The organism is Pseudomonas sp. FW305-7 (assembly GCF_058786735.1).
Window position 1 is genome coordinate 173,015 of the sequence record NZ_JBYSZA010000007.1, and the last position, 56,511, is coordinate 229,525.

Genomic DNA, 56,511 nt, shown 5'->3' on the forward strand with positions numbered 1-56,511 from the left:
GGGCCAGTTCCGTGGACAGGGTCTGGTTGGTTTGCGAGAGGGCCTGGTTCTGTTGCACCAGGTCGCTGACGAGCTGTTCCAATTGGCTGAGGGATGCTTCCAACATTTTGATCTTCCAAGCGTTTTTCAAAGGGCGCGTACGATAAAGAAAAGTCACCACGGATGCCAGGGTTTAACCGGCGCAAGGCCTTGATTTTCCTGGCGGGCGAGCGTTCTCGCGAGTTTAAAAGACTGTGATCTGCCGATCTGGTTCCTGCACTTCGTCGCCCAAGACCTTCTGCGACAAATACGCACACCGCCTCAAGACTTTAGTCGTATGACCGATAAGTCATCCATACAGCAGTCTCAGCCCGCATGGATGCGGCCCTCTCTTGGTATCCGCCCCATGTCCCTTCGCAATATGAACATCGCCCCCCGGGCGTTTACCGGTTTCGCCCTGATCGGCGGCCTGATGCTGATTCTGGGCGTGTTCGCGCTGAATCAGATGAGCAAAATTCGCAGCGCCGCCGAGGATATCTCGTCGAGCAGCGTGCCGAGCATCAAGAACCTCGACGAGTTCACTCAATTGACTCTGCGTCTGCGCGTGCTGTCGTACCGCCTGCTGGTCAACCGTGAACCGGATGTGCAGCAAAAAACGATTGAGCTGCTGGACATGCGCAATCAGCAGATCCGCAAGGCCCAGACTGATTACGAGCCGCTGATCGGCAGCCCGGAAGAGCGTTCGGCCTACGATCAGTACGTGCAGTTGCTCGGTCAGTACCGCCAGATCGAAGACCGGATGAAAAGCCTGTCGCGCAACAATCAGGTGGATGAGCTGCGCAACCTGCTCAACACCGAGTTGCTGAACAACTCCGAAGCCATGAACACCGTGCTCAACCGCCTGATGCAGATCAACGGCGAGCAGATCAGCGAGACCAATCAGCAAGCGGCCGATCAGTATTCCTCGGCGTTCGATCTGGTGGTGACCCTGCTGGTGATCGCCACCGGCCTGACCTTCCTGTTCGCCTGGTTGCTGACCATCAGCATCACCCGGCCGATCTCCAAGGCACTCGACGCGGCGGAAACCATTGCCGAGGGCAACCTGACCCAGCCAATTCACGTCGACGGTTCCGATGAAGCCGGGCGCCTGCTGGCTGCCATGGCCAAGATGCAATCGAAACTGCGCGACACTTTGCAGCGAATTTCCGGTTCGGCCACTCAACTGGCTTCTGCCGCTGAAGAACTGAACAGTGTCACCGACGAAAGCGCGCGGGGCCTGACCCAGCAGAACAACGAAATTGAACAGGCGGCGACTGCGGTCAACGAGATGACCAGTGCTGTGGAAGAAGTCGCACGCAACGCAGTGAGCACTTCGGAAGCGTCGAAGAACGCCACCACCTCGGCCGGCGACGGTCGTGATCTGGTTCAGGAAACCGTCAGCGCCATCGAACGCATGAGTGCCGACGTGCAGAGCACTGCATCGTTGATCGGCGATCTGGCCAATGAGTCTCGCGACATCGGCAAGGTGCTGGACGTGATCCGTGGTCTGGCTGACCAGACCAACCTGCTGGCGTTGAACGCAGCTATTGAAGCGGCCCGTGCCGGTGAGGCCGGTCGTGGTTTTGCGGTGGTGGCTGACGAGGTTCGTGCACTGGCGCACCGCACTCAGCAATCGACCAGCGAAATCGAGCGCATGATCGGCAGCATTCAGAGCGGCACCGAACACGCGGTGGATTCGATGCGTAACAGCACCGAGCGCGCCGAGTCGACGCTGAACATTGCCCGTGGTGCCGGGATGTCGCTGGACACCATCAACACTGCCATCGTCGAAATCAACGAGCGCAACCTGGTGATCGCCAGCGCCGCCGAAGAGCAGGCACAAGTGGCGCGGGAAGTGGACCGTAACCTGGTGAACATCCGCGACCTGTCGGTGCAATCGGCGACCGGCGCGAATCAGACCAGTGCGGCGAGCAACGAGCTGTCGCGGTTGGCGCTGGACCTGAACAATATGGTTGGGCGGTTTAGCCTTTAAGATCAAAAGCTACCCCCTCACCCCAGCCCTCTCCCCCAAGGGGGCGAGGGGGAAAGGGGGCCGATCTTCATGCACTTCAAGACCTGAGTTCGGCTCGATATCTCAGGTCGGTGCAGCTTGAACGAACACCGCGGTCAGTCCCTTCTCCCCCCGGGAGAGGGTTACGGTGAGGGCAGCAATCCCCAGCCGAACCAAAATTCCGGACACGCCGGCGCAAAAACCTTTTTGACAGCATCACATTTCAACAGGTTAGAATCGCTGGCACGCAGACTGCATGGTCAGTTTGTGCCCGTCTTTACGCTTCTGGAGTACTGCCTTTGAATGCGACGACCATCAACAGCCTGTTCTTGATCGGCGCGTTGCTGGTAGGCGCAAGCATTCTTGTCAGCTCTCTGTCTTCCCGTCTCGGCATTCCGATTCTGGTCATCATTCTTGCGGTCGGCATGGCGGCCGGGGTTGATGGCGGCGGGATCATTTTCGATAACTACCCGACGGCCTATCTGGTCGGCAACCTCGCCCTGGCGGTGATCCTCCTCGACGGCGGTTTGCGCACGCGGGTGTCGAGTTTCCGCGTGGCGCTATGGCCGGCGTTGTCGCTGGCCACGGTCGGGGTGCTGATTACCACCGGGTTGACCGGCATGGCGGCGGCGTGGCTGTTCGACCTGAACCTGATTCAGGGCTTGTTGATCGGCGCCATCGTCGGCTCGACCGACGCCGCAGCGGTGTTCTCGCTGCTCGGTGGCAAAGGCCTGAACGAACGGGTGACCGCCAGCCTGGAAATCGAATCCGGCAGCAATGACCCGATGGCGGTGTTTCTCACCGTGACCCTGATCGACATGCTCGCCAGCGGCCAGACCGGCCTGCACTGGAGCCTGCTGACCCACCTGATCCGCGAGTTCGGCATCGGTGGCGTGATCGGTCTGGGCGGTGGCTGGCTGATGCTGCAACTGGTCAACCGGATCAACCTCGCCGCCGGCCTGTATCCGATCCTGGTGATCGCGGGTGGTCTGGTGGTGTTCGCCCTGACCAACGCCTTGCACGGCAGTGGCTTCCTTGCGGTTTATCTGTGTGGTCTGGTGATCGGCAACCGTCCGGTGCGCAGTCGCCACGGCATCCTGCACATGCTCGACGGCATGGCGTGGCTGGCGCAGATCGGCATGTTCCTGGTGTTGGGACTGTTGGTCACGCCGCATGATTTGCTGCCGATCGCCCTGCCTGCCCTGGGTCTGGCACTGTGGATGATTCTGTTCGCGCGACCACTGTCGGTAGTCGTCGGCCTACTGCCATTCAAGGCCTTCCATGGCCGCGAGAAAGCCTTTATTTCCTGGGTCGGCCTGCGCGGCGCCGTACCGATCATTCTGGCGGTGTTCCCGCTGATGGCCGGTCTGCCGAACGCGCAGCTGTACTTCAACCTCGCCTTCTTCATCGTGCTGGTGTCGCTGCTGGTACAGGGCACGAGCCTGCCGTGGGTAGCCAAACTGCTCAAGGTGACGGTACCGCCCGAGCCTGCGCCCATTTCCCGTTCAGCGCTGGAAGTTCACGTCACCAGCGAATGGGAGCTGTTCGTGTACAAGCTCGGCGCGGAGAAATGGTGCATCGGTTCGCCCCTGCGTGAGCTGAAAATGCCCGAAGGCACCCGTATCGCTGCCCTGTTTCGTGGCCAGCAATTGCTCCATCCGTCGGGTAGTACGGTGCTGGAAGTCGATGATTTGCTGTGTGTTATCGGCCATGAACACAACTTGCCGGCTCTAGGAAAACTGTTCAGCCAGGCGCCGCAACGTGGCCTCGATCTGCGTTTCTTCGGCGACTTTGTGCTCGAAGGAGACGCCCAGCTTAAAGCGGTTGCAGCGCTTTACGGGTTGCCGGCCGACGGCATCGATCCGGACATGACCCTGGGCGCCTTCATCGCGCAGAAAGTCGGCGGTGCGCCAATCGTCGGTGACCAGGTGGAGTGGAACAACACTCACTGGACGGTTGCGGTCATGGACGGGAACAAGATCGGCAAAGTCGGCGTCAGATTCCCCGAAGGAAGTCGCCCGGGCCCCGGGCTCTTCCTCTAAACTGCGTCCACTCTCACTTGCTTGACCGGTCTCTATGCCTATCCTGCGTTCCTTTTTCGCCGCGGCCCTGCTGGGCCTGAGTCTTACTGTCGGCCCGCTGTACGCCGCCGAACCACCGTCCAGCGACGCCGTGCAGGCCAGTCTGGACAAGCTTGCCGACAGCAAACTGCCGGATGCTGATAAAAAGCCTCTGCAAGCCGTTTTGCAGAACACGCTCAATCAGCTCAACAACCGGCGTGATTACGAGCAGAAACTCAGTGATCTGAAGCAGCAATTGGCGACCGCGCCAAAGCAGACCATCGAGAACAATCGCGAACTGACGCGGCTCAAGGCGAACGCGGTAGTGCCGGTGGCCCAGCGCTTTCCCAAAGAGTCGATCACGCAGCTGGAGCAGATTCTGACCGATCGTTCGACCCAGCAAAGCGATCTGCAAAAAGCCCTGGCCGACGCCAACAGTCTGATCATTACCGCGCAGACCCGGCCCGAGCGCGCCCAAGCGGAAATTTCCGCCAGTCAGACGCGCATCCAGCAAATCAACAACATCCTCAAGTCCGGCAAGGACGCGGGCAAGACCGTCAGCGCCGAGCAGCGAGACCTGCTGAACGCCGAGCTGGCCGCGCTGAACGCACTGATTCCGCTGCGCCGCCAGGAACTGGCCGGCAACAACCAGTTGCAGGATCTAGGCAACAGCCTGCATGACTTGCTCTCGGAGAAGTCCGACCGCCTCGACCGCGAGATCCAGGAGCTGCAAACGCTGATCAACCAGAAGCGTCTGGCGCAGTCTCAGGAAACCGTCACCCAGCAATCGATCGAAGCGCAAAAGGCCGGCAGCAGCAGCCTGCTTGCCATCGAAAGTACGGCCAACCTCAAGTTGTCGGACTATCTGCTCAAAAGCACCGACCGCCTCAACGAAGTCACTCAGCAGAATCTGCAGACCAAGCAGCAGCTCGACAGCTTGACCCAAAGCGATTCGGCCCTCGACGAGCAGATCAACGTGCTCAAGGGCAGCCTGCTGCTGTCGAAGATTCTTTACAAGCAGAAACAGGCCCTGCCGCGCCTCAAGGTCGACCGCGATCTGGCGGATCAGATCGCCGACATTCGCCTGTGGCAATTCGACGTCAGCCAGCAACGTGAACAACTGAGCAATCCGGCGGCCTATGTCGACAACCTGCTGTCCACCCAGCCACCGGAACAAGTCACACCGCAACTGCGCAAGAGCCTGCTCGAGCTGGCCAGCACCCGTGCCGACTTGCTGGAGCGTCTGAATCGCGAACTGAGCGCGATGCTCAATGAATCGATCACCCTGCAACTGAATCAGAAGCAGCTGCTGAGCACTGCGCAGAGCCTGCGCGCGACCCTCGACGAACAGATGTTCTGGATCCCCAGCAACAAGCCGCTGGACATCGAGTGGATGCGTGGCGTGCCGGAACGCCTGAAACGTCAGGTCGACACCCTGCCGCTGGCCTCAAGCCTGAGCGAGCTGACTGACGGCCTGACTCAGCGCCCGTTGCTGTTCCTGCCGCTGGCGCTGCTGATCGGTGCGCTGCTGTGGCGACGCAAGGCTTTGTACGCGCGGTTGAACAAGGTTCACCAGGACATCGGCCACTTCAAGCGTGACAGCCAGTGGCACACGCCGCAGGCCATTCTGATCAATATTCTGCTGGCCATGCCGGTGGCGCTCGGTCTGGCCTTGTGCGGTCTGGCCTTGCAGATCGACGCCCGTGGGCAGAACGCCAACATGGGCGCGGCGCTGCTGCAAATGGGTCAGGCGTGGCTGGTGTTCTACACCGCCTACCGGATTCTTGCGCCGGGCGGCGTGGCCGAACTGCACTTCCGTTGGGAGAAGCCGCAAGTCGAATTCCTGCAAGGCTGGATCCGTCGACTCGGGCTGGTGGTCATGGCGCTGGTCACCGTGGTGGCGGTGGCCGAACTGCAACCGGCGGCACTGGCAGACGACGTGCTCGGCATGCCGGTCGTGCTGACCTGCTACGCCTTGATGGCGTGGTTGCTCAGCCGCCTGCTGATCAGCAGCCCGGCCCACGAAAACACCTCGCTGTTCCGCAAAGCCGTCGGCGTGATGTTCACCCTGCTGCCTATCGCCCTGTTCGTCGCGGTCTGCTTCGGCTACTACTACACCGCGCTGAAACTCAGCGACCGTTTGATCAACACCCTTTACCTGCTGATGTTCTGGCTGGTGATCGAAGCCACCTTCGTCCGTGGTCTGAGCGTTGCCGCACGACGCTTGGCCTACCAGCGCGCCCTGGCCAAACGCCAGGCGGCGAGAGAAGCCGGCGACGGCGAGGCAGTGATCGAAGAGCCGACGCTGGACATCGAAAAGGTCAACGAACAGTCCCTGCGCCTGATCCGTCTGGCCCTGCTCGGCGGCTTCATCGCGGCGTTGTACTGGGTATGGTCGGACCTGATCTCGGTGTTCTCGTACCTCGACAACATCACCCTCTACGAATACACCAGCGGCACCGGCGCCAATATGAGCATGGTGCCGATCAGCATCGGCGACATGCTCGGTGCATTGATCATCATCGGCATCACCTTCGCCCTGGCGCGCAACTTGCCCGGCCTGCTTGAAGTGTTTGTGTTGTCGAAGCTCAATCTGGCTCAGGGCAGCGCCTACGCGACCACGACGCTATTGTCGTACGTGATCGCCGGCGTCGGTTTCGTCTCGACGCTGTCGACCCTCGGCGTCAGCTGGGACAAGTTGCAATGGCTGGTGGCGGCGCTGTCGGTGGGTCTCGGCTTCGGTATGCAGGAAATCTTCGCCAACTTCATCTCCGGCATCATGATCCTCTTCGAACGTCCGGTGCGGATCGGCGACACCATCACCATCGGCAACCTGTCGGGTACGGTGAGCAAGATCCGCATCCGCGCCACGACCATCACCGACTTTGACCGCAAAGACATCATTGTCCCGAACAAGACGTTCATCACCGGACAACTGATCAACTGGTCGCTGACCGACACCATCACCCGTGTGACGCTGAAACTCGGTGTCGATTACGGCTCCGATCTGGATCTGGTCAAGGAACTGCTGCTCAAGGCTGCCCGGGAAAATCCGCGCGTGCTCAAGGAACCCGAGCCGCACGTGTACTTCCTCAACTTCGGCGAAAGCACCCTCGACCACGAACTGCGCATGCACGTGCGTGACCTCGGCGACCGTAACCCGGTGATCGATGAAGTGAACCGCTTCATCAACCGCGAGTTCAAGAAGCAGCACATCAACATCTCGTTCCGCCAGATGGAGGTTTACCTGAAGAACCTGCATGGCCAGGAATACAAGTTGGTGCCCATCGAGCCGGAAGCCAAAACCATCGTCGCAGTGCCCGACGAGCAGAAGCCGCTGCAAGAACCGCCGCCGGCCAAACTCGACTAACCGGTCTATTCCCAGCAGAATGCTCGGACATTCTGCTGGAGCCGGCCCTTGAAAGCCCTCGACGAACTGACCTTCGACAATCGCTTCGCCCGCCTCGGTGATGCGTTCTCCGCCCACGTGCTGCCCGAGCCGATCGACAATCCGCGCCTGGTCGTCGCCAGCCCGGCGGCCTTGGCCTTGCTGGATCTCGATCCGGCGACCGCCGAAACCCAGGAGTTTGCCGAGCTGTTTGGCGGCCACAAACTGTGGGCCGATGCCGAGCCGCGGGCGATGGTCTATTCCGGACACCAGTTCGGCGGCTATACGCCGCAACTGGGCGACGGACGTGGTCTGTTGCTGGGCGAGGTCTACAACCAGGCCGGCGAGCACTGGGACTTGCACCTCAAGGGCGCCGGGCAAACGCCGTTTTCGCGCATGGGCGACGGCCGTGCGGTGCTGCGTTCGTCGATCCGCGAATTCCTTGCCTCTGAAGCGCTGCATGCGCTGAACATTCCTTCGTCGCGTGCGGCTTGTGTGATCGGCTCCGACACGCCGGTCTGGCGGGAAAAGCAGGAACGTGCGGCGATGGTGCTGCGTCTGGCGCCGAGCCATATCCGCTTCGGCCACTTCGAATATTTCTACTACACCAAGCGTCCCGAGCAGCAAAAGCAGCTCGGCGAACACGTATTGGCGATGCACTATCCGCAATGCCTGGAGCAGCCGGAACCGTATCTGGCGATGTTCCGCGAGATCGTCGAGCGCAACGCCGAACTGATCGCCAAATGGCAGGCTTACGGTTTCTGCCACGGCGTGATGAACACCGACAACATGTCGATCCTCGGCATCACTTTCGACTTCGGCCCGTTCGCCTTCCTCGATGACTTCGACGCCAACTTCATCTGCAACCACTCGGATGATCAGGGCCGCTACTCGTTCAGCAATCAGGTGCCGGTCGGCCAGTGGAACCTCAGCGCCCTCGCGCAAGCGCTGACGCCGTTCATCAGCGTCGAAGCATTGCGCGAAACCCTCGGCCTGTACTTGCCGCTGTTCCAGGCGCATTACCTCGACCTGATGCGCCGTCGCTTCGGTTTCACCAGCGCCGAAGAGGACGACCAGACACTGCTGGAAAACCTCCTCCAACTGATGCAGAACAGTGGCGTCGACTACACGCTGTTTTTCCGCCGGCTCGGAGAGGACTCAGCAGAACAAGCCGTCGCCCTTTTGCGTGACGACTTCGTCGACATCAAAGGTTTCGATGCCTGGGGCGAGCGCTACGTGGCGCGGGTTGCCCGTGATGGCGCGGCTGATCAAACGCAACGTCGCGCGCGGATGCATGCAGTCAATCCGCTGTACATCCTGCGCAATTATCTGGCGCAAAAAGCCATTGATGCGGCTGAACAGGGCGACTACTCCGAGGTTCGCCGCCTGCACGCGGTGCTGAGCAAACCTTTCGAGGAGCAGCCGGGGATGGAAAGCTACGCCGAGCGGCCGCCGGAATGGGGCAAGCATCTGGAGATCAGTTGTTCGTCGTGAGGCAAGCGATGTGACACTGCCGGGCATTCTGGCTTCATAGAACACCGCCGCGTACGGGACAACGCGGCACTACAGGACAAGGACGTTACAGTGCTCGGCTATCTTTCCGTTGGCATCACGCTGTTTCAAACGCTTTCAATGCTTATGTATGTCGGCGGCATCTGGGCATGTCAGTTCAGACTCAACGCCCTGCGCCGCGACGAACCTGCGCGGTGCGCGACGATCGAAGAGCACCGGCTGCTCGCCCTCTATTACCCCAAGGAAACATTCGAGCGCGATGTTCACCTGATCAGTGGCGCCTATCGAAAAACCGGCACCATGAAAGACTGGTCCGGCATGGACCGCATCGCTGAATTCCCGGTCTTCCTGCCTGCACTGGCCCTGCCGTTTCTGAACAAGGAAGGCAACAACGAGGCCGAAATCATCTGCGGCAAAAAGCGCGCTTATGTGATCCGCCTGAATGATGGCTATCACATCGAGGCGTTCGCCCAGCGTGTCGAAACCGACGAGCGGGCTGACGTTCAATGGACGTTCGGCATCCCGGGCCCATGTATCGGCGACGAAGAGACACTGATCCTGGGACAGCGCCCTGCCCGCAAGAAAGAGCGTCGACGCCTCGCGTATGAAATGAACACGCACATGCCCTGTCTGCGGCGCTTTTGGGGGTCCTGTGCAGTTGTGGCAAGCGTGCTGCTGTTCTGGGCGATGGCATTTGAGTGGCTGACAGCCAAGGAATGGTTTGTCCCTTTCTTCTTCGTGACCCTTGCGGGCTTCCTGCCCATGACGCTGGAGAAGCATCAGCCACGCAGCGTGGTCAATCTGATTCAAGGCGTTTATCGCCGGGTTCCTGAGGAGGGAATGACCATCGGTAAAAAACGTGTGTCCGTCGAACCACCGGTCCGGCGGCAGATTGAAAATCACATCAAGGAAGGCCAGACCGTTATTGCTCATATCGAGGTCGATGCGCAGAGAGGCTGGTATGACTGGCTGCTCAAGATCGAAGGTGTTCCCGATGCCTATGCCGACTGGCGGTATCAAGAACATGAGGCCTGGCTCGGCAACGCAGTGATGATGGGGCTGTTCGCGACTTCCTGGCTGGTGGCGCACTTGTGCTACCCCGACGCGGATCGCAGCAACGCGCAGGCGTGGGTGGAATATGTCAGCGGTGGATTGTGCGTCGCCTACGGCGCCAATCTGGCCAGGCGTCTTTGGGAGCGCCGGCCTGTATCGAACGGCGTGGGCGCCTCCTGATGGGCCAGTCAGAGTTCGAAATGCTCGCGGTTTTCGTCATCGTGGCGCTGCTCACCGGGCCGGCGGTGGTGGTTCTCTGGAAACTCGTGGCCCTGTCCTGGTCGACTCGCCGCTTCATCGCCAAGGCGCAACCCCTTCGCCAATTGAACGACGCGGAAAGGGCCGCGCTGGCGTTCATGGACAGTCGGGCGATCGGCTTCCTTCACCTGGTGGGGACGACCATTCTGCCGTTCAGGGAATTGGAGACCGCGCAGGGCAAAGCCGCAGCGGTCTATCGGCTATGCGGGCCGTTGAAAATTTCTGGATATGGTTCGCAATGGGGCGGGGAAGTGCATTACGCGATTCAAAACGTTGAGGTGTTCATGGCAGTGGATCAACTAACGGATTTCACCCGCGAACAGAACATCGTCGAGGTGGTGTTCTGCAAGAACGTCGGCATCGTGCTGAGCTGCAACGATGGCTACTCGCTGGTCGATGCCAGCGCTGCGTGGAAGCAGCGCATCTTTGAGCCCGGAACACAGTAGCGCTCGCGAGGCCGCACCATCAGTCAGTTACGCAGTTTGCGCCTCGGCAGCAGGTCGCTCGCCCTGTTTGAACAGGACGAAATCGCGCTCTTCGCTGTCCGTGGCGGCGCTCTTGAGGAGGAAGCCGATTACTAACCCACCGCCAAACAACACGCCCGTGAACCCGGAAAACGGCGGCTCGGCGAAGAACATGAAATAGAGCGTCGCAAGCATGCTGATCAGGAAGTACGGCCCCAGAATCAGCAATGCCAGCTTGCCAATGCGGGTGGCTGTCTGCAGTTTTTTGTCCAGGACCTGACGGTCAGCCTCTTCGAGCAACAGATCCGAACTGCACTGATAACAGTTGATCGGCTGCAACCGAACCAGCTCGAAGGCCTGGTGATACGTCGGCTTGAGCGTGTAGCTGCAATGCCCGCAGCTCATGCTCGCGTCTTTGTAAGGCGTGGAATCGGTAGGCGCAGCGGCCTCTTGGGTGGTGCTCATGACAGTTAATTCCCTTTAGATGAAAGCGCGGCCGAAAAAGCCGCGCGACATGCTAGCAGAGTGCAACTGCCTTGGCCTTGTATGGCTCTGCAACGCCCTTCAGATGAATACATCTACCGGTAGCTTGAAGTGATCGGCCAGCCAGCGGATCTGGCGCAAGTTGAGCTGGCGCTTGCCGCTCAAAATTTCCGAAACGACTGACTGAGGGCCAACACCGGGCAAGTCGCTCTGGGTCAAACCATGTTCGCGCATCAGATATCCCAGCACTTCGTAACCAGGTGGTTTGGGCATTGGGTGATGAGTGTGATCCCATTCCTCGATCCAGTCACCGATGATATCTACCAGGCTCATTAAAGGATGGGATTCGTCATCGCCGGTCATTTCGAGTAACTCGTCGAGTGCTTGGACCAGTCTGTCGTAATCGCTTTCGTTTTTCGGTTTGCGCAGCAATGGCGAGACAAACTCCCAGTGCTCGGCGGCTTTTTTGATCAGAACACTCATGCCTGCGCCTCCTTCCATTTACCGCGATCATATTCGCGATGATCCAGCACATACTTGATATACAACTTTTGTGGTCGGTATCTGACGTAGGCGATCAATCTCAGTTTATTACCGCCAATATCGAACACATGAAATTCACCCACTTTATCCATAGCCGGGAACAGCGCCTTCATGGCAGCAAAGTCCAACGACTTGCTTCCTTTTGCCACTTCAAGCCAGTGATCAAGTGCGGTGGCCGCTTTCGGCCATTTATCTTTCGCTTCTCGTATCCGTTTTGCAGTGATGACATGCATGCAACATCCTTATCGCATTTTGCTATGGGGAGTTAATCACAGATCAGGATTATCGCAAGTTGCGATACTTCCAAGCAGACCAACGGACCTGCTCGGCGTGCTTCAGCCTAGGAACACCGCCGAACTCCGCACGATTGAAAATATGAGCAAACGTCTCCAACTAAGGGATATCAGCTCTTCACCGGACCACGCTCATGACTGACCCAGTGCTTATCCCCTGCCCTTCCTGCAACGGCCTCAATCGCATTCCCGCCGAGCGCCTTGCTGACCAACCAAAATGCGGCCGCTGTAAATCCGCAGTGCTGCTGAACAAGCCGTTCGAACTCAAGCAAGGCGATTACGCCAGCCAGATCAAGGGCGATCTGCCGCTATTGGTGGATGTGTGGGCGGACTGGTGCGGGCCGTGCAAGTCATTTGCACCGGTGTTCGAGCAGGCGGCTGCGCAGTTGGCGGGCAAGTGCCGACTGGCCAAGCTCGATAGTGAGGCGAATCAGCAGTTGTCGGCGCAGTTGGGGATTCGCTCGATTCCGAGTTTGATTCTGTTCAAGAACGGCCGGGAAGTGGCGCGGCAGAGTGGCGCGTTTCCGCTGCCGCAACTGATGGCGTGGCTGCGCAGCCAGGGTATCTGATACACCAAAAACCTGTGGGAACTGGCTTGCCAGCGATGACGGTGGATCAGTCACTATAGAAACTTGACTTGCCGCCCCTATCGCTGACAAGCCAGCTCCCACAGGGATTGTGGATTACTCGTGGGATCAGTGATCTTCGAGCAAATTGTGCAGCTCGACGAACTGCTGGGTCAGCTTGTGCCGTGGGTCAAGGTGGATCAGCGGAATGCTGGCCTGATGCGACTCACGCATGCGCACCGAGCTGGTCAGATACACCGGCAACACCGGTAAACCCTCGGCAATCAACTCATCCAGAATCTGCTGCGGCAGGCTGGCCCGTGCCTGGAACTGGTTGACCACAATGCCTTCAACTTCCAGGCCTTCGTTGTGGTCTTCCTTCAATTCTTCGATTTCGGCCATCAAGCCATACAACGCCTGACGGGAAAAGCTGTCGCAATCGAAGGGGATCAGCACACGATCGGCAGCAATCAGCGCCGATACCGCGTAAAAATTCAAGGCTGGCGGCGTATCGAGGTAAATACGGTCGTATTCGCCATCGAGCTCATCGAGCAACTTACGCAGTTTGTTGATCTTGTGCTTGGCCTCAAGCTTGGGCTGCAAGTCCGCGAGTTCGGCGGTGGCGGTAATGATGTGGAGGTTATCGAACGGAGTTTCGTAGATATCGGCCTGGTTTTTCTTCGAAAACGGCCCGGAAGACAGGGTCTGCTTGAAAAAGTCGGCAATGCCCATCGGGATATCGTTGCCGGTGAGCCCGGTCAGATATTGAGTGGAGTTGGCCTGGGCATCGAGGTCCACCAACAGCGTGCGATAACCCTCGCTCGCGCTGACCGCCGCCAGATTGCAGGCAATGCTGGATTTGCCTACGCCACCTTTCTGATTGAACACCACGCGCCGCATGACCAAACCTCCGTGTATCAAAGAATGACCGAGTGTAGATGCGCGCGACCTCGCTTCGCTACCTCCACGGACACGGACTACAGGGTCAGGTGCAAATATCCCCGTGGAGACCGAGTAAAAACCGTCATGAATCGCCGAGATTCCCGACAGACAAGCCGCTCGCAATCTGGATAATGGCCAAGTGACAGTTCTGCGGCGAACCAGTCGGTACATTTCGCTGCACAAAATGTAACCAGCATTTGCTACACACTCGTCGCACCGGGATAATGCGCGCCACCCGGCGCCAAGCGCTATGTCAGGCCCGCTGCGGCTTTGGCGACTCAATGCGTCAATACTAAGCCCGCAGGGGCGGGATAAATGTCCGTGATCAACTTCAACATCGCCCAATGGCGCGCGTGGGCCCCGGGGCTCGATAGCGTGGACGCCTGGCAGGCCTGGAGCCGACAGCCGGTCGTGTTCCAGAGCAGTGATGCCGCGCCCGATGTGTCGTTTTTGCCGGCCATGCAACGGCGTCGCCTCAGCCGACTGGCCCGGATGGCGTTCAGTGTGGGCTGGCCACTGGCAGACGGACGGGAAAACCTGCCGCTGGTGTTTGTCTCGCGGCACGGCGAGACCCCGCGCACCTACGACATTCTCAGTGATCTGGCCAGGGACGAACCGCTGTCGCCAACCCAGTTCAGCCTCTCGGTGCACAACGCAATCATTGGCCTGTGGTCGATCATGAGCGGCGAAACCGCCGAAATGACCGCCCTCGCCGCTGCGGGCGACGGCCTCGAACACGGCATGCTCGAAGCCGCCGCCCTGCTCAATGAGGGCGCTGCGGCGGTACTGCTGATCATCACCGAAGAACAACCGCCCGAAGCCTATTCGAAGTGGATCGACGACGTGCCGTTTCCTTATGCGCTGGGTCTGCTGCTGACCCCCGGTACCGACTGGCGGCTGACCTTGAACAGCACCACCGAAGCACTGTCCAAAGCGCACTGGCCCCACGCGCTCAATCTGCTGCGCACCCTGCTCGGCCAGCAAACCCTTTGCCAACATGCCTGGAAAAATCGTGTATGGACCTGGCAACGCAGCCCGTGATCGCGAAGCACCGCGACGCCTACTACTGGCGTCTACTGGCCACCGCTGCAAGCTTCGCTCTGTTCGGGCTCGGCGGGCTGTGCCTGCGTTTAGTGGTTTTCCCGCTGCTCGGCTGTCTGCCGGGCGATGCCATCAAGCACCGCCAGCGCGCCCGGCAAACGGTCAGTCGGCTGTTCTGGTTTTTCGTGCGTTTCATGGCCCGCACCGGCGTGCTCACCTACGACATACAGGGCGCCGAGCGCCTCGGTCGTCCAGGGCAGATGATCATTGCCAACCACCCCTCGCTGATCGACGTGGTGTTTCTGATCGGACTGGTGCGCAACGCCAATTGCGTAGTGAAGAAAAGTCTGTGGGAAAACCCCTTCACCCGTGGCCCGCTGCGCAGCACCGAATACATCAGCAACGACGGCAGCATGGACATGCTCGATGCCGCCGCCGAGTCGCTGCAAAACGGCCAGACCCTGATCATTTTCCCCGAAGGCACGCGTACTCAGCCGGGGCAGGCACCGGCCTTTCATCGGGGGGCCGCAGCGATTGCCCTGCGAGGTGCGAAAATCCTCACGCCGGTGATCATCAAGGTCAGCCCGACCACGCTGACCAAAGCCGAGCCGTGGTATCGGATTCCCAATCGCCGCGTGCACTTCAGTTTTCGGGTCGGGGCCGATATAGACCCACAGACATTTGCCGCGCAAGGGCCAGCTCCGCAAGCCTCGCGCAAGCTCAACGATTATTTGCACTCTTACTTTATTAAGGAGCTCGCCGAAGATGAGCGATCTGCACCGTGAAATAAAAGGCCTGATCATCGACGCCCTCGGCCTCGAAGACATCAGCGTCGACGACATCGGCGACGACCAGACGCTGTTCGGTGAAGGCTTGGGCCTGGATTCCGTCGACGCGCTGGAACTGGGTCTGGCGATCCAGAAAAAATACGGCATCAAGATCGACGCCGATGCCAAAGACACCCGCAACCATTTCACCAACGTGGCCAGCCTTGCGGCGTTCGTCACGGCAAAACAGGCAGCTTGAGACCGGACCATGCAAACTCGTGACGACATTTTCAACACCCTGCGCGATGCCCTGGTCGAGCTGTTCGAACTGGATCCGGCCCGTGTGAGCCTGGAATCCAATCTGTATCAGGATCTGGAAATCGACAGCATCGACGCGGTCGATCTGATCGATCACATCAAGCGCCAGACCGGCAAGAAAATCGCCGCCGAAGAATTCAAATCGGTGCGCACCGTGGGTGACGTGGTCGAGGCGGTCTACCGTCTGGTTCAACCGGCCGCATGAGCCGTCTGATCGGCCTCGGCCTGCTGCTGGCCGGTCTGCTGTACCCCTTTGCGGTGTATTTCGGCATGGAGCATTTCGCCCCGTGGCAGTTCGGCCTGCTGCTGGGCAGCCTGTGGCTGGCGCGGGCCCTGACCGGTGAACGCAAACCCGGCAGCCTGTGGATGGCCTGCGTGGCCATCGGCTTCTGCCTGTTGTTGGCAGTGTTCGACAGCCCGCTGTTGCTGCGTTGGTATCCGGTATTGATCAGCGGCTTCATGCTCGTGCTGTTCAGCCTCAGCCTGAAATACGGCCCGCCGATGGTCGAACGTCTGGCCCGGCTGCGTGAACCGCAGTTGCCGGCCAACGCGATTGTCTACACCCGCAAGGTCACGGTGGCCTGGAGCGTGTTTTTCTTCTGCAACGGTTTGTGCGCCGCCCTGCTGACACTGTGGGCGCCGCTGAATTGGTGGATGTTGTACACCGGCCTGATCTCCTACGGATTGATCGGCCTGATGTTTGCCATTGAATGGCTGATACGACAACGGGTAAGAGGCCGTACATGAACTGGATAAAACTTGAGCAGTTGTTGCTCAAGGCCTTGCCGGCGCGGGCGATCAGCCACGCCCCGGCTCTCGATCACACGAATCTGTGCGAACAGGCGCTGTCTGTTGCCGCCGGCCTGCAAGCCCAGGGTGTGCGACGTCTGGCGTTGCATCTGGAAGATGCCGCCGAACTGGCCATCGCTCTACTCGGCGCGTGGCGCGCAGGCGTCAGCGTGTTGCTGCCTTCGGATCTGCAAGTACAAACCCGCCAGCGCTGGTCGGGCGAAGTCGATCTGTGGCTGACCGATCTACCGGGTGACAGCTGTTTGACTGACCTTCAGCAGGCGCCATTGCACGGCGCCGAACTGGACCTCGACAAGTGCCGTTTGAGCCTGTGCACCTCCGGCTCCAGCGGTGAACCCAAACGTATCGACAAGACTCTGCGCCAACTGGCCAACGAGGTCGAAGCGCTGGAGCAGCTATGGGGCGCGGATCTCGGTGAGGCGTGCATCATCGGCAGCGTCGCCACTCAACACATCTACGGATTGCTGTTTCGCGTGCTGTGGCCGCTGTGTGCCGGGCGAGCATTCGTGCGCAAGCAACTGGCCTTCTCCGAGGACATGCAGCGCGCCAGCCGCGAGCATTCGGCCTTCGCCTGGGTCGCGAGCCCGGCGCTGCTCAAGCGCATGGGCGACAACCTCGACTGGCCGGCCCTCAGCGCCGTGCGGCGAGTGTTCTCCTCGGGCGGCGCACTGCCAGCCGACGCGGCGCAGAGCCTGCAACAACGCCTGCAACAGTGGCCGACGGAAATCCTCGGCAGCTCGGAAACCGGCGGCATCGCCTGGCGGCAGGGTGAAACCCTGTGGCAGCCATTCGCCGGTGTCGAACTGAGTCAGGACAACGACGGCGCGCTGCTGATTGCGTCACCGTATCTGCCGGCCGGGCATGTTGAACACACCGCCGACGCTGCGCGCATCGCCGCCGATGGTCATTTCGAACTGCTCGGACGGCTGGACCGGATCGTCAAACTCGAAGAAAAACGTATTTCCCTGCCGATGCTCGAGCAAGCGCTGGTCAGCCATGACTGGGTCGCCGAAGCACGACTGGGCGTGGTCCAGGAAAACCGTGCCTCCCTCGGCGCATTGCTGGTGCTCAGCGAAACGGGCCTGTTTGCCTTGCGCGAACACGGCCGCCGCAGCCTGACCGAAACCCTTCGTCAGCATCTACGCGAGCATTGCGAAGCCCTCGCCCTGCCCCGTCGCTGGCGTCTGCTGCGACAAATGCCGTTGAACAGCCAGGGCAAACTGCCTCAGGCCGACGTCGAAGCACTGCTTGTCGCACCACGGTCGAAAGCCCCTGAAGTGCTGGAGCAAATCGAAACCGACGGCGAATGGAGCCTGCAACTGAGCGTGCCGCCGGACCTGGCCTACTTCAGCGGCCACTTCCCCAAAGCCCCGGTGTTGCCCGGCGTGGTCCAGGTCGAATGGGCATTGGACCTCGGTCGGCAATTACTCAACTTGACCAGTCCATTTGCGGGTATGGAAGTGCTGAAGTTCCAGCAACTGGTGCGCCCCGGCGATGAAATCCAGTTGCACCTGCGCTTCGATCCCGAGCGCAGCAAGTTGTATTTCGCCTACCGCAACGACACCGCGACCTGCTCCAGCGGCCGAATCCTTCTGGGGAATGGCGATGCATAACCTGTGGCGAGGGAGCTTGCTCCCGCTGGGTTGCGAAGCAGCCCCAAAATTATTCGGCACAATACCGAAGGCGAGCGCTGCGCACTCGAGCGGGAGCAAGCTCCCTCGCCACAAAGGTTGTGTGATACCGGGGGAAATCCATGCATAACCCCTGCGCAGTGATCCCGGTCTATAACCACGAAACCGCCATCGGCACGGTGGTCGATGCGCTGCTTGCGCAACATCTGCCGTGCATTCTGGTGGACGACGCCAGCACGCCATCCTGCGCGAAAGTGCTAGATGTTTTGGCCGAGCGCGACAACGTCTATCTGGTCCGCCTCACCGTCAATCAGGGCAAGGGCGGCGCGGTGATGACCGGTCTGCGCGAAGCTTCGCGACTGGGTTTCAGCCATGCCTTGCAGGTCGACGCCGACGGTCAGCACGACTTGCACGACGTCGCCCGTTTCGTCGAAGAATCGCAAGCACACCCTGAAGCGATGATCTGCGGTTATCCGCTGTTCGATGAAAGCGTGCCCAAGGGCCGCTTGTACGCGCGCTATCTGACCCACGTAATGGTCTGGATCAACACGCTGTCGTTGCAGATCCGCGATTCGATGTGCGGCTTTCGTGTCTATCCGCTGGCGCCGACGCTGGCCGTGATCGACTCGGCCAAGGTTGGCAAACGCATGGATTTCGACTCGGACATTCTTGTGCGTCTGGCCTGGCGCAATCAGCCGATGCGCTGGCTGCAAACCAGCGTGCATTACCCGCTCGATGGCGTCTCGCACTTCCGGTTGTTCCACGACAACGCACTGATTTCAAGCATGCACACGCGCCTGTTCTTCGGCATGTTGCTGCGTTTGCCGGTGATCCTCTGGCGGCGGTGGCGCCCATGACCGTCGAGGCCGACAAAAAGCATTGGGCCGACCGCGAGGAGCGCGGCAGTTTCCTGCTGATGAAATTCACCGCGTTCGCTGCCAAGGTTCTTGGCCGGCGGCTGCTGAGCCCGTTGCTGTACGGCATCGTCCTGTACTTTTTCCTGTTCGGCCGCACCGCGCGACGCAGTGCCTGGCAATACCAGCAACGGCTGGCCGAGTGGAGCAACCGTGCAGACTTGCGCCCGAGTCATTGGCGGGTATTCCGCCAGTTCATAGCATTCGCCGATTCGATGCTCGACAAGCTCGACGTGTGGAACGGCAAGATCCGCATCGAACAGATTGAAATCATCGACCCGGCCCTGCTGCGCAATCAGTTGCGTGGCAGCCGTGGGCAACTGCTGGTTGGCGCACATCTGGGCAATCTCGAAGTGTGCCGGGCGCTGGCGGAGATCGGCGAGAAGGTCACCATGAATGTGCTGGTGCACACCAAGCACGCCGAGCAGTTCAACCGCTTGCTCGGCGAGGCCGGGGCGACCAATCTGCGTCTGATTCAGGTCAGCGAACTGGACCCGGTGATCATGCTGCAACTGCACGAACGCCTGGAGCGCGGCGAATGGCTGGCGATTGCCGGCGACCGCGTGCCGCTGCACGGCGGACGCAGTGTGACCGTCGACTTTCTCGGCCATCCGGCGCCGTTCCCGCAAGGGCCGTGGCTGCTGGCCGGCCTGCTGAAATGCCCGGTCAACCTGTTGATGTGCCTGAAACAACCCGACGGCCACTATCGCCTGACCCTCGAGCCCTTCGCCGATGCCGTGACGTGGACACGCCGCGAGCGCGAGCAGGTCATTCATCAGTGGGCCACCCGCTATGCGCAGCGCCTGAGTCACTATTGCCTCGAAGCCCCGCACCAATGGTTCAACTTTTACCCTTTCTGGAAGACCGATGACGACGCCAACCCATGAGCCGGTAACCTTCGGCGAACGCCCTTTGCGCATCGAAGACGTGCTGGCCCTGGCCAACCGGCAGGCGCCCGTGCAGTTGCAGAGCGACGCCGACTATCGCGAGCGCATCGCCAAGGGTGCGCGGTTCCTCGATTCGCTGCTGGACAAGGAAGGCGTGATCTACGGCGTGACCACCGGTTACGGCGACTCCTGCGTGGTCGCGGTGCCGCTGCATCATGTCGAAGCGTTGCCGCGTCATCTCTATACCTTTCACGGTTGCGGCCTCGGCAAACTGCTCGATGCGCAAGCTACTCGCGCGGTGCTGGCGGCGCGTTTGCAGTCGCTGTGCCACGGCGTGTCCGGAGTGCGGATTGAACTGCTGGAGCGTCTGCACGCGTTCCTCGAATACGACATCCTGCCGCTGATTCCCGAAGAAGGTTCGGTGGGCGCCAGCGGTGATCTGACGCCACTGTCCTACGTCGCCGCGACCCTGTCCGGTGAGCGTGAAGTGATGTTCCGTGGCGAACGCCGTCAATCCTCGGATGTGCACCGCGAACTCGGCTGGACGCCGTTGGTGTTGCGCCCGAAAGAAGCGCTGGCATTGATGAACGGCACCGCGGTGATGACTGGCCTCGCCTGCCTCGCCTATGCCCGCGCCGATTACCTGCTGCAACTGGCCACGCGCATCACCGCGCTCAACGTGGTGGCACTGCAAGGCAATCCGGAGCACTTCGACGAACGCCTGTTCGCCGCCAAACCGCATCCGGGGCAAATGCAGGTCGCCGCATGGCTGCGCAAGGATCTGGCGATCGACGCACCGACCGCACCGCTGCATCGTTTGCAGGATCGCTACTCGCTGCGGTGCGCACCGCATGTGCTCGGCGTGCTGGCCGACAGCCTGAACTGGCTGCGCTCGTTCATCGAAACCGAACTCAACAGCGCTAACGACAACCCGATCATCGACGCCGAAGCCGAACGCGTGCTGCACGGCGGCCACTTCTACGGCGGGCACATCGCGTTCGCCATGGACAGCCTGAAAAATCTGGTGGCCAACGTCGCCGACCTGCTCGATCGGCAGCTCGCGCTGCTGGTCGACGAGCGCTACAACCACGGCTTGCCGAGCAACCTGTCCGGCGCTCCGGCGGATCGCGCAATGCTCAACCACGGCTTCAAGGCTGTGCAGATCGGCACCAGCGCCTGGACCGCCGAAGCGCTGAAAAACACCATGCCGGCCAGCGTCTTCTCGCGCTCCACCGAGTGCCACAATCAGGACAAGGTGAGCATGGGCACCATCGCCGCCCGCGACGCAATCCGTGTGCTGGAACTGACCGAACAGGTCGCCGCCGCCACCCTGCTCGCCGCCAACCAAGGCGTCTGGCTGCGGGGCCAGGCCGAAGACGCCCGACCACTGCCACCCGCGCTGGCTGCCATGCACGAAGCACTTGCCCAAGACTTCCCGCCGGTCATCGAGGACCGCGCGCTGGAAGGCGAACTGCGCCTGTGCCTGCAACGCATCGCCGCGCAACACTGGAGGCTGCATGCGTAGCGCCGGAGTGATTCACGCCGACACGGAAATCCTCGTACCGTTTTTCGACGTCGACACCATGCATGTCGTCTGGCACGGCCATTACGTCAAATATCTCGAAGTGGCGCGCTGCGCGCTGCTCGACAAGATCGGCCACAACTACAACCAGATGGTCGACTCGGGTTACGCCTGGCCAGTGATCGATCTGCAACTGCGCTACGTGCGCGGTGCGGTGTTCGGCCAGCGTCTGAACGTGCGCGCCAGCCTGGTGGAGTGGGAAAACCGGCTGAAGATCAACTACCTGATCACGGACGCGCAAACCGGCGAACGCCTGACCCGCGCCAGCTCGGTGCAAGTGGCGGTCGAAGTCAGCAGTCGCGAGATGCAACTGGCCTCGCCGAAAGTCTTCACCGATGCCGTGGAAAGGATGCTGTGATGAACCTGTTTTGCAAAAGTCTTGGCGCGCTGGCGCTGTTGGCCATATCGACACTGGCCAACGCCTTCGACCTGCAACAACTCAGCGAGCAACTGGCCAAACCGGACGTTATCCACGGCCAGTTCATTCAGGAAAAACACCTGCGCGCCCTGCCCCAGCCGCTGATCAGCAAGGGCAGTTTCGTCCTCGCGAAAAATCACGGCCTGCTCTGGCTGCTGAAAACTCCGCTGCAACAGGATTACCGCATCACTGCCAAAGGCATCGCCCGGCGTGACGGCGATGGCTGGCAACTGCTGCCGAACAAGAGCGCCGGGGCCGAGCAGAACCGTTTGTTCCTCGCCGTATTGCAAGGTGACAGCAGCGGCCTGCAACGGGACTTCGAACTGGCCCTGAGCGGCGATGCGCAACAGTGGAAACTGACCCTGACGCCACGCTCATTGCTGCTCAAGCAAGTGTTCAATCAGATCAACATCGACGGCGGCGCTCTGGTGCAAACCATTGAACTGCTGGAAACCCAGGGCGACAGCACGGTGCTGCGCATGCAGAACAGTACCGCCGGCCAACCGCTGAGCGACACGGAGCAACATGACTTTGCCGAGTGAACGCAGGCTGCCCTGGCTGTTCCTGATCCTGCTACTGGCGGTTGTCGCGCTGGCCGGCTGGCAATGGCGCGACGGTGCGCCACTGTCGGCGAACCTGATGGAACTGGTGCCCGGCACCCATCCTGACGCCCTCGAACTGCGCGCCGAACAACGCATGCAGGAACCGCTCAACCGCGAAATGCTGATGCTGGTCGGCCACGCCGATCGCCAGCAAGCGGTAGCCATGGCGCAGACGCTGGGCGAGCAATGGCAGGCCAGTGGACTGTTCGAAAAAGTCCAGTGGAACCTGCAAGCCGATCTGCCAGCCTTGCGCACGCAATTGTTGCAAGGGCGGCTGGCGATGCTTTCGGCGGATGATCGGCAACTGCTGATCGAACATCCCGATGGGTTTATTCAACAACGGGTGCAGGCACTGTTCGATCCCTTTACCGGTTTCAGCCTGGTGCCGAGCCAGGATGACTGGCTGGGCCTGACCGGACGCATCCAGAACAGCCAGCCGAAACACGGCGCGGTGCAACTGGATATCGGCAGCGGCGCATTGGTCGCCGACGCTGACGGCAAGAGTTGGGTGCTGCTGCGTGCACGCACCACCGGCAATGCTTTCGACATGAACCTACCGTTGCAAGTCGCCGCCCTGCTGCAACACAGCCGTGAGCAAGCGGCGCAATCAGACGTGCAGTTGCTGGCCGCCAGCGGTTTGCTCTACGCGGCCAATGGTCAGCAGCAAGCGACCCGTGAAATGACATGGGTCGGGGGCGGCGCGACGATCGGTATTTTGTTGCTGTTGTTGCTCGCCTTCCGCCGCTGGCGCGTGTTGCTGGCGTTCGTGCCGGTGCTGGTGGGCATGTTGTTCGGCGCGGTTGCGTGCGTGGCGCTGTTCGGCCACATGCATGTGATGACGCTGGTGCTCGGCTCCAGCCTGATCGGCGTGGCGGTGGATTACCCGTTGCACTATCTGTCGAAGAGCTGGAGCCTCAAGCCGTGGCGCAGTTGGCCAGCCTTGCGCCTGACCCTGTCCGGGCTGACCCTGAGCCTGCTCACCAGCACCATCGGTTATCTGGCGCTGGCGTGGACGCCGTTCCCGGCGCTGACGCAAATCGCCGTGTTCTCCGCGGCCGGGTTGCTCGGTGCCTATCTGTCAGCCGTGTGCTTGCTGCCGGCGCTGCTGAAAAACGTCGAACTGCGCCCGGCGCAATGGCCGCTGCACCTGGCTGAGCGCATGGTCAATCTGCGCGAGAAGCTGCTCGAACGCGTGCGTACCCCGGTGTTGCTGGCGCTACTGATCGCCTTCTGCGCCGGCGGTCTGGTGCAACTGCAAAGCAAGAACGACATCCGCCAATGGGTCGGCGCACCGCAACGTCTGACCGATGAAGCGCAGACCATTGCGCGCATCACCGGCTATCAACCAACCAGCCAGTTCTTCCTCGTGCGTGCGGCCAATCAGCAAGAATTGCTGGAGCGGCAAGCAGCGCTGAGCGAGCGTCTGGAACAACTGGTCAATCTCGACAAGCTGCAAGGCTATCTCGCGCTGGATCAACTGGTCAGCCCGCCAGGCCAGCAACAGCAAGTGCGCGATGCGCTGAACAAATTGCCGCAGTTCTGGCAGCCGCTGCTCGACCTCGGCGTTCCCCTCGCTGCGCTGCAAACCGAGCTGCAACAGTTGCAGGCACTGCCGACCGAGGACATCGACGCTGCGCTGGCCGGGCCGCTCGGCGAACCGTATCGCACGTTGTGGCTCGGCCCGACCGAGGACGGCGTCGCGGCGATGACCAGTCTGCAAGGCCTGAATAATCCGTCGTTGCTGCGGGTGCAGGCGCTGGATCTGCCGGGGGTGATGCTGGTGGATCGTCTCGGCGATCTGAACAATGTTTTCGCCGCGACGCAGATCAGCGCCGCCGAACTGAAACTCGCCTCCTGCGTGTTGATCGTGCTGGTGCTGATCCTGCCATTCGGTTTCGGCGGCGCGCTGCGCATCGTTGCCCTGCCGTTGCTGGCAGCACTGTGCAGTCTCGCCAGTCTCGGTTGGCTGGGACAACCGCTGACCCTGTTCAGCCTGTTCGGCCTGCTGCTGGTGACGGCGATCAGCGTCGACTACGCGATCCTCATGCGTGAGCAGGTCGGCGGTGCAGCGGTAAGTCTGCTTGGCACCTTGCTGGCGGCCGTGACGACTTGGCTGTCGTTTGGTTTGCTGGCGGTTTCCAGCACGCCGGCCGTGAGCAATTTCGGCTTGTCGGTGAGCCTCGGTCTGGCGTTCAGTTTCATGCTCGCGCCGTGGGCCGGCCGACATGAGCATGCGGCGCCCGTAGCGGAGCCGGCAGCATGATGGTCATCGGTTTCTGGTTGCTGGCGTTGGCGTTGTTCGCCGTCGCCACCCGTGTCGGTCGACATTTCGGCCTGATCCCGATCGTCAGCCAGTTGCTGTTGGCCAGCTTCGGTTTACCGCTGTTGATGTACTTCTGGATCGAACCGGGCTGGCAGCTCAGCGGCGCTGAACTGATCGCGCCAGCGTGGCTGAAAAACCTCTACAGCCTGAGTTTTGCCTTGCTGCTCGGGCATATTCTCAGCGATGTGATCGACCTGCGACTGGATCGTCAGAGCGTGAAAATCGCCGTGCCGAGTTTCGCCGTACCGTTCGCCTGCGGTCTCGCGGTCGCGTATTGGCTGCTGCCGGCGCAACCGTGGCTCAACTCACTGGCCATCGGCCTGGTGTTCGCGATTACCGCGATTCCGGTGCTGTACCTGTATCTGCGTCACATCGATTACCCGCCCGCCGCCACCCGACGTCTGGTACAGACCGCGATACTGATCGACCTGACCTGCTGGACGTTGTTCGGCCTCGCCCAAGGCAGTCTGCACCTGAGCAGTCTTTTGCTGCCGCTGGGTCTCGCTTGCGTGCCCTTGCTGCTGTGCCTGTTCGGTGTGCGCCGCCCACTGACTTACAGCCTCGGCTTCTTTGCCCTGCTGGTGATGGCCGAGCATTACAAACTCAACGCGCTGATTTTCGGCATCGGTTATCTGCTGTGCATGGCTGCGTTGAAAGTGCCGCTGGTGCTGCCATTGCCAGCACGCTGGATGAGCCGCTTGCAGACGTGGTTGGCGATTCCGCTGATCCTCACCTTTGGCATTGTGCAGATTGACGTGCACAGCGCCCTCGCCAGCCTCGGCCCCGCTCAATGGGCCGCGCTGCTGATGTTACCGATTGCCAGTAAACTCCTCGGCAACTGGCTCGGCCTCGGTTGGGCCGGTGACTCGTTCGAAGGTGCCAGCCGCTGGCGCGAAAGTGTGCTGTTGAACATTCGCGGCCTCAGCGAAATCGTCTTTCTCAACTTGCTGTTGCAACAACAGCTCATCACCCCGGCGCTGTACTTCGCGCTGATGCTGATGGGCCTGATCGCGACGCTGCTGCCGGCCCTGATCGGCCTGCATCGCGCGCCCCAGAAACACACCGCCATTGCGCCCGGGAGTTCACGTGCCAACCGTTGAAATGCAACGTCGTCAGGTAGTGATCATCGGTGCCGGTCCGTCCGGCGCCATTGCCGCTGCGCTGCTCAAGCGCAAGGGCCACGACGTGCTGGTGATCGAGCGCCAGCACTTCCCACGCTTTTCCATCGGCGAAAGCCTGCTGAGTCATTGCCTGGATTTCGTCGAAGAGGCCGGCATGCTTGAAGCGGTGAACGCCGCCGGATTCCAGCGCAAGACCGGGGCCGCGTTTGCCTGGGGCGAGCGCTACAGTGCCTTTGATTTCGGCGATACCTTCAGCGACGGCAAACCGACCACGTTCCAGGTGCAGCGCGCCGACTTCGACAAATTGCTGGCTGATCAAGCGGCGCTGCAAGGCGCCGAGATCCGCTATGGCGATGCCATCGTCAGCGTCGATTTCGAGCGGGCAAAACCGCGACTCGATGTGCGCCGTGAAGACGGCAGCGAATATCGCATCGAGGCGGATTTCGTACTCGATGCCAGCGGCTACGGCCGCGTGTTGTCGCGCTTGCTCGACCTGGAAGCGCCGTCGAATTTCCCGGTGCGTCAGGCAGTTTTCACCCATGTCGAAGATCACATCGACAACCCGGCTTTCGATCGCGAAAAAATCCTCGTCACCACCCATCCACACCATCGCGATATCTGGTTCTGGACGATCCCGTTCAGCAACGGCCGCTGCTCGGTCGGCGTGGTCGCTGCGGCCGAGCACTTCAACGGTCGTGATGCCGACCTCGACGCTTGCCTGCGCGGTTTTATTGCCGAGACGCCAAGCCTCGCTGGCGTGTTGAACAAGGCCGTGTGGGATACCCCGGCACGCACCCTCGGCGGGTACGCGGCCAACGTCAAAACCCTGCACGGCCCGGGCTTCGCGCTACTGGGCAACGCGGCGGAGTTTCTCGACCCGGTGTTCTCTTCCGGCGTGACCATCGCCATGCGTTCGGCGAGCATGGCGGCGGCGGTGCTGCACCGTCAGTTGCAGGGTGAAACGGTCGATTGGCAAAGCGAATTCGCCGAGCCATTGAAGCGCGGCGTCGACACCTTCCGCTGCTACGTCGAAGGCTGGTACGCCGGGACCTTTCAGGATGTGATTTTCCATGAAAACAGCCAGCCGGAAATCCGTCGGATGATCTGCTCGATCCTCGCCGGCTACGCCTGGGACGAGCGCAACCCGTTCGTCAGCGAAGCGCGTCGCCGCTTGAAGATGATTTCCGAACTTTGTGCAAAGGACGCCCCATGAGTTACCTGAGCGACAGCTACGTCGAGGAAACCCGCTTCGGTTTCTGGTTCCTGCGCAGCCACACCTGGCAGCACCATGTGTTGCGCGTGGCGATCAACGATCTGCGCGGCTTGTTCAGCGAGTCGCTGCCGGCGAACCCGGTGTTGCTGGACGCCGGTTGTGGTCAGGGCAAGTCGTTCCGACATCTGCGCCAGACCTTCGCACCACAGCGTCTGATCGGCGTCGATGCCGACCCACACAGCCTGAAGTTGAGCGGCGAAGAGGCGGCGCGTCAGGGTCTGGACGTCGAGTTGATTGGCAGCGATTGCGCGACGTTGAAGGTAGCGGATGCGAGCGTGGATCTGCTGTTCTGTCACCAGACCTTTCATCATCTGGTCGAGCAAGAGAAAGCCCTCGCCGAGTTTTATCGGGTGCTCAAACCGGGCGGCTATCTGCTGTTCGCCGAGTCCACCGAGGCATACATTGATACGTGGGTGATTCGCTGGCTGTTCCGCCATCCAATGCATGTGCAGAAGAGCGCTGCGCAGTATTTGCAGATGATTGGCGAGCAGGGTTTCGAATTCGGCGAACGGAACGTTTCATACCCGTATTTGTGGTGGAGCCGGTCCAAGGACTTTGGCTTGTTGGAGCGGTTCGGGTTGCGCAAGCCGAAACCGTTTGGGCAGCGGGAAGAGACGTTGGTCAACGTCGTCGCGCGCAAGCCGCTTGAAGGTGCCGTCTGATGTACCGCATTCGACCTGTACAACCCAAAACCTGTGGGAGCTGGCTTGCCAGCGATAGCGGTGTGTCAGTCAGCGTGAATGCTGGATGTGCCGACGCCATCGCTGGCAAGCCAGCTCCCACAGGATTTCTGGTGTGGCTGATGGTGTTATTTGCCTTGTTGGGTGGTTGCGCCAGCCAGGCGCCCCTGCCTGCGAGCAACCCGACCTTGCCATTGCCATTGCAACTGCACGTCGAACGCAACCTCGCCGATCAGCGCCAGGACTGGCTGCTGGTGATTCAGCGCGAAGGCCCCGGCATTCGCTGGTCGATGATGGACCCGCTGGGTATTCCTCAGGCCCGTCAGCAACTGATCGATGGACACTGGCAGGCCGACGGTCTGTTGCCGCCCAATCCTGAAGCCCGGGAGCTGTTCGCCGCATTGCTGTTCGCCCTGACTCCGTCCGGCGAGCTGTTGCGCAATTATCCCGCCGCGCAGCAACAGGCCGGGCAACGCTCGCTGCCGCCGCGCTGGGCGATCCGTTATACGCAACCGTTGAGCTTCGAATTGAACCTGCCCCAAGGCCCGCACTATCGGGTTTCCCCCCTCGGTGAACCGACGCCATGACTGCCTACCTCAATGCCCTCGGGGTGATCTGCGCCCTGGGCCGCGACAAGCATCAAGTCGCGCAGAACCTGTTTGCCGGCGACTGCTCGGGCATGCGCCGCGAATCCGGCTGGGTGGCCGGGCGCGAGTTGCCGGTGGCGGCGGTGCACGGTGAGTTGGCGGCGGTTCCGGCCGAACTGGCGGACCAAAGCAGCCGCAACAATCAACTGCTGCTGGAAGCCGCACTGCAGATTCGCGCTGACATCGATCGGGCGATCCAGACCTACGGCCGCGAGCGCATCGGCGTGGTCCTCGGCACCAGCACCTCGGGTATCGACGAGGCCAGCCGCGGTCTGGCGCACTATATTCGCGAGCATCAGTTCCCCACCGAGTATGACTATCGGCAACAGGAACTCGGCGCCCCGGCGAACTTTCTTGCCGACTGGCTGCAGCTCAGCGGCCCGGCCTACGTGATTTCAACGGCCTGCACTTCCAGTGCACGGGCGTTGATGAGCGCACAACGTCTGCTCGACCTGGGCCTGTGCGACGCGGTGCTGTGCGGCGGGGTCGACAGCCTGTGCAAGCTGACGCTCAACGGTTTCAGCGCGCTGGAGGCGGTGTCCGACGAGCGCTGCAATCCGTTCTCGGCCAACCGCAACGGCATCAACATCGGCGAAGCGGCGGTGCTGTTCGTGATGAGCAAGCAGCGTGGTGACGGCCCGGCCATCGCGCTGCTCGGCGCCGGTGCCAGTTCCGATGCTCACCACATCTCGGCCCCGGAGCCGAGCGGTCGCGGCGCCCTGCAAGCGATGCAAAAGGCCTTGAGCCGCGCGCAACTGCAAGCCCCACAGATCAACTATCTGAACCTGCACGGCACCGCGACCCAGCACAACGACGCCATGGAAAGCCTTGCAGTCGCCACACTGTTCCCGGGCGGCGTAGCCTGCTCGTCGACCAAACCCATGACCGGCCACACCCTCGGCGCGGCCGGGGCACTGGAAGCGGCGTTCTGCTGGTTGAGCCTGAGCGCTGACAACCCGGCACACGGCTTGCCGCCGCACGTCTGGGATGGCCAGGCCGATCCCGGCCTGCCGCCGCTGAAGTGGGTGACCGCGAACGAACGCCTGACGTCCATTGCACCCCGCTACCTGATGAGCAACTCGTTTGCCTTCGGCGGCAATAACGTCAGCCTGATTATCGGAGACGCCCCATGACCGACTGGCCGCTCGCCGACCTGCTGCCCCACGCCGGCGACATGATTCTGATCGACAAGATCGAAAGCTTCGACGATGAACAGATTTACACCCGCCTCAAGGTCAAGCCTGACGGCCTGTTCAACCTGCCCGACGGCAGCCTGCCAGCGTGGGTCGGCATCGAGTTGATGGCGCAGAGCGTCGCCGCATTTGCCGGTTGCCACGCACGCCTGAAAGGCAATCCGGTGGAACTGGGATTCCTGCTCGGCACACGCAAGTTCGAGTGCAACGTCGACGCATTTCCGGCCGGCAGCGAGTTGACCATCCACGGTATCCGCTCGCTGGAAGACGACAACGGCATGGGCGTTTTCGAATGCCATATCAACGCGCCGGGCATTGAAGTCAGCGCCCGGTTGAACGTGTTTCGTCCGCCCCAACCGTCCCAATATCTGCAACAAACACAGGAGTCGAACGATGACTGAATCCGTACTGGTCACCGGCTCCAGCCGTGGCATCGGCCGCGCCATCGCCCTGCGTCTGGCGCAGGCCGGGCATGACATCGTCGTGCATTGCCGCAGCGGCATTGCCGACGCACAAGCGGTGCAGGCCGAAATCAAAGCACTGGGCCGCAACGCACGTGTCCTGCAATTCGATGTTGCCGACCGCGAAGCGTGCAAAAGCATTCTTGAGGCCGACGTCGAAACCCACGGCGCCTATTACGGCGTGGTGCTCAACGCCGGCCTGACCCGCGACGGAGCGTTTCCAGCGTTGAGCGACGACGATTGGGACGTGGTACTGCGCACCAACCTCGACGGTTTCTACAACGTTCTGCACCCGGTGATGATGCCGATGATCCGCCGCCGCGCCGCCGGTCGGATCGTCTGCATCACCTCGGTGTCGGGTTTGATCGGCAACCGTGGCCAGGTCAACTACAGCGCCTCGAAGGCTGGCGTGATCGGCGCGGCAAAGGCATTGGCGATCGAGTTGGGCAAGCGCAAAATCACGGTTAACTGCGTCGCGCCGGGCCTGATCGACACGGCGATGCTCGACGAAAACGTGCCGGTGGAAGAACTGATGAAAATGATCCCCGCGCAGCGCATGGGCACCCCTGAAGAAGTAGCCAGTGCGGTGAATTTCCTGATGTCGGCGGAAGCCTCGTACATCACCCGCCAGGTGCTGGCGGTCAACGGAGGCTTGTGCTGATGAAGCGCGTCGTCGTCACCGGCATGGCCGGCATCACCTCGCTGGGCAGCGATTGGCAGACCATCGCCGGCAACTTCGCGGCCAACCGCAGCGGCATCCGCCGGATGGACGAGTGGGACCGCTTCAGCGAACTCAACACCCGTCTGGCCGGGCCGATCGATGACTTTGTCGTCCCGGCGCACTGGACGCGCAAGCAACTGCGCAGCATGGGGCGGGTGTCGCGGCTGGCGGTCGGCGCGGCGGAACAGGCGCTGGCCGACGCCGGTTTGCTGGGTGATGAGTCGATCAAGGACGGGCGCATGGGCGTGGCTTGCGGCTCGTCCACCGGCAGCACCGACGAGATCAAGGCGTTCGGCAACATGCTGCTCAACTCGGTGGCCGAGGGCCTCAACGCCAACTCCTATGTGCGGATGATGCCGCACACCACGGCGGCCAATATCAGCATCTTCTTCGGCCTCACCGGGCGTCTGATCCCGACGTCCAGCGCCTGCACCAGTGGCAGTCAGGGTATCGGCTACGCCTACGAAGCAATCAAGTTCGGTCGCCTGCCCTTGATGCTCGCTGGCGGCGCCGAAGAGCTGTGCCCGACCGAAGCCATGGTCTTCGACGCGCTGTACGCCACCAGTCTGAAAAACGACGCACCGCAAACCAGCCCACGGCCCTACGACAAGGGCCGCGACGGTCTGGTGATCGGTGAAGGTGGCGGCATGCTGGTGCTCGAAGAGCTGGAACACGCCCTCGCTCGCGGCGCGCACATCCATGCCGAGATCGTTGGTTTCGGCAGCAACGCCGACGGCCAGCACACCACGCGCCCGGAACAGATCACCATGCGCCGCGCCATGGAGCTGGCCCTGGAAGATGCCGGGCTGACACCGGATGCCATCGGTTATGTAAATGGTCACGGCACCGCTACAGAACAGGGCGACATTGCCGAAACACTGGCGACCAGCAGTTTGTTCGGTGAGCGCATGCCGATCAGCTCGCAGAAGAGTTTTCTCGGCCACACGCTCGGGGCGTGCGGGGCGCTGGAGTCGTGGTTCAGCATCGAGATGATGAATCGCGACCTGTATGTGCACACGTTCAACCTCGACGAGGTCGATCCGCACTGCGGCAAGCTCGACTACCTGCGCGGCGAATTCCGCCAGATGCATCACGAATACGTGATGAACAACAATTTCGCTTTTGGTGGCGTCAACACCTCGTTGATTTTCCGCCGCTGGCACTGACCGCAATACGTTTGGAGTGAAGGGAATGACTCAGTTTCACCGCATCGCCGCCCTGTTGGCCCTGGCCTTCGTCCTCGGCGGTTGCACCAGCAAACCGGTGTACAACGCCAAGGAAGAGTTTTCGCCAGACCTCGGCTTCACCCAGTCACAGATGAGCCGCGCCATCGTCACCGCGCTGAACGACCGCCAATGGGTCGTGCAGTCGGTACGCCCGGGCATGATCAAAGCCGCGATCACCGTACGTGGCCGCCACCACGCCGAAGTCGATATCCCGTTCACCCCGACCTCGTTCGAAATCGACTACCGCAGCAGCTACGGCCTCGACGCCAAGGACGGCAAGATTCACGGCAACTACAACCGCTGGGTCAACCGCCTGCGTGACAACGTGCTCAAAGAACTGTCGATCAACCCGGACATCGAAGCGGTGAACAATCTGGGCATCATCAAACAGGGTGCGGAAGAACCGACTTACCTGAGCTTTCGCGAAGGCGTCAAACGCGCCACCGACGCCGGCCTGCTCGACGGCAGCGTGAAGTTCTACCTGGCCGGCGAAACCCTGCCGAAACAAGTGCGCAAACTCGACACCGTCAGCAGCAGCCGCAAAACCAACGGTTCGAACAAATCCGACGAAGACGCCTGCTTCTGGGCCCTGCAATCGGCCCTCGCAACCCTGCAGAACGCCGCGAAAAAAGCCGACGCCAACGCCGTGATCAACATCGCCAGCGTCGACCAGCGCGACCTGTACAAAGACACCGAAAAATTCCAGTGCCGTGCGGGGCTGGTGGTGTCGAGCGTGGCGTTGCGTGGTGACCTCGCCCACGTTGATTGATTGAGCTGTAGAAACGACAAAGGGCGCCTTTCGGCGCCCTTTCACAAACAGGTTGGCTTGTCATCGCCAGTTACCTGTCTGGCTCTGCGACGGCTGGTTGTCCAGGATCCTCAGAGTCTCACAAGCCCCTTTCGGGAACGCTGGCAGTATTGCCCGAAAAACAGGCAGGGACAACGGCTGGCATTTGGCCTCAATGCGCCACTGCATCTGCCATTACAGTCCCAACGCCCGTCTGACTGCGGTTTTGATGGCGTAGAACTCGTCTGTTGCAAGATGTGAGATCAGGTAAACGCGCTTGCCTTGACGATCCCGACTTTTGATTCGATCAAGTCGCGAAAGGCTGACTGTCGCAACCATACCGCACTTTGCCCAACAGGTTGGACTGGCTCCGTGAAGGTGGCTTGCGAGTTCAAGATGATGGTCGAGCAAGCGCTCCGGAGCAGTGGTACTCAGCGGCACCACCGTCACCAGCAAGCTATTCGTTCGGTGCTTGCGCATTACAACGACAGGCCTGACTTTCACCATCTCAGGTACTTCATGACCCCTGAAATCGCAAATCAGAACGCTGCCCTCCCTAGGCTGGTATCGAAGTGGCATCCGTGACACTCATTCAAGAAAAAACTGATCCTGCCCGACAGCAGCAATTTCCCCAACGGCAGTTCCGCAACTCGAAATGTATGGCTGCAAATCACTCACACCGAACACCTTCACCAGCAACATCTACACTCGCTCAAGCAGGCCACTCCCCTTAACGCCTGCCAGAACGGCGAGCCATCATCAGTCGAGCACTCGCTGCTCTCTTTCACCGTCAAGGAGATGACCATGCAAGTGAAAGCCCTGATCGCCGCCACGCTCTTCAGTCTGCTGCCCAGCGCCAGCCATGCCACCAATCTGATGTACATGCCCTTCGAAACCGTGCTGTCGGACGCTATTCGCGCCGGGCGGCTGGATGGCAGTGTGAAGTTTTATCTGGCCGGGAATGGGCCGCAGGGTACTCAGCGGTTGTTGCAGCGCGATGTGATCAGCGACCTGAAGACCAATGGTTTCAACAAGAGTGATCACGATTCCTGCGAGTGGGTGTTGCAATCGAACCTGATCAAGTTGCAAGCCGAGGCCAAGCGGGTCGGGGCGAATGCGGTGGTCAATATCGTCAGTTATTACGACCGGCATGTGCGCAAGGATTTGAATACTTACGAGTGTCGGGCGGGGATTTTTGTGACTCGGGTGGCGTTGAAGGGGGATCTGGTGCGGTTGCCCTGAGCGTTGTGGTGATTGGACGGACGTCATCGCTGGCAAGCCAGCTCCCACAGGTTTCGTTTGTGTTCACATCCTCTGTGTCCATCCACAATCATGTGGGAGCTGGCTTGTCGGGTCGCCGCATCGCAGCGATTGGCGGCGCAGCCGTCAGGCTTGTTCGACCTTGCGCGTGAGCAGTTCGACAAACGCCTTGGCCATCGGCGATTTCTGATCCTTGCGCTGCACCAGCCACACCGCTGAAATCGCCTCCGGATCGAGCAGCGGCCGATACACCACACCGTCGATGCGCATGCGTTGATAGGACGCCGGTAGCACCGAAACGCCCAGCCCCGCCGCCACCAAACCAATGATCGTCATCGCTTCCCCCGCTTCCTGGGCAAAGTGGGGGCTGAACCCGGCATCGCGGGCCAGGCTGAGCAGTTGCGCATAGAGGCCGCTGCCGTAACTGCGCGGGAAGAACACAAACGGCTCCAGCGCCAGCGCCGAAAGAAACAGGCCATCCTCGCTGCCTTGAGCCAACGGATGCTTGGCGCTCAGTACCGCCACCAAAGGTTCGCGCATCAACTCGACCACACTCAAGGAATCCGGCAAACCCAGCGGACGCATGATGCCGACCTCGATTGATTCGTCCACCAGTGACTCGGCCACTTGGGTGCTGCTCATCTCACGCAAGTTCAGGTGCACCGCCGGAAAGCGCTGACGGAAAGAGAAAATCGCCTGCGGAATGGTCGAGTTGAACGGCGCCGATGAGGTGAAGCCAATCTTCAATTCCCCGAGCTCACCGAGTTGCGCACGCCGGGCGACGTCCGCCGCTTTGTCGACCTGTGCCAGCACCAGCCGCGCCTCTTCCAGAAACAACCGCCCGGCCTCACTCAACTCGACCCGACGATTGGTGCGCTCGAACAGCCGTGCGCCCACCTCTTGCTCCAGCGCCTGAATCTGCTGGCTCAGCGGCGGCTGAGAAATCCCCAGCACCTGGGCGGCGCGGCCAAAGTGCAATTCTTCGGCAACAGCGATGAAGTAGCGCAGATGACGCAATTCCATGGAAACCCCATTAGGTCGTTAAAGCTATCAAACAGGTCGAACAATATATTGGATAGAAACATTAGCCAGCTATATGATTTTTTCATTGCCTGCCTGGCCGTGCCCTCCGAGGTCTGAAGTGAAAACAGCTGTCGCGCCCCTTGCCCATGAAGTCCCGCCTGCAGCGGCCGACGATGTCGTCGCTGAACTGCAAGAGATCTACATCGAAAAAGGCACGCCGATGTTCATGCGCACGGTGCTGGCGCTGTTCAGTGGCGGATTTGCGACTTTTGCGCTGCTGTACTGCGTGCAGCCAATGATGCCGCTGCTGTCCCACGAGTACGGGATCAATGCGGCGCAGAGCAGCCTGATCCTCTCGGTGGCCACCGGCATGCTCGCCATCGGCCTGCTGATCACCGGGCCGATTTCCGATCGGGTCGGGCGCAAACCGGTGATGGTCACCGCGCTGTTCGCCGCAGCCCTGTGCACCATGGCCAGCGCAATGATGCCGAGTTGGGAAGGCGTGTTGATCATGCGCGCGCTGATCGGGCTGTCGTTGAGCGGTCTTGCGGCGGTAGCGATGACTTACCTGAGCGAAGAAATTCACCCGCAGCACATTGGCCTGGCGATGGGTTTGTACATTGGCGGCAACGCGATTGGCGGGATGAGCGGTCGTTTGATCACCGGGGTGCTGATCGACTTTGTCAGCTGGCATACGGCGATGCTGGTGATCGGCGGTCTGGCGTTGATTGCAGCGGCGGTGTTCTGGAAGATCCTGCCCGAGTCGCGCAACTTCCGCTCGCGCTCGCTGCACCCGCGCAGCCTGCTCGACGGCTTCACCATGCACTTTCGCGATGCCGGGTTGCCGCTGCTGTTTCTTGAAGCGTTCGTGTTGATGGGTGCGTTTGTCACGCTGTTCAACTACATCGGCTATCGCCTGTTGGCCGCGCCGTACAACCTCGATCAGGTGTTCGTCGGTTTGCTCTCGGTGGTGTACCTGTCGGGCATCTACAGCTCGGCGAAGATCGGCTCACTGGCGGACAAACTGGGGCGGCGCAAGGTGTTGTGGGCGACCATTGCGCTGATGTTCGTCGGTCTGGCACTGACGATGTTTACACCGCTGTTGCTGGTCATCGTCGGCATGCTGATTTTCACCTTCGGCTTCTTTGGTGCACATTCGGTGGCGAGCAGTTGGATCGGTCGGCGGGCGTTGAAGGCCAAGGGACAGGCGTCCTCGCTGTATCTGTTCAGCTATTACGCCGGTTCGAGCATCGCCGGGACGGCGGGTGGGGTCTTCTGGCACCTTGGCGGCTGGAACGGCATCGGTTTGTTCATCGGCGCGTTGTTGCTGATCGCGCTGCTGGTCGCACTGAAACTGGCGAAGCTGCCACCCCTGACCGGCACGACTATCTGAGCAGCAACCGCGCCTCCAGCAGATTGTCGCGCGGCTCAAGCGTCAGCGAGTGCAATACCACACCGCCACGCTCAAGCCTGTCCAGCCAGAGTAGCAAAGGCTCGGGCGGGCCAGTGAGGGTCAGGCGAATCTGCTCGTCGTCGGTATCCATTTGCTGAACGTCAAGCCCCGCCGTGGCGAGGCTATCGCTGATCCGTAATGACAATGGCTGACTCGCATCGAACACGGCACCGCTCGGTGGCTGAGCGCGATTCAGTTGAATCGCAAAAGTCTGTTGCTGACGATATAGGCGCTCGGCCGCTTCCAGCCGTTGCACGCTCGGTTGCCAGAGCCACAGTAACATTGCGCCGCCAAGGCAACCCGTCGCCAGAAAAAGTATCAGGTTGCGCTCACGACCTGACAGCCGTCGCCATCGTTCAAGGAACATCACAGACCTCATACGCCAGCCTCACACGTCAGTGTCGCCGTCACCCGATCGCCGATCTTGCTGGCGCCATCAATCTTGATCGCCAGACCTTGCTGACGCCCGCGCTCACGCAACTGCTCAAGCTCGGCGAAACCGTTGGCCGTCAGTTGGACTCTCCAACCATCGCCCTCGCCAAACTCGATGCGCCTGACCTCCACCTGACTGGCGCCAATCACCTGTTCGATCAACCTGACCAGCGCCGCAACCCGGGTGTCACGGGACTGCGCTGGCACACTTTGAATCGCCTGCATCTGTGCGGTCAGATCGAGGGTTTGCGCGTGCTGGGGATACAGCGTTTGAAAGCGCAGCTCATTGTGCTCGGCGAGTCGCCGGGTTTCGTCGTCAAGAAAACGGAACCGCGTTTCGCTGGCGCCCACACCCAGCAACAACAGGATCAGCAATACTGCCGAGAACGCACGCCACGGCAGCGGCGAGTGCCGCAAGGCGAATTCGCCATGCCGCAGATTGATCGCTTGTCGAAAACCTTCCGCCAGCAATAACCGATCATCCGGCTCATCGACCCAAACCATGCTCTCGGGCAACACACCTTTCAACGCCAGCAATCCCTCCTCTGTCACTGCAAGTCGGGCCGGTAACGCCCCGCCCAGCAACCAGCGCCCGAACCAGCGGACACCAGCAGGCTGATTCATTGGCAACAAATCGGCATCGACGAACACCGAGCGCACTTGCAGACCACTTTCGGCGAGCAACGACAAAACGGCCGCCAAGCGCTCGCGAGCGATGACCATCAACGGGTAACGTCGCTCGCCATCCGCTTGACCCATGCTCAAATGCACATTGTCGAGCACTTCGCCAAGCTGCTCTTCGACGGCAAACGCAAGCGCCTGCGCGGTCGGCGCACGTCGCCCGGGCCAGGGTTCGCTGCGCAGCCAGCTGCAAGATTCGATGGGCAGCAACAGGTCGATTTTTTTCCCGTGCAGCACTTGTACCGCTTGGTGCAGCGGCATCGTTTGTTGTTCGCCGGCGTGCGACCACAGGCAACAAGGCCAGTCGGACGACAGGTGCGCAAGCCCTTCGGCGGTCAGGTAAAGCCAGTTTTTCATTGCGTTATCTCGATGCCGCGGGAAGGAAGCAAACGGCGTTGCACGACTTTCAATCGGGCGGTTTTCGTGACGAATTCGACGTCAGTGTTCAGCGTCAGCACCTGCTGTTCTTGCACCACGCGTACGGTGATGCGATGCCAGCGACTGTCGACGCCGAGCCCATGTGTATTGATTCCGGTATCGGCGATCAAAGGGTCGGCGCTAAACGCCTGAACGCTGTGCCAGGAGGTCGTCGAACGTTGGCGAACAAGAGCGTCAGCCACATCCGGTTCCAGCTCGAGCACACGCAGCAACAACGCCGGTGCCGTGTTGACATTCAGCGTCGCATCCGTGGGCAGCAGCGCCACCCACGGTTCCAGACGCCGCAGCATTGGTGCGTCGAAACCTGGCAGCAAACGTAATTGGCTCACCTCGGATAACTGGCCGACCTGGCTCGGCTGCAGCGCAGGCAGCTCCAGCAATTCGAGCAACCGCGCCCAGCGCTCCAGCGTCACCGCATCAATCTGCCCCTGATGCAGCAATGCGTTGAGATTGAAACGCGCCGACAGGTCTTCGATGTGCACCTCGACTTGCGTGTCTTCGCGGCCCAGTTCAGGAATGTCTTGGGGCCAGTCCAGGAGCATCTCGGCATGGTTTTGCTGATCCACAACAGCCTTGTGCAAACGCCGCAGCGCCCAGAGCTCTCCCTCCACCGCCCACTGACGCAAGTGCAGGGTTTGCAGCTGTTGCGCGCTGCTCTGCAACGACATTCGGTGGCTACGCAACATGCCACTGGTGATCAGCAAGGCGAGACTCAGCACCAGCATCACGCTGATCAACGCCAGCCCTTGTTGCCGGTGTTTCATGGCAATGCTCCCGGCAGCAAAAGTACCCGGCGAATGCCGTCATAGCGTCGGGTCGAGACCAGAAACTCCAGCGTCAAAGGTGTGCCCGCAGAACCACCCAGCAACCGCCAGCGCAGATCGACAACCTCCTCCAGCAACTTCTGCCGCTGTACGGTCAGCGATCCTTCGGCGCGGCTCTCTCGCCACAGCACACTGTCGAGCAGGCGATATGTCAGCTCCTGGCGTTCGCTGCGTGGTTGATCCAGTGGATTGCGCCAGTTGCTGCGTTGCACACTCAGTTGCCCGGCACTCAAGACGATAGGCTGTTCGGTGATGTGCAGCAGATCGCGCTCGATCACCGCGACTGCCCGTTGCAAACTTCTGAAGCCGCGCTCATGGCTCGCCGTCGCGTGTTGCACGCGCACCACGCTGTCGAACAGGCGCCAGCTGGCGAGACCGAGCAGAGCGAAAATCGCCATTGCGATCACCAGTTCCAACAAGGTGAATCCGCGCTGGTTATTCATGGCGGCCCTGCAACCGCGCAGACGTGCGATACAACAGTTGATCGCTGTCGCCGAGACTGACTTCCAGCTCCACCGTGAACAGCCCCGGCATTTCGCCCACGCGCAGATATGATCGAAGGCGCCAGTCGCGGCGATCCATGTGCACAATCTGCTGCTGTTGTCCGGCGACCCAGTCGTTTTTCAGGCGCAACTCATTTAGATGATTATCCGCAAGCCACGCGGCGAAAAGCCGTTGCTCAGCGGCGCCGCTCTGCTGCACCACGTAACGGCTCGCCGACAATATCGCCGCTGCGAGTACGGCGAAAATCGTGAGCGCGACCATGACTTCCAGCAGCGTGAAACCTCGCATGCGAGTGATCGTCGGTCGGTCACTCATCGAGTGAGATCTCACTCAAACCGTCCGAAGACAAATTCGCCCAAACTCGCTCACGAGTTACTAGAAACATGGTAAATGCGCTGATTTCATCACTGCTGAGAATCAACAATTGCGGCAGCTGCGCACTGTTCGCCAAGCGCACCGGCAGGCCCTCCACGGTAAGTCGCGGCTGCAGTTCCGGCGGCCATGCTTGCAAGGGCAGCAACGGCTGCCAGCCTTTCTCGCCGAGCTGGAGAACGCGATAACCTTCCAGACTAAAACCCACACCAAACTCCCGTCCTTCCAGCACTGCCCGCTCGCGAAATTGCTCGATCAGCCGAGCCAGCCGGCTCGCCTCCTGCCGCGCCACTTGCGCCGGATTGGTCCCGCCCACCAGGCCGACCATACCCAGCAACACGCCGATCAGCACCATGACCACCATCAATTCCAGCAAGGTGAAACCCCGGCAGCGCTGGCGCATCAATCGATGGCCCAGTTGCCGATATCGGCGGCGTGGCCTTCACCGCCACTGACGCCATCGGAGCCCAGCGAATACAAGTCGTAACCGCCACCCGCCGCACGCGTACCGGGGTTGAGGTACTGGTACGGCGTACCCCAGGGATCGCGCGCCAGACTTTTCAGATAACCGGCAGGGTTCCAGTTACGTGCCGCCGGTGTCCCGGAGGGGCGCTTGACCAACGCTTCGAGGCCCTGCTGCGTCGTGGGATATCGCGCGTTGTCGAGGCGATACATCTCCAGCGCCGTGGCGATTGCTTGAATATCGATCTTCGCCGCCGTGGTTTTCGCCTGATCCGGCCGGCTCATGAATTGCGGCACGACAATTGCGCCAAGGATGCCGATGATCACCACCACGACCATGATTTCGATCAGGGTGAAACCGCGCTGCGCGGCCGATGTTTTTCTGTGCAAAAGAGCCATGGATCAATTCACCAATTGGTTGAGACTGAGGATCGGAAGGAGGATGGCGAGGACGATCAGCAGCACCACCGCGCCCATCACCAGCAACATCGCCGGCTCGAACAGACTCACCATCAGCGCGATGCGCGCAGCGAGGCTCGCCTCCTGTTGTTCGGCGGCGCGGGCGAGCATGGCGTCGAGCTCGCCGGCGCGTTCACCGCTGGCAATCATGTGCAGCATCATCGGCGGGATATCGCCGCTGCGTTCCAGGCTGCGGGTCAGCGTCGAGCCTTCGCGCACCGAGCGGGCGACCTCGCTCATACGCCCGCGAATGGTCTGATTGCCGATCACGGCGGCGGCGATTTCCAGCGCATCGACCAAGGGCACGGCGCTCTTGCCGAGGATCGCCAACGTGCTGGCGAATCGCGCCGCTTCCATGGCGCGCAGCAACGTGCCGAGCAGCGGAATATTTAACGCCAGCGCATGCCAGCGCAGCCGCCAGAGCGGCTGACGCAAACTCCAGCGCCAGCCACTGAACAGCGCCAGGCTGCCGCCGAGAAATACCAGACCAAACTGGCGCACACCGTCGCTGAGGCTGATCAGTGCGCGGGTCAACCAGGGCAACGGCTGACCGCTGTCGACGAAAATTTTCACCACGTCCGGCACCACGTAGCCGAGCAGAAAACCGACGATGGCCACGCTGGCGAACATCAGAATCGAGGGATAGATCAGCGCCATCTGAATCTTTTGTCGCGATGCCTGGCGCGCCTGGGTGTAAACAGCCAGTTGCTCCAGCACATGACCGAGATGGCCAGAGCGCTCACCCGCCGCCACCGTGGCGCGGAACAACTCGGGAAACGCCGCAGGAAACCGGCTTAACGCGACGGCCAGCGCGTGCCCTTCCATGACCCGCCCGCGCACTGCCCACAGTAAACCGGCAACGCGCCGCTTGGCGGTCTGGCGGGCGACCACTTCCAGCGCTTCTTCCAGCGGCAAACCGGCCTGTACCAGCGTCGACAATTGCAGGGTCAGCAGCGCCAGATCGGCAACGCTCAAGCGACCGGCGCGCCACGCTCCATGGCCGCTGCCATTGCCTCGCAGTTCCTTGAGTTGCAACGGCCACAGTCCGCGCTCACGCAACAACTGTCGCGCGTGCCGGGCGTTTTCCGCTTCGAGTCTGCCACGGCAGCGGTGGCCCTGAGCATTGTCGGCGCGGTAATCGAAGGTCGGCATCGATTAATCCTCCTGCGTCACGCGCAACCACTCATCGACGCTGGTCTCGCCGTCGAGCACACGTTGCCGGCCGGCCTGAAACAGGCTGCGAGACTCCTTGCGCGTTGCGTCAATCAGCTCGCGCTCGCTGGCGCCCTGATGAATCAGCGCGGCAACCGCATCGGTGATGCTGATCAGTTCGTAGATGCCGATGCGCCCGCGATAACCGTGCTGGCAATGCTCACAGCCCTGCGCACGAAAAAGCGGCGCCGCCAATAAGGGATCCAGCCCCAGCCGATGACAGGTCGCAGCGTCGGCAAAGTACGGCGCCTTGCAATGCACGCACAACGTGCGCAACAAGCGTTGCGCAAGCACACCGACCAGCGACGAGGCCAACAAATACGCATCCACGCCCATGTCGCTCAGTCGCGTCACCGCGCCGACCGCACTGTTGGTGTGCAAGGTCGACAGCACCAGATGTCCGGTCAACGAGGCTTGCACGGCAATCTGCGCGGTCTCGCGATCACGGATTTCACCCACCATCACCACGTCCGGATCCTGACGAAGAATGGCGCGCAAGCCGCGCGCGAAGGTCATTTCCACCTTCGGATTGACCGGCATCTGGCCGATCCCCGGCAGGTGATATTCGATCGGATCCTCGACCGTGAGAATGTTGCGCGACGGATCATTGAGGCTGCTCAACGCCGCGTAGAGACTGGTGGTTTTGCCGGAACCGGTCGGCCCGGTCACCAGCAAAATCCCATGCGGCCTGGCGAGCAGGCTTTGCAGGGTAGCGAGAGTGTCGTCCGGCATGCCCAGACGTTGCAGTTGCAGACGCCCGGCTTGCTTATCGAGCAAGCGCAGCACCACACGTTCGCCGTGCGCCGACGGCAATGTCGAGACGCGCACATCGACTTCGTGCCCGGCCAGACGCAAGGCAATCCGGCCGTCCTGCGGCACGCGTTTTTCGGCGATGTCGAGCCGCGCCATGACCTTGATCCGCGACACCAGCAACGTCGCCAGTTCACGTCTTGGCCTGAGCATTTCGCGCAACTGACCGTCGACGCGCATGCGTACCGAAAGGTACTGTTCGAAGGTTTCCAGATGGACGTCCGAGGCCTGTGCGCGCACGGCTTCGCTAAGCAGCGCATTGATCAGGCGGATCACTGGCGCGTCGCCTTGTTGCTCCAGCAGGTCAGCGGTCTGCGGCACCTGTTCGGCGAGGCTGAGCAGATCGAGCTCATCGTCCAGCCCTTGCGCGACCTGTTGCGCAGCGCTATGTCCTTCGCGATAGGTCGCGGCCAGCCGCGCGGCGAACGACTCCTGCGCAAGTATCTCGATCGGCAGTTCGCGAGCGCACAAGCGGCGCACTTCGGCCAGCGCCGTCAGCGGCGTGTCGGCTCGCATGAGCACGCGGGCCTGCGTGCCCGTGCCTTCCAGCAGCACGCCAAATCGTCGGGCGAAACCGAATGGCAGGAGTGCCAACGCGGCACTCATGGCGCCACCGTTGCCGGCTCAAACAACTGTCGCGCTTCGGCCGGCAGCAATAGCGAGTTGCTCTCCCCGGCCTTTGGCTGACTCAGGTCGCGCAAAGTGTTGTAGCGCTGCTGACTGATGCCCGAGAGATCCTCACGGCTGCGGACGATGGTCGGGCGCAGGAACACCATCAGATTGCTTTTGGTCTGGGTGTCGCGACTCCAGCGAAACAGCGCGCCGAGATACGGAATATCGCGCAGCAACGGCACACCGCTTTTCTGCGTGCGCACGCTGTCGCGGATCAGCCCGCCAATGACGATGATTTCGCCGTCGTCGACGAGAATCGTGCTTTTCAGGGCGCGCTTGTTAGTGATCAGATCCGAGGAGTCGATGCCTGTTACTGAAGGCGCGATGTCCGAGACTTCCTGCTCGACTTCCAGACGCAGGGTCGCACCCTCGTTGATGTACGGTTTGATTTTCAGGCTGATGCCGACGTCTTTGCGTTCGACCGTGGTGAACGGGTTATCCGCCCCGCTGCTGTTGGTAGAGTAGGATCCGGTCTTGAACGGCACGTTCTGCCCGACAATGATTTCCGCTTGCTGATTATCCAGGGTCAGCAGGCTCGGCGTGGACAGCAGATTGCTCCGCGTGTTGCTCGCCAGTGCCGAAATCAACGCGCCGAAACGGTCGCCGCCCAATTGCAGAATCGCACCGTCGGGCGCCGATTTTTTCTCGTCGAACTTCAGTCCGCCGACAATGGGAATGTCGGTGCCGGGGAAGTTGATAAAGCCTTTCGCGTCGCCGGTGTTCAAACCCCACTGCACGCCCACGGCATCGGCGATATCGCCGGAGATTTCGACGATAGCGGCGTGGATCAGCACCTGCGCACGCGGCTGATCCAGCTCGCGGACGATGTTCTCGATGGTTCGGACCTGAGCCGGTTCGGCAATCAGCACCAGCGCATTCTGGCTTTCGTCGGCCTTGAGCATGAACGGCGTCGCAGCAGCTGCGTCCCTGCCGTTGAGGGCCGCCGGCGCCTTGCGATTCTGGCCCATGCTTTCCAGCACCTGCGCCAACTGCTTGGCGTCGCTATGGCGCAAACGAATCACCCGCGCGGTATCGAGGCTGGCGGTGGCGGGGACATCGAGTTGGCGAATCAGCTCGGTCAAGCGCTGGCGCACGGCGAGCGGGCCGATGACGATCAAGCGGTTGGTTCTGACATCGGCCAGCACCTGAATGAGCGAGTCAGCATTGCGCTTGCCCAATGAGGACTCGATCACCGTGGCGATATCACTGGCCTGAGCAAAGCGCAGCGACACCACTGTGTGCTGATCCTGCTGCCCCCCGTCGAGTTGGCGCACCACCTGGCTAATGCGTTTGACGTTGGCGCTGGTGTCAGTGATTACCAAAGCGTTGGCCGAAACGGATGGGCCAAGGTAGCCATTGGCCGACACCAACGGGCGGATCAGCGCGGCGAGATCGGCAGCGCTGCTGGTATTGAGTTCGATAACCTGGGTAATGAATTGCGCGGGGGTGACGCGCTCACTGGCAGCCTGTCCAGCACGGGTTTTCACGTCTGCCACCGGGGTAATGAGGATGCGGTCGCCCTCATCGATCACCGTGAAGTTGTGCGCGTCCAGCACCGAGTAGAACAAGCGCCGTACGCCTTCGCGATCCAGCGCCTGACGGGACATGACGGTAATGCGTCCCGAGACGCGCGGGTCGAGCACCACGGTGGTGCCGAGAATCGCCGAGATCTCTTCGACGATGTCGCGCAGTTCGGCCTGATTCATCGCCAACTGCCAGCGCTGTTCCCCGGCGTGCACTGGGCGATTGAGGAGCGGCGTCACCAACACGGCGCAAACCAACAGGGCGCGCAAGGCTTGCGCGCCAATCAAGCTGTTCATCAATGTGATCACTCTGACTGCCCGGCGAGCGGGCGTAGAAAACGGGCAGAAATGCCAGCGGGGTCTGCCTCGGTGGATGCGGGCAAACGCTTGAGAAACGCACTGGCAGAAGGTGCGAGAGGCAACGATTCCTCCCGGCCCTTGTTCCACAGCACCACATGTTGCGCCTCGACCCGACGCAGCACGCTGCCGCCCGGCAAGTCATCGCCGACCCGATATAACCGCGCCCCTTGAGCAACGCTTATCAGGGCTTTCGACAAACCACTGTCGACGGCGAAAGTCGCTTGCAGAGTCAACGACTCGGCGCTTGGCCGAAGTGCGGTTGGCGCAGCGAGCCCGAACACCGTCGCCACGGCTGCGGTGTTCAACGGCGCCAGCGCGGGCGATGCCGGCAGCGGCACAGCGACCGGTGCCGGCAGACGTTGCGCACTGCGAAATGTCCATTCCTGCCAAGCGAGAAACGCGGCACACGCGAACGGCAGCGCCCACAGTCCCGACAGCGATAAAAGTCTCACTGACGGCTCATCCGATGCGCCCGCACGCCTGCCGAACGCGCGAGCGCCACGACATGCGCCGCAGTACGCGATAACCGCGCAGCTCGTGCAGAATCACCGCGCCAATGTGCATCGCCACCAGCACCGCCAGCACCGTGCAGGCCCAGATGTGCAGTACGAAAAAGCCGTCAGTCAGCGCCACATCGTCCAGCGGCTGGGGGAATTCGAGCAGGCCAAATACAGGGATCGGCCGATCCATCATCAGCACCCCGCTCAACAGCACCACGGCCACCAACAGATAGATCAGCCGATGGACAAACATCGCAAGCATTTTTGCCGAAGAAAACTGCGACATGCGTTCATGTCGCAGATGGCTGATAAACACCACCAGCCGCCAGCAGAACACCGGAATGAACAGCGTGGTCAGCGACACATTGACCCCGGCCACCCATTGTTTGGTGTCGTTGGCCACGTTGACGTTAGCCACATAAAACCCGGTGACCAGCGTCCACAGGATTACAGCTGCCGACACCCAGTGCAGCAGTATTTGTTGCTTGGAATAAACCGAAAGCGCCATTTGAATCGCCCCTGAAAACCACCAGCGATCAGACGACCTGGACGGTCGTCTGACGTAATTACACGGGAGGAGCCTTAGAGCTTGTTCCACGCCGCATGCGAGTGTTCGCCCACGCCCGGTTCAAAACCGTTCGCCTCAGGTTTGTACTGCTTGCAATAGCCAGAAGCCGGGAATGGCTTGCACTCGAAGACCTCGTTGGTTTTCGGCTGCAGTACCTTGGTGCCGGCGGTGTAGTCGCTAAGGCCTTCAGGGAACAGGAAGTCATAATCGGCGCCAGCGCCTTCACCGGTGACGTTGACAGGCTGGGTGTCCTGACGGGTGGTGCGACCATCCAGCGTGGTGCCGACCAGGGTCAGAGTGTGCGGGCCGGGATTGCTGCGGATGTCCATGGTCAGCCAGGTTGCGCCGCTGTCTGCTTGTGCGGTGGTGGTGCCGACCAGTTTGTTCTGCTCGTTGAACAGGTTGGCTTCGACATTCATTTTGCGGTTGGACATCAGGCTGAAGTCGACTTTGGTTTTGCCTTTGTCGATTACATATTCCGCTTGTTGCGAGGCCACCGACAGGCGGGCGTCGGCGTCCTCTTTCATCAGTAACTGCACTTCGTAGCGGACGACGCCGCTTTCTTTTTGCGCGTACAACGTGTTGCTGCCGCGGATCGCTTCGATGTTGCCGTTTTCATCACGCACGCCAGCGCGGATCAGGGTGTGTGTCTTGTTGATCTGCTCGGCGAGTTTGAACGACCAGTTTTGCGCCTCGGCGTCTTGCGCATTGTCGATCGAAATTTCAACGCTGTAGGACGGATTTTCACCGGAAGCGGTAAAGGCACGGGCCTTGACCTTGTCGCCAGTCAGCAGTGGCGTCGATGCAGCGATGGCGCCGACAGCAGACCAGCCACCCGGCAGAACGGCTTCGGCAAGGATGTTGACGTCAGCGACGCTGTGGAACGCCATCTTGGTATCGCCCACGCTCCAAATGGCGAGGATGACGTGGTGGCCGTTTTTGTCTTCGGGAATGCTGCAACGGTGCTTGGTGCCGGGAACCGGCATCTGGAAGTCACCCGCGACCTGACAAAAAGGCGTGCTCTCAAAAGAACTGCGTTTCAGCGATTCATTCGGGTTCCAGCCATTACGGGTAATGAAATACTCGTGCTTGGCCACCGGATGTGGAGCTTCGTAATGCCACTGGAAATCCTGAGTGCGCTCTTTGATGTCGGTGAGCTGCCAGCGTGTGGCGGACTGCACGTCCACGGCAGAAAACAACTCGTGTCCGCCACTGGCGATTTTGCCATCGATCGGTCCTTGGCCCTCCGCGCCGCCGACGCCGGCCGGAAAGCCCTGAAAGGTTTCGCCAACACTTTGCGGTTCATATTGAGCACCACCACAACCGGTGTTCATTCCCTTCTGACAGAGAAAAGCGCGCGATGGAGGGAACTCCACATAACCGTGGGCCGCAGCGCCGGAAGAACCCAGCATGCCCGACAGCAAGAGTAGCGAAGAAGTGCACGTTGCCAATGCACTCCTCCGGAAAATTGATTTTTTCATTGTTATTCCAGGCTCATATCAAATAAGCGAGCCTGGCGCGACGCCAGGCTCTAATACGGTGCTCGACGCCATGCCGGACACACGCCTGAAACCTTACGTGGATAGTTAAAAGTTCTATGTAGGAGTAATCACCGGGTTCGGCAGGAATAGTCGCCACGGGAACTAATCCGACAACTAAATAAAAAATTCTTACAATAAGAAACTATTAACCCAAAGCTTTCTAAACGGCAAAAAAAACCTGCCCCGCATGACACGGGACAGGTTTTTTTGTACTGCCGTCGCTGAGTTATTCGTGATACTGCGCCGACAGCTCATGCACCGCGCGCAGGAACGCACCGGCGTGTTCCGGATCAACCTCAGGCGTGATGCCGTGGCCGAGGTTGAATACGTGGCCGCTGCCCTTGCCGTAGCTGGCCAGGATGCGCCCGACTTCGGTGCGGATCGCTTCCGGTTTGGCGTAGAGCACGGTCGGGTCCATGTTGCCTTGCAGCGCGACCTTGTCGCCGACGCGGGCGCGGGCGTTGCCGATGTCGCAGGTCCAGTCCAGGCCCAGTGCGTCGGCGCCAGCCTCGGCGATGCTTTCCAGCCACAGGCCGCCGTTCTTGGTGAAGAGGATCACCGGCACCTTGCGACCGTCGTGCTCGCGGATCAGGCCGCTGACGATTTTCTTCATGTAGGCCAGGGAGAATTCCTGATACGCCGCCGCCGACAGGTTGCCGCCCCAGGTATCGAAGATCTGCACCGCTTGCGCGCCGGCCATGATCTGGCCGTTGAGGTACGAAGTCACCGACTGCGCCAGCTTGTCCAAAAGCAGGTGCATGGCTTGCGGGTTGTCGTAGAGCATCGCCTTGGTCTTGCGGAAGTCTTTCGACGAGCCGCCTTCGACCATGTAAGTGGCCAGCGTCCACGGGCTGCCGGAGAAGCCGATCAGCGGCACACGGCCGTTGAGTTCACGGCGGATGGTGCTGACCGCGTCCATCACGTAGCCGAGGTCTTTGTGCGGATCTGGGATCGGCAAGGCCTCGATGTCAGCCAGGGTGCTGACGACTTTCTTGAAGCGCGGACCTTCACCGGTCTCGAAGTACAGGCCCTGGCCCATCGCGTCGGGGATGGTGAGGATGTCGGAGAAGAGGATCGCCGCGTCCAGTTGTGGATAGCGGTCGAGCGGTTGCAGGGTGACTTCGCAAGCGAACTCCGGATTCATGCACAGGCTCATGAAATCACCGGCGTGGGCACGGCTGGCGCGGTATTCCGGCAAGTAGCGGCCGGCCTGGCGCATCATCCACACGGGGGTGACGTCTACGGGTTGCTTGAGCAGGGCGCGGAGGAAACGGTCGTTCTTCAGGGCAGTCATGTCGGCATCCGGAAAAAAAGTGCGGGCATTTTCTCAGAGCGCGACGCAAAAGGCACGGATACAGGTCAGCCTTTTGTCTATCGGGTCAATTTATTGCGTTGGAACACCGACTTTGTAACACCACAAAACACTGTGGGAGCTGGCTTGCCAGCGATAGCATCACCTCGGTCTGACTGAGAAACCGAGGTGTCTGCATCGCTGGCAAGCCAGCTCCCACAGGTATTGCATTGCAGTCAGTTGGACGCGGGTTAGACGCCCAGGTAATCGAGGATCCCTTCGGCAGCATTACGGCCTTCAAAGATCGCCGTCACCACCAGGTCGGAACCGCGCACCATGTCGCCACCGGCGAAGATTTTCGGGTTGCTGGTCTGGTGCTTGTACTGACCTTGTTCAGGCGCAACGACGCGGCCCTGGCTGTCGGTCTGGATCTCGAACTGCTCGAACCACGGCGCCGGGCTTGGGCGGAAACCGAAAGCGATGACCACGGCGTCGGCCGGGATGATCTCTTCGGAACCGGGGATCGGCTCGGGGCTACGACGGCCACGGGCGTCCGGTTCGCCGAGACGGGTCTCGACCACCTTCACACCTTCAACCTTGTCTTCGCCAACGATGGCGATCGGCTGGCGGTTGTAGAGGAATTTCACGCCTTCTTCCTTGGCGTTCTTCACCTCTTTGCGCGAGCCGGGCATGTTCGCTTCGTCACGACGATAGGCACAGGTCACCGACTTGGCGCCCTGACGGATCGACGTACGGTTGCAGTCCATCGCCGTGTCGCCGCCGCCGAGCACCACAACCTTCTTGCCTTTCATGTCGACGAAGTCTTCCGGCGACTTTTCAAAGCCCAGGTTGCGGTTGACGTTGGCGATCAGGAAGTCCAGTGCGTCATAAACGCCCGGCAGATCCTCACCGGCAAAACCGCCCTTCATATAGGTGTAGGTGCCCATGCCCATGAACACTGCATCGTATTCGGCGAGCAGTTGTTCCATGGTTACGTCTTTGCCGACTTCGGTATTCAGACGGAACTCGATGCCCATGCCGGTGAAGACTTCGCGACGATTGCTCAACACGGTCTTCTCAAGCTTGAACTCGGGAATGCCGAAGGTCAGCAAACCGCCGATTTCCGGGTTCTTGTCGAACACCACCGGGGTCACGCCGCCGCGCACCAGCACGTCGGCACAACCGAGGCCCGCCGGGCCTGCACCGATGATCGCGACACGTTTGCCGGTCGGTTTGACCTTGGACATGTCCGGGCGCCAGCCCATGGCGAACGCGGTGTCGGTGATGTATTTCTCGACCGAACCGATGGTCACCGCGCCGAAGCCGTCGTTGAGGGTGCAGGCACCCTCGCACAGACGATCCTGTGGGCACACCCGGCCGCAGACTTCCGGCAGGGTGTTGGTCTGGTGCGACAGCTCGGCGGCCTGAAGGATGTTGCCTTCGGCCACCAGCTTCAGCCAGTTGGGAATGAAGTTGTGCACCGGGCACTTCCATTCGCAATACGGGTTGCCGCAACCCAGGCAGCGGTGGGCCTGATCGGCCGACTGCTGGGGTTTGAACGGTTCGTAGATCTCGACGAACTCTTTCTTGCGTTGACGCAACAGTTTCTTCTTCGGATCTTTGCGCCCGACATCGATGAACTGGAAGTCGTTATTCAGACGTTCAGCCATTGTTAAAACCTCATCAAACTCTTCAGGCGCATATCACTGCGGGTTGGCACGAGTGCTGGAAAGCAACGATTTCAGGTTGGCAGCCTTCGGCTTGACCAGCCAGAAACGGCGCAGGTAGTCATCGAGGTTTTCGGCGAGCTCACGACCCCACTCGCTGTCGGTTTCCGCGACGTACTCGTTCAGCACGTTTTGCAGGTGGCTGCGATAGGCTTCCATCGCCTCGCCGCTGATCCGCTGGATTTCCACCAGTTCGTGGTTGACCCGGTCAACGAAGGTGTTGTCCTGATCGAGCACGTAGGCGAAACCACCGGTCATGCCAGAGCCGAAGTTGTAACCGGTCTTGCCCAGAACGCAGACAAAACCACCGGTCATGTACTCGCAGCAGTGATCGCCAGTGCCTTCCACAACCGTGTGGGCACCGGAGTTACGCACGGCGAAACGCTCGCCTGCGGTGCCGGCAGCGAACAGCTTGCCGCCGGTGGCGCCGTACAGGCAGGTGTTGCCGATGATGGCGCTGTTTTGAGTCTGATAGACGCTGCCCTTCGGCGGCACGATGACCAGCTTGCCGCCGGTCATGCCTTTGCCGACGTAGTCGTTGGCGTCACCTTCCAGATACATGTTCAGGCCGCCGGCGTTCCACACGCCGAAGCTCTGCCCGGCCGTGCCTTTGAAGCGGAAGGTGATCGGCGCTTTCGCCATGCCTTGGTTGCCATGCTTGCGTGCGATTTCGCCGGAGATTCGTGCGCCGATCGAACGGTCGCAGTTGCAGATGTCCAGATCGAACTCGGCGCCGCTCATGTCGTTGATTGCCGACGTCGCCATCTCGACCATTTTCTCGGCCAGCAGGCCTTGGTCGAACGGCGGGTTGCGCTCAACGCCGCAGAACTGAGGTTTATCCGCCGGGATGTGATCGCTGCCCAGCAGCGGGGTCAGATCCAGGTGGTGTTGCTTGGCAGTCTGGCCTTCGAGGATTTCCAGCAGATCGGTACGACCGATCAGCTCTTCGAGGGAGCGCACGCCGAGCTTGGCCAGCCACTCACGGGTTTCTTCGGCGACGTAGGTAAAGAAATTCACCACCATGTCGACGGTGCCGATGTAGTGATCCTTGCGCAGCTTCTCGTTCTGAGTCGCGACGCCGGTGGCGCAGTTGTTCAGGTGGCAGATGCGCAGGTATTTGCAGCCCAGGGCGATCATTGGCGCGGTACCGAAGCCGAAGCTTTCGGCGCCGAGGATCGCAGCCTTGATCACGTCGAGGCCGGTTTTCAGGCCACCGTCGGTCTGCACCCGGACTTTGCCGCGCAGGTCATTGCCGCGCAGGGTCTGGTGGGTTTCAGCCAAGCCCAGTTCCCACGGTGCGCCCGCGTATTTGATCGAGGTCAAGGGCGAAGCACCGGTGCCACCGTCGTAGCCGGAGATGGTGATCAAGTCCGCATAGGCCTTGGCCACACCAGCGGCGATGGTGCCGACGCCTGCTTCAGCAACGAGTTTCACCGAGACCAGCGCCTTCGGGTTGACCTGTTTCAGGTCGAAAATCAGCTGCGACAAGTCTTCGATCGAATAGATGTCGTGGTGCGGCGGTGGCGAAATCAGGGTCACGCCCGGCACTGCGTAACGCAGCTTGGCGATCAGCCCGTTGACTTTACCGCCCGGCAGTTGCCCGCCCTCGCCCGGCTTGGCGCCCTGAGCGACCTTGATCTGCAGCACTTCGGCGTTGACCAGGTATTCCGGGGTGACCCCGAAACGGCCCGTCGCGACCTGCTTGATTTTCGAGCTCTTGATGGTGCCGTAGCGCGCCGGGTCTTCGCCGCCTTCGCCGGAGTTGGAACGCGCACCGAGGCGGTTCATGGCTTCGGCCAGGGCTTCGTGAGCTTCCGGCGACAGTGCGCCCAGCGAGATACCGGCGGAGTCGAAGCGCTTGAGCACCGATTCCAGCGGTTCGATTTCGCTGATGTCCAGCGGCGTGTCGAGGGTCTTGACCTTGAGCAGGTCACGGATCATCGACACCGGACGGTTGTCCACCAGCGAGGTGTATTCCTTGAACTTGGCGTAGTCGCCCTGCTGCACAGCGGCTTGCAGGGTGTTGACCACGTCCGGGTTGTAGGCGTGATATTCGCCACCGTGGACGAACTTCAGCAGACCGCCCTGCTGGATCGGCTTGCGCGGGCTCCAGGCTTCGGTGGCGAGTGCTTTCTGCTCGGCTTCGATGTCGACGAAACGCGCGCCCTTGATGCGGCTCGGCACGCCACGGAAGCTCAGGTCGCAAACCTCTTCGGACAAACCGATGGCTTCGAACAGCTGCGCACCACGATACGAAGCGATGGTCGAGATACCCATCTTCGACAGAATCTTCAGCAGACCTTTGGTGATGCCTTTGCGGTAGTTCTTGAACACCTCGTAGAGGTCGCCCAGCACTTCACCGGTACGGATCAGGTCACCCAGCACTTCGTAAGCCAGGAACGGATACACCGCCGAGGCGCCGAAACCGATCAGCACCGCAAAGTGATGCGGGTCACGGGCGGTCGCAGTTTCAACAAGGATGTTGGAATCGCAGCGCAGGCCTTTTTCGGTCAGGCGGTGGTGGACCGCACCGGTGGCCAGCGAGGCGTGGATCGGCAGCTTGCCCGGGGCGATATGGCGGTCGCTCAGAACGATCTGGGTACGCCCGGCTCGCACGGCTTCTTCAGCCTGATCGGCAACGTTGCGGATCGCCGCTTCGAGGCCGACGCTTTCGTCGTAGTTGAGGTCGATGATCTGCCGCTCGAAACCCGGGCGGTCGAGGTTCATCAGCGAGCGCCACTTGGCCGGGGAAATGACCGGCGAGCTGAGGATCACACGCGAGGCGTGTTCCGGCGACTCCTGGAAAATGTTGCGCTCGGCACCGAGGCAGATTTCCAGCGACATCACGATCGCTTCACGCAGCGGGTCGATCGGCGGGTTGGTGACCTGCGCGAACTGCTGACGGAAATAGTCGTACGGCGTGCGCACACGCTGGGACAGCACGGCCATCGGCGTGTCATCGCCCATCGAACCCACAGCTTCGTAGCCTTGTTCGCCGAGCGGGCGCAGTACCTGATCACGCTCTTCGAACGTGACCTGATACATCTTCATGTATTGCTTGAGCTGATCGACGTCGTAGAACGCCGAACCGTGGTCGTTGTCTTCCATGGTCGCCTGGATGCGCAGGGCATTCTTGCGCAGCCATTGCTTGTAGGGATGACGGGATTTCAGACGGTTGTCGATCGCGTCAGTGTCGAGGATCTGCCCGGTTTCGGTGTCCACGGCGAGGATCTGTCCCGGGCCTACACGGCCCTTGGCGATCACGTCTTCTGGCTGGTAGTTCCACACGCCGATTTCCGACGCAACGGTGATGAAACCGTTGGTGGTGGTGACCCAGCGCGCCGGACGCAGACCGTTACGGTCGAGCAGGCACACCGCGTAGCGACCGTCGGTCATGACCACGCCGGCCGGGCCGTCCCACGGTTCCATGTGCATCGAGTTGTACTCGTAGAACGCACGCAGATCCGGGTCCATGGTTTCGACGTTCTGCCATGCAGGCGGAATGATCATCCGCACGCCACGGAACAGGTCGATGCCGCCGGTGACCATCAGCTCCAGCATGTTGTCCATGCTCGAGGAGTCGGAACCGACACGGTTGACCAGCGGGCCGAGCTCTTCCAGATCCATCAGATCATTGGTGAACTTGGTCCGTCGGGCCTGTGCCCAGTTGCGGTTACCAGTGATGGTGTTGATCTCGCCGTTGTGGGCGAGGAAGCGGAATGGCTGCGCCAGCGGCCACTTCGGCAAGGTGTTGGTGGAGAAGCGCTGGTGGAACACGCAGATCGCGGTTTGCAGGCGCTCGTCACTCAGGTCTGGATAGAACGCGGCCAGATCAGCCGGCATCATCAGCCCTTTATAAATGATGGTCTTGTGCGAAAAGCTGCAGATGTAGTGGTCGGAATCGACGGCATTGGAGACCGACGAGCGACGACGGGCGCTGAACAGCTTGACCGCCATGTCCTGATCGCTCAGGCCTTCACCGCCGATGTACACCTGCTCGATCTGCGGCAGGCGCTCAAGGGCCAGGCGGCCGAGGACGCTGGTGTCGATCGGCACTTTGCGCCAGCCGATCAGTTGCAGGCCTTCGGCAAGGATCTCGCGATTCATGTTTTCGCGAGCGGCTTCGGCCTTGGCCGGATCCTGGTTGAAGAAGACCATGCCCACAGCGTATTGCTTGGGCAACTCGACACTGAAGGTTTCCTGAGCAATGGCGCGCAGGAACGCATCAGGCTTTTGAATCAGCAGACCGCAACCGTCACCGGTCTTGCCGTCGGCATTAATCCCACCGCGGTGGGTCATGCAGGTCAGGGCCTCAATGGCCGTTTGCAAAAGGGTATGACTGGGTTCGCCCTGCATATGGGCTATCAGGCCGAAACCGCAGTTATCCTTGAATTCATCTGGTTGGTACAGACCTGCTTTCATAGACACTTTCTCACCAGGCTGCCTCTTTTCGAGGCAAATTTCTTTTCAATTCAACCACTTGCGATCCGCGCCGAACGTACGCCGGCTTAGCGGGGGCAAAAGGGTGGTCATTGTACACAGCGACACAGACGCTCACAAATTTGACGACGAAATGTCGCAAATCTATGTCGCATTTGTGAAAGGTTTAAAGCGATCTGCTGTGCTAGTCAAAACTTTTTTAATTTTGACCGCAACGACTCAAAGACTACTGGGACGCAGACACCACAAGGCACGCGGCCTGGAAGGACGCGCGCACTCGTAGAAATTTTGAGGTGCTTGGAGAGGCGGCCTGGGTAAGGCCGCCGAATCTTCAGCGAGTTGTTGCCAGTTCCTGTTGGACGCTGGCGACAGTGCGAGGCCAAGGTTTACCAGCCTGAACCTTCGCTGGCAAGGCCTTGATGGCAGAAACGGCTGCATCACGATTGGCGAAGTTGCCGTAGGTGATCACGTAGAGAGGCTTGCCGTTGAGGACTTTCTTGAAATAACGGTACTCGCCGCCCTGCTCCTTGACGAAGTTTTGCGCGGTCGCTTCCGAACTGGTGCCGAGGATCTGCACCACGTAGTTGCTGGTCGGCTGCCCGGCGTACCAGCTGCTACCGGCGGCTTTGGCGACGGTAACCGGCTTCTCGGCCGGTTTGGCAGCGACAACTGGCTTGGCTGGCGCTGGAGCCGGTTTCGCCGCTGGCGCTGCCGGAGCAGGCTTGGCGGTGGCGATTTGCGTCGGTGCCGGGGTCGGTTTGGCTGCTGGCACTGGAACCGGGGTCGGTGCAGGACCGGCCGGAACGCCGGCAGGCGGTGCCGAAGTGGTCACGGTTGGCGGTGTATCGCTGGAACCTTCCAAAGGCACGCCGTCGTCACCCTCGGTGATCCCGCCAGCCGCTTCGGCCAACGGACCGCGCATCACCGGCTGCGAGTTGCCGACCAGCGGCAACGGCATCGGCTGCG

General features: G+C 60.9%; 54 protein-coding genes and 2 pseudogenes (2 of these 56 only partly in view). 32 read left to right on the top strand and 24 right to left on the bottom strand.

Features of this window, described 5'->3' with window-relative positions:
- Positions 1-106, bottom strand: partial view of a hypothetical protein gene (locus tag AC3WMT_RS11860; RefSeq protein ID WP_103305398.1) — the start only. 125 nt of this gene lie to the left of the window's left edge; 106 of the gene's 231 nt are visible here — the first part of the coding sequence; the start codon lies at positions 104-106; its stop codon lies off the left edge, out of view.
- A gap of 345 nt (positions 107-451) precedes the next feature.
- Here AC3WMT_RS11860 and AC3WMT_RS11865 point away from each other — a divergent pair.
- From AC3WMT_RS11865 to AC3WMT_RS11895, 7 genes and pseudogenes are all read left to right on the top strand, one after another.
- Positions 452-1,108 (top strand): annotated as a pseudogene (locus tag AC3WMT_RS11865) (MCP four helix bundle domain-containing protein); the annotation flags it as partial.
- A gap of 303 nt (positions 1,109-1,411) precedes the next feature.
- A pseudogene (locus tag AC3WMT_RS11870) lies at positions 1,412-2,011 on the top strand (methyl-accepting chemotaxis protein); the annotation flags it as partial.
- 317 nt (positions 2,012-2,328) lie between these two features.
- Entirely contained in the window at positions 2,329-4,071 is a 1,743-nt protein-coding gene (locus tag AC3WMT_RS11875; protein ID WP_103305400.1) for a potassium/proton antiporter, read from the top strand.
- Between the two features lie 34 nt (positions 4,072-4,105).
- Positions 4,106-7,459: a mechanosensitive channel MscK gene (gene mscK, locus AC3WMT_RS11880; protein ID WP_103305401.1), complete on the top strand. Its 3,354-nt coding sequence runs from the start codon at positions 4,106-4,108 to the stop codon at positions 7,457-7,459.
- 48 nt (positions 7,460-7,507) lie between these two features.
- Complete coding sequence (gene selO / locus AC3WMT_RS11885; protein ID WP_103305402.1) at positions 7,508-8,971, top strand: protein adenylyltransferase SelO; 1,464 nt, start codon at positions 7,508-7,510, stop codon at positions 8,969-8,971.
- Positions 8,972-9,061: 90 nt separating this feature from the next.
- Complete coding sequence (locus AC3WMT_RS11890; RefSeq protein WP_103305403.1) at positions 9,062-10,222, top strand: hypothetical protein; 1,161 nt, start codon at positions 9,062-9,064, stop codon at positions 10,220-10,222.
- A complete protein-coding gene (locus AC3WMT_RS11895) occupies positions 10,222-10,746 on the top strand; it encodes an IgaA/UmoB family intracellular growth attenuator (protein ID WP_103305404.1) in 525 nt (174 codons plus the stop codon). The genes AC3WMT_RS11890 and AC3WMT_RS11895 overlap by 1 nt, the downstream gene beginning before the upstream one ends.
- A 27-nt stretch (positions 10,747-10,773) precedes the next feature.
- On the opposite strand, the gene AC3WMT_RS11900 is transcribed toward AC3WMT_RS11895, so the two are convergent.
- The 3 genes from AC3WMT_RS11900 to AC3WMT_RS11910 all read right to left on the bottom strand — a co-directional run bounded on the left by AC3WMT_RS11900 (position 10,774) and on the right by AC3WMT_RS11910 (position 12,023).
- Positions 10,774-11,229: a hypothetical protein gene (locus AC3WMT_RS11900; protein WP_103305405.1), complete on the bottom strand. Its 456-nt coding sequence runs from the start codon at positions 11,227-11,229 to the stop codon at positions 10,774-10,776.
- Positions 11,230-11,328: 99 nt separating this feature from the next.
- Entirely contained in the window at positions 11,329-11,730 is a 402-nt protein-coding gene (locus AC3WMT_RS11905; RefSeq protein WP_103305406.1) for a helix-turn-helix domain-containing protein, read from the bottom strand.
- On the bottom strand, positions 11,727-12,023 hold the full coding sequence (locus AC3WMT_RS11910) for a type II toxin-antitoxin system HigB family toxin (RefSeq protein ID WP_103305407.1): 297 nt from the start codon (positions 12,021-12,023) through the stop codon (positions 11,727-11,729). The genes AC3WMT_RS11905 and AC3WMT_RS11910 overlap by 4 nt, the downstream gene beginning before the upstream one ends.
- Before the next feature lie 194 nt (positions 12,024-12,217).
- On the opposite strand from AC3WMT_RS11910, the gene trxC reads away from it, so the two are divergent.
- Positions 12,218-12,652: a thioredoxin TrxC gene (gene trxC / locus AC3WMT_RS11915; RefSeq protein WP_103305408.1), complete on the top strand. Its 435-nt coding sequence runs from the start codon at positions 12,218-12,220 to the stop codon at positions 12,650-12,652.
- A gap of 126 nt (positions 12,653-12,778) precedes the next feature.
- Here the strand turns inward: trxC and AC3WMT_RS11920 are convergent, their stop codons facing one another.
- Entirely contained in the window at positions 12,779-13,549 is a 771-nt protein-coding gene (locus AC3WMT_RS11920; RefSeq protein ID WP_103305409.1) for a ParA family protein, read from the bottom strand.
- A 357-nt stretch (positions 13,550-13,906) separates the two neighbouring features.
- Between AC3WMT_RS11920 and AC3WMT_RS11925 the strand changes: the two genes are divergently transcribed.
- The 21 genes from AC3WMT_RS11925 (at position 13,907) to AC3WMT_RS12025 (ending at position 32,975) form a co-directional block, all read left to right on the top strand.
- On the top strand, positions 13,907-14,632 hold the full coding sequence (locus AC3WMT_RS11925) for a beta-ketoacyl synthase chain length factor (RefSeq protein ID WP_103305410.1): 726 nt from the start codon (positions 13,907-13,909) through the stop codon (positions 14,630-14,632).
- The gene (locus AC3WMT_RS11930; protein ID WP_103305411.1) at positions 14,608-15,417 is read left to right on the top strand and encodes a lysophospholipid acyltransferase family protein; all 810 of its coding nucleotides are present in this window, start codon (positions 14,608-14,610) and stop codon (positions 15,415-15,417) included. The genes AC3WMT_RS11925 and AC3WMT_RS11930 overlap by 25 nt, the downstream gene beginning before the upstream one ends.
- A complete protein-coding gene (locus tag AC3WMT_RS11935; RefSeq protein WP_103305412.1) occupies positions 15,398-15,658 on the top strand; it encodes a phosphopantetheine-binding protein in 261 nt (86 codons plus the stop codon). The genes AC3WMT_RS11930 and AC3WMT_RS11935 overlap by 20 nt, the downstream gene beginning before the upstream one ends.
- 9 nt (positions 15,659-15,667) lie before the next feature.
- Entirely contained in the window at positions 15,668-15,922 is a 255-nt protein-coding gene (locus tag AC3WMT_RS11940) for an acyl carrier protein (protein WP_007909503.1), read from the top strand.
- Positions 15,919-16,464, top strand: coding sequence for a COG4648 family protein (locus tag AC3WMT_RS11945; protein ID WP_103305413.1), 546 nt, complete (start codon positions 15,919-15,921; stop codon positions 16,462-16,464). Before AC3WMT_RS11940 ends, AC3WMT_RS11945 begins: the two co-directional genes overlap by 4 nt.
- Positions 16,461-18,140, top strand: a complete 1,680-nt coding sequence (locus AC3WMT_RS11950; protein ID WP_103305414.1) for an acyl-CoA synthetase family protein — start codon at positions 16,461-16,463, stop codon at positions 18,138-18,140. The genes AC3WMT_RS11945 and AC3WMT_RS11950 overlap by 4 nt, the downstream gene beginning before the upstream one ends.
- A gap of 140 nt (positions 18,141-18,280) precedes the next feature.
- Positions 18,281-19,015 (top strand): glycosyltransferase family 2 protein, encoded by a 735-nt coding sequence (locus AC3WMT_RS11955; RefSeq protein WP_103305415.1) that lies wholly within the window; start codon positions 18,281-18,283, stop codon positions 19,013-19,015.
- Positions 19,012-19,959: a lysophospholipid acyltransferase family protein gene (locus AC3WMT_RS11960; RefSeq protein WP_103305416.1), complete on the top strand. Its 948-nt coding sequence runs from the start codon at positions 19,012-19,014 to the stop codon at positions 19,957-19,959. The genes AC3WMT_RS11955 and AC3WMT_RS11960 overlap by 4 nt, the downstream gene beginning before the upstream one ends.
- Entirely contained in the window at positions 19,940-21,484 is a 1,545-nt protein-coding gene (locus AC3WMT_RS11965; RefSeq protein WP_103305417.1) for an HAL/PAL/TAL family ammonia-lyase, read from the top strand. Before AC3WMT_RS11960 ends, AC3WMT_RS11965 begins: the two co-directional genes overlap by 20 nt.
- Positions 21,477-21,899: an acyl-CoA thioesterase gene (locus AC3WMT_RS11970; RefSeq protein WP_103305418.1), complete on the top strand. Its 423-nt coding sequence runs from the start codon at positions 21,477-21,479 to the stop codon at positions 21,897-21,899. The genes AC3WMT_RS11965 and AC3WMT_RS11970 overlap by 8 nt, the downstream gene beginning before the upstream one ends.
- Positions 21,899-22,501 (top strand): outer membrane lipoprotein carrier protein LolA, encoded by a 603-nt coding sequence (locus AC3WMT_RS11975; protein WP_103305419.1) that lies wholly within the window; start codon positions 21,899-21,901, stop codon positions 22,499-22,501. Before AC3WMT_RS11970 ends, AC3WMT_RS11975 begins: the two co-directional genes overlap by 1 nt.
- Positions 22,485-24,824, top strand: a complete 2,340-nt coding sequence (locus AC3WMT_RS11980) for an MMPL family transporter (protein WP_103305420.1) — start codon at positions 22,485-22,487, stop codon at positions 24,822-24,824. The genes AC3WMT_RS11975 and AC3WMT_RS11980 overlap by 17 nt, the downstream gene beginning before the upstream one ends.
- Entirely contained in the window at positions 24,821-25,984 is a 1,164-nt protein-coding gene (locus AC3WMT_RS11985) for a cation:proton antiporter (RefSeq protein ID WP_103305421.1), read from the top strand. Before AC3WMT_RS11980 ends, AC3WMT_RS11985 begins: the two co-directional genes overlap by 4 nt.
- On the top strand, positions 25,971-27,218 hold the full coding sequence (locus AC3WMT_RS11990; RefSeq protein WP_103305422.1) for an NAD(P)/FAD-dependent oxidoreductase: 1,248 nt from the start codon (positions 25,971-25,973) through the stop codon (positions 27,216-27,218). The genes AC3WMT_RS11985 and AC3WMT_RS11990 overlap by 14 nt, the downstream gene beginning before the upstream one ends.
- Positions 27,215-27,940, top strand: a complete 726-nt coding sequence (locus AC3WMT_RS11995; RefSeq protein WP_103305423.1) for a class I SAM-dependent methyltransferase — start codon at positions 27,215-27,217, stop codon at positions 27,938-27,940. The genes AC3WMT_RS11990 and AC3WMT_RS11995 overlap by 4 nt, the downstream gene beginning before the upstream one ends.
- A complete protein-coding gene (locus tag AC3WMT_RS12000) occupies positions 27,940-28,545 on the top strand; it encodes a hypothetical protein (protein ID WP_177431435.1) in 606 nt (201 codons plus the stop codon). The genes AC3WMT_RS11995 and AC3WMT_RS12000 overlap by 1 nt, the downstream gene beginning before the upstream one ends.
- Positions 28,542-29,738, top strand: coding sequence for a beta-ketoacyl-[acyl-carrier-protein] synthase family protein (locus AC3WMT_RS12005; RefSeq protein ID WP_103305424.1), 1,197 nt, complete (start codon positions 28,542-28,544; stop codon positions 29,736-29,738). Before AC3WMT_RS12000 ends, AC3WMT_RS12005 begins: the two co-directional genes overlap by 4 nt.
- A complete protein-coding gene (locus AC3WMT_RS12010) occupies positions 29,735-30,199 on the top strand; it encodes a hotdog family protein (RefSeq protein WP_103305425.1) in 465 nt (154 codons plus the stop codon). Before AC3WMT_RS12005 ends, AC3WMT_RS12010 begins: the two co-directional genes overlap by 4 nt.
- The gene (locus AC3WMT_RS12015; RefSeq protein ID WP_103305426.1) at positions 30,192-30,920 is read left to right on the top strand and encodes a 3-ketoacyl-ACP reductase FabG2; all 729 of its coding nucleotides are present in this window, start codon (positions 30,192-30,194) and stop codon (positions 30,918-30,920) included. The genes AC3WMT_RS12010 and AC3WMT_RS12015 overlap by 8 nt, the downstream gene beginning before the upstream one ends.
- Positions 30,920-32,146: a beta-ketoacyl-ACP synthase gene (locus AC3WMT_RS12020; protein ID WP_103305427.1), complete on the top strand. Its 1,227-nt coding sequence runs from the start codon at positions 30,920-30,922 to the stop codon at positions 32,144-32,146. The genes AC3WMT_RS12015 and AC3WMT_RS12020 overlap by 1 nt, the downstream gene beginning before the upstream one ends.
- Positions 32,147-32,171: 25 nt before the next feature.
- Positions 32,172-32,975 (top strand): hypothetical protein, encoded by an 804-nt coding sequence (locus AC3WMT_RS12025; protein WP_103305428.1) that lies wholly within the window; start codon positions 32,172-32,174, stop codon positions 32,973-32,975.
- A gap of 213 nt (positions 32,976-33,188) precedes the next feature.
- Here the strand turns inward: AC3WMT_RS12025 and AC3WMT_RS12030 are convergent, their stop codons facing one another.
- On the bottom strand, positions 33,189-33,572 hold the full coding sequence (locus AC3WMT_RS12030) for a type II toxin-antitoxin system PemK/MazF family toxin (protein ID WP_103305429.1): 384 nt from the start codon (positions 33,570-33,572) through the stop codon (positions 33,189-33,191).
- Positions 33,573-33,797: 225 nt separating this feature from the next.
- Between AC3WMT_RS12030 and AC3WMT_RS12035 the strand changes: the two genes are divergently transcribed.
- Positions 33,798-34,235 carry an excinuclease gene (locus tag AC3WMT_RS12035; RefSeq protein ID WP_103305430.1) on the top strand — a complete coding sequence of 146 codons (438 nt, stop codon included), beginning with the start codon at positions 33,798-33,800 and terminating at the stop codon, positions 34,233-34,235.
- A gap of 144 nt (positions 34,236-34,379) precedes the next feature.
- Here AC3WMT_RS12035 and AC3WMT_RS12040 read toward each other — a convergent pair whose 3' ends face one another.
- A complete protein-coding gene (locus AC3WMT_RS12040) occupies positions 34,380-35,276 on the bottom strand; it encodes a LysR family transcriptional regulator (protein WP_103305431.1) in 897 nt (298 codons plus the stop codon).
- Positions 35,277-35,394: 118 nt separating this feature from the next.
- Between AC3WMT_RS12040 and AC3WMT_RS12045 the strand changes: the two genes are divergently transcribed.
- On the top strand, positions 35,395-36,669 hold the full coding sequence (locus AC3WMT_RS12045) for an MFS transporter (protein ID WP_103305432.1): 1,275 nt from the start codon (positions 35,395-35,397) through the stop codon (positions 36,667-36,669).
- Here the strand turns inward: AC3WMT_RS12045 and AC3WMT_RS12050 are convergent.
- From AC3WMT_RS12050 to gbpA, 13 genes are all read right to left on the bottom strand, one after another.
- Positions 36,662-37,096, bottom strand: a complete 435-nt coding sequence (locus tag AC3WMT_RS12050; protein ID WP_256583566.1) for a type II secretion system protein M — start codon at positions 37,094-37,096, stop codon at positions 36,662-36,664. The two genes, AC3WMT_RS12045 and AC3WMT_RS12050, sit on opposite strands and share 8 nt — an antisense overlap.
- 8 nt (positions 37,097-37,104) lie before the next feature.
- Positions 37,105-38,199, bottom strand: a complete 1,095-nt coding sequence (gene gspL / locus AC3WMT_RS12055) for a type II secretion system protein GspL (RefSeq protein WP_103305434.1) — start codon at positions 38,197-38,199, stop codon at positions 37,105-37,107.
- The gene (locus tag AC3WMT_RS12060; protein ID WP_103305435.1) at positions 38,196-39,044 is read right to left on the bottom strand and encodes a type II secretion system minor pseudopilin; all 849 of its coding nucleotides are present in this window, start codon (positions 39,042-39,044) and stop codon (positions 38,196-38,198) included. Before AC3WMT_RS12060 ends, gspL begins: the two co-directional genes overlap by 4 nt.
- Positions 39,041-39,547, bottom strand: a complete 507-nt coding sequence (locus AC3WMT_RS12065; protein ID WP_103305436.1) for a type II secretion system protein GspJ — start codon at positions 39,545-39,547, stop codon at positions 39,041-39,043. Before AC3WMT_RS12065 ends, AC3WMT_RS12060 begins: the two co-directional genes overlap by 4 nt.
- On the bottom strand, positions 39,540-39,896 hold the full coding sequence (gspI, locus tag AC3WMT_RS12070; RefSeq protein ID WP_371919319.1) for a type II secretion system minor pseudopilin GspI: 357 nt from the start codon (positions 39,894-39,896) through the stop codon (positions 39,540-39,542). Before gspI ends, AC3WMT_RS12065 begins: the two co-directional genes overlap by 8 nt.
- Positions 39,897-39,915: 19 nt before the next feature.
- Complete coding sequence (gene gspH / locus AC3WMT_RS12075; protein WP_103305438.1) at positions 39,916-40,383, bottom strand: type II secretion system minor pseudopilin GspH; 468 nt, start codon at positions 40,381-40,383, stop codon at positions 39,916-39,918.
- On the bottom strand, positions 40,383-40,841 hold the full coding sequence (gene gspG, locus AC3WMT_RS12080) for a type II secretion system major pseudopilin GspG (RefSeq protein ID WP_103305439.1): 459 nt from the start codon (positions 40,839-40,841) through the stop codon (positions 40,383-40,385). Before gspG ends, gspH begins: the two co-directional genes overlap by 1 nt.
- Before the next feature lie 3 nt (positions 40,842-40,844).
- On the bottom strand, positions 40,845-42,053 hold the full coding sequence (gene gspF, locus AC3WMT_RS12085) for a type II secretion system inner membrane protein GspF (RefSeq protein ID WP_103305440.1): 1,209 nt from the start codon (positions 42,051-42,053) through the stop codon (positions 40,845-40,847).
- A gap of 3 nt (positions 42,054-42,056) precedes the next feature.
- Complete coding sequence (gene gspE / locus AC3WMT_RS12090; RefSeq protein ID WP_103305441.1) at positions 42,057-43,529, bottom strand: type II secretion system ATPase GspE; 1,473 nt, start codon at positions 43,527-43,529, stop codon at positions 42,057-42,059.
- A complete protein-coding gene (gspD, locus tag AC3WMT_RS12095; RefSeq protein WP_103305442.1) occupies positions 43,526-45,415 on the bottom strand; it encodes a type II secretion system secretin GspD in 1,890 nt (629 codons plus the stop codon). Before gspD ends, gspE begins: the two co-directional genes overlap by 4 nt.
- Positions 45,416-45,423: 8 nt before the next feature.
- Complete coding sequence (locus AC3WMT_RS12100) at positions 45,424-45,930, bottom strand: type II secretion system protein N (protein WP_256583568.1); 507 nt, start codon at positions 45,928-45,930, stop codon at positions 45,424-45,426.
- 7 nt (positions 45,931-45,937) lie between these two features.
- On the bottom strand, positions 45,938-46,486 hold the full coding sequence (locus AC3WMT_RS12105) for a cytochrome b (protein WP_103305443.1): 549 nt from the start codon (positions 46,484-46,486) through the stop codon (positions 45,938-45,940).
- A 74-nt stretch (positions 46,487-46,560) separates the two neighbouring features.
- Positions 46,561-48,027, bottom strand: a complete 1,467-nt coding sequence (gbpA, locus tag AC3WMT_RS12110) for an N-acetylglucosamine-binding protein GbpA (RefSeq protein WP_103305444.1) — start codon at positions 48,025-48,027, stop codon at positions 46,561-46,563.
- Here gbpA and AC3WMT_RS12115 point away from each other — a divergent pair.
- Complete coding sequence (locus AC3WMT_RS12115) at positions 47,957-48,136, top strand: hypothetical protein (protein ID WP_177431434.1); 180 nt, start codon at positions 47,957-47,959, stop codon at positions 48,134-48,136. The genes gbpA and AC3WMT_RS12115 overlap by 71 nt on opposite strands.
- Positions 48,137-48,313: 177 nt before the next feature.
- Here the strand turns inward: AC3WMT_RS12115 and hemE are convergent, their stop codons facing one another.
- The 4 genes from hemE to AC3WMT_RS12135 form a co-directional block, all read right to left on the bottom strand.
- Positions 48,314-49,381: a uroporphyrinogen decarboxylase gene (hemE, locus tag AC3WMT_RS12120; RefSeq protein WP_083367241.1), complete on the bottom strand. Its 1,068-nt coding sequence runs from the start codon at positions 49,379-49,381 to the stop codon at positions 48,314-48,316.
- Positions 49,382-49,629: 248 nt separating this feature from the next.
- The gene (locus tag AC3WMT_RS12125; protein ID WP_007909438.1) at positions 49,630-51,048 is read right to left on the bottom strand and encodes an FAD-dependent oxidoreductase; all 1,419 of its coding nucleotides are present in this window, start codon (positions 51,046-51,048) and stop codon (positions 49,630-49,632) included.
- Positions 51,049-51,081: 33 nt separating this feature from the next.
- Complete coding sequence (gltB, locus tag AC3WMT_RS12130) at positions 51,082-55,527, bottom strand: glutamate synthase large subunit (protein ID WP_103305445.1); 4,446 nt, start codon at positions 55,525-55,527, stop codon at positions 51,082-51,084.
- Between the two features lie 349 nt (positions 55,528-55,876).
- Positions 55,877-56,511: the 3' portion of an AAA family ATPase gene (locus AC3WMT_RS12135; RefSeq protein ID WP_103305446.1), read on the bottom strand. Its footprint extends 958 nt past the window's final position; only the last 635 of its 1,593 coding nucleotides appear in the window; the start codon falls outside the window, past its right edge; the stop codon is at positions 55,877-55,879.

Bases quoted from the DNA above. Each gene is read 5' to 3' on its own strand.
- mscK (WP_103305401.1), top strand. From the start codon at position 4,106: ATGCCTATCCTGCGTTCCTTTTTCGCCGCGGCCCTGCTGGGCCTGAGT.
- AC3WMT_RS11895 (WP_103305404.1), top strand. From the start codon at position 10,222: ATGGGCCAGTCAGAGTTCGAAATGCTCGCGGTTTTCGTCATCGTGGCG.
- AC3WMT_RS11900 (WP_103305405.1), bottom strand. From the start codon at position 11,229: ATGAGCACCACCCAAGAGGCCGCTGCGCCTACCGATTCCACGCCTTAC.
- AC3WMT_RS11905 (WP_103305406.1), bottom strand. From the start codon at position 11,730: ATGAGTGTTCTGATCAAAAAAGCCGCCGAGCACTGGGAGTTTGTCTCG.
- AC3WMT_RS11910 (WP_103305407.1), bottom strand. From the start codon at position 12,023: ATGCATGTCATCACTGCAAAACGGATACGAGAAGCGAAAGATAAATGG.
- trxC (WP_103305408.1), top strand. From the start codon at position 12,218: ATGACTGACCCAGTGCTTATCCCCTGCCCTTCCTGCAACGGCCTCAAT.
- AC3WMT_RS11920 (WP_103305409.1), bottom strand. From the start codon at position 13,549: ATGCGGCGCGTGGTGTTCAATCAGAAAGGTGGCGTAGGCAAATCCAGC.
- AC3WMT_RS11925 (WP_103305410.1), top strand. From the start codon at position 13,907: ATGTCCGTGATCAACTTCAACATCGCCCAATGGCGCGCGTGGGCCCCG.
- AC3WMT_RS11930 (WP_103305411.1), top strand. From the start codon at position 14,608: ATGGACCTGGCAACGCAGCCCGTGATCGCGAAGCACCGCGACGCCTAC.
- AC3WMT_RS11935 (WP_103305412.1), top strand. From the start codon at position 15,398: ATGAGCGATCTGCACCGTGAAATAAAAGGCCTGATCATCGACGCCCTC.
- AC3WMT_RS11940 (WP_007909503.1), top strand. From the start codon at position 15,668: ATGCAAACTCGTGACGACATTTTCAACACCCTGCGCGATGCCCTGGTC.
- AC3WMT_RS11945 (WP_103305413.1), top strand. From the start codon at position 15,919: ATGAGCCGTCTGATCGGCCTCGGCCTGCTGCTGGCCGGTCTGCTGTAC.
- AC3WMT_RS11950 (WP_103305414.1), top strand. From the start codon at position 16,461: ATGAACTGGATAAAACTTGAGCAGTTGTTGCTCAAGGCCTTGCCGGCG.
- AC3WMT_RS11955 (WP_103305415.1), top strand. From the start codon at position 18,281: ATGCATAACCCCTGCGCAGTGATCCCGGTCTATAACCACGAAACCGCC.
- AC3WMT_RS11960 (WP_103305416.1), top strand. From the start codon at position 19,012: ATGACCGTCGAGGCCGACAAAAAGCATTGGGCCGACCGCGAGGAGCGC.
- AC3WMT_RS11965 (WP_103305417.1), top strand. From the start codon at position 19,940: ATGACGACGCCAACCCATGAGCCGGTAACCTTCGGCGAACGCCCTTTG.
- AC3WMT_RS11970 (WP_103305418.1), top strand. From the start codon at position 21,477: ATGCGTAGCGCCGGAGTGATTCACGCCGACACGGAAATCCTCGTACCG.
- AC3WMT_RS11975 (WP_103305419.1), top strand. From the start codon at position 21,899: ATGAACCTGTTTTGCAAAAGTCTTGGCGCGCTGGCGCTGTTGGCCATA.
- AC3WMT_RS11980 (WP_103305420.1), top strand. From the start codon at position 22,485: ATGACTTTGCCGAGTGAACGCAGGCTGCCCTGGCTGTTCCTGATCCTG.
- AC3WMT_RS11985 (WP_103305421.1), top strand. From the start codon at position 24,821: ATGATGGTCATCGGTTTCTGGTTGCTGGCGTTGGCGTTGTTCGCCGTC.
- AC3WMT_RS11995 (WP_103305423.1), top strand. From the start codon at position 27,215: ATGAGTTACCTGAGCGACAGCTACGTCGAGGAAACCCGCTTCGGTTTC.
- AC3WMT_RS12000 (WP_177431435.1), top strand. From the start codon at position 27,940: ATGTACCGCATTCGACCTGTACAACCCAAAACCTGTGGGAGCTGGCTT.
- AC3WMT_RS12005 (WP_103305424.1), top strand. From the start codon at position 28,542: ATGACTGCCTACCTCAATGCCCTCGGGGTGATCTGCGCCCTGGGCCGC.
- AC3WMT_RS12010 (WP_103305425.1), top strand. From the start codon at position 29,735: ATGACCGACTGGCCGCTCGCCGACCTGCTGCCCCACGCCGGCGACATG.
- AC3WMT_RS12015 (WP_103305426.1), top strand. From the start codon at position 30,192: ATGACTGAATCCGTACTGGTCACCGGCTCCAGCCGTGGCATCGGCCGC.
- AC3WMT_RS12020 (WP_103305427.1), top strand. From the start codon at position 30,920: ATGAAGCGCGTCGTCGTCACCGGCATGGCCGGCATCACCTCGCTGGGC.
- AC3WMT_RS12025 (WP_103305428.1), top strand. From the start codon at position 32,172: ATGACTCAGTTTCACCGCATCGCCGCCCTGTTGGCCCTGGCCTTCGTC.
- AC3WMT_RS12030 (WP_103305429.1), bottom strand. From the start codon at position 33,572: ATGCCACTTCGATACCAGCCTAGGGAGGGCAGCGTTCTGATTTGCGAT.
- AC3WMT_RS12035 (WP_103305430.1), top strand. From the start codon at position 33,798: ATGCAAGTGAAAGCCCTGATCGCCGCCACGCTCTTCAGTCTGCTGCCC.
- AC3WMT_RS12040 (WP_103305431.1), bottom strand. From the start codon at position 35,276: ATGGAATTGCGTCATCTGCGCTACTTCATCGCTGTTGCCGAAGAATTG.
- AC3WMT_RS12050 (WP_256583566.1), bottom strand. From the start codon at position 37,096: ATGTTCCTTGAACGATGGCGACGGCTGTCAGGTCGTGAGCGCAACCTG.
- gspL (WP_103305434.1), bottom strand. From the start codon at position 38,199: ATGAAAAACTGGCTTTACCTGACCGCCGAAGGGCTTGCGCACCTGTCG.
- AC3WMT_RS12060 (WP_103305435.1), bottom strand. From the start codon at position 39,044: ATGAAACACCGGCAACAAGGGCTGGCGTTGATCAGCGTGATGCTGGTG.
- AC3WMT_RS12065 (WP_103305436.1), bottom strand. From the start codon at position 39,547: ATGAATAACCAGCGCGGATTCACCTTGTTGGAACTGGTGATCGCAATG.
- gspI (WP_371919319.1), bottom strand. From the start codon at position 39,896: ATGCGAGGTTTCACGCTGCTGGAAGTCATGGTCGCGCTCACGATTTTC.
- gspH (WP_103305438.1), bottom strand. From the start codon at position 40,383: ATGCGCCAGCGCTGCCGGGGTTTCACCTTGCTGGAATTGATGGTGGTC.
- gspG (WP_103305439.1), bottom strand. From the start codon at position 40,841: ATGGCTCTTTTGCACAGAAAAACATCGGCCGCGCAGCGCGGTTTCACC.
- gspF (WP_103305440.1), bottom strand. From the start codon at position 42,053: ATGCCGACCTTCGATTACCGCGCCGACAATGCTCAGGGCCACCGCTGC.
- gspE (WP_103305441.1), bottom strand. From the start codon at position 43,529: ATGAGTGCCGCGTTGGCACTCCTGCCATTCGGTTTCGCCCGACGATTT.
- gspD (WP_103305442.1), bottom strand. From the start codon at position 45,415: ATGAACAGCTTGATTGGCGCGCAAGCCTTGCGCGCCCTGTTGGTTTGC.
- AC3WMT_RS12105 (WP_103305443.1), bottom strand. From the start codon at position 46,486: ATGGCGCTTTCGGTTTATTCCAAGCAACAAATACTGCTGCACTGGGTG.
- AC3WMT_RS12115 (WP_177431434.1), top strand. From the start codon at position 47,957: ATGCCCGACAGCAAGAGTAGCGAAGAAGTGCACGTTGCCAATGCACTC.
- gbpA (WP_103305444.1), bottom strand. From the start codon at position 48,027: ATGAAAAAATCAATTTTCCGGAGGAGTGCATTGGCAACGTGCACTTCT.
- hemE (WP_083367241.1), bottom strand. From the start codon at position 49,381: ATGACTGCCCTGAAGAACGACCGTTTCCTCCGCGCCCTGCTCAAGCAA.
- AC3WMT_RS12125 (WP_007909438.1), bottom strand. From the start codon at position 51,048: ATGGCTGAACGTCTGAATAACGACTTCCAGTTCATCGATGTCGGGCGC.
- gltB (WP_103305445.1), bottom strand. From the start codon at position 55,527: ATGAAAGCAGGTCTGTACCAACCAGATGAATTCAAGGATAACTGCGGT.